Origin of the sequence: Nonomuraea sp. NPDC050394, assembly GCF_044459065.1 — a bacterium.
Classification (GTDB): domain Bacteria; phylum Actinomycetota; class Actinomycetes; order Streptosporangiales; family Streptosporangiaceae; genus Nonomuraea.
In genome coordinates, this window is sequence record NZ_JBITIO010000009.1 from 167,519 (window position 1) to 225,189 (window position 57,671).

Annotated in this window: 51 protein-coding genes (2 of these 51 running past the window's edge); 37 read left to right on the forward strand and 14 right to left on the reverse strand. The window is 72.7% G+C overall.

From position 1 onward, the window contains the following. The 9 genes from ACIBKY_RS32090 to ACIBKY_RS32130 form a co-directional block, all read left to right on the forward strand. On the forward strand, positions 1–123 hold the end of the coding sequence (locus ACIBKY_RS32090) for an amidohydrolase family protein (RefSeq protein ID WP_397102447.1). It extends 1,383 nt beyond the left edge of the window; the window shows 123 of its 1,506 coding nt (coding positions 1,384–1,506); its start codon lies beyond the left edge, outside the window; the stop codon is at positions 121–123. Between the two features lie 260 nt (positions 124–383). After that, positions 384–1,391, forward strand: coding sequence for an ABC transporter substrate-binding protein (locus ACIBKY_RS32095; protein ID WP_397102449.1), 1,008 nt, complete (start codon positions 384–386; stop codon positions 1,389–1,391). A 30-nt stretch (positions 1,392–1,421) separates the two neighbouring features. Then, a complete protein-coding gene (gene menC, locus ACIBKY_RS32100; RefSeq protein WP_397102451.1) occupies positions 1,422–2,528 on the forward strand; it encodes an o-succinylbenzoate synthase in 1,107 nt (368 codons plus the stop codon). Beyond that, a complete protein-coding gene (locus tag ACIBKY_RS32105) occupies positions 2,525–3,907 on the forward strand; it encodes a serine hydrolase domain-containing protein (RefSeq protein ID WP_397102453.1) in 1,383 nt (460 codons plus the stop codon). The genes menC and ACIBKY_RS32105 overlap by 4 nt, the downstream gene beginning before the upstream one ends. Further along, positions 3,904–4,938 carry a FecCD family ABC transporter permease gene (locus tag ACIBKY_RS32110; protein ID WP_397102455.1) on the forward strand — a complete coding sequence of 345 codons (1,035 nt, stop codon included), beginning with the start codon at positions 3,904–3,906 and terminating at the stop codon, positions 4,936–4,938. The genes ACIBKY_RS32105 and ACIBKY_RS32110 overlap by 4 nt, the downstream gene beginning before the upstream one ends. 5 nt (positions 4,939–4,943) lie before the next feature. Continuing rightward, a complete protein-coding gene (locus ACIBKY_RS32115) occupies positions 4,944–6,005 on the forward strand; it encodes a FecCD family ABC transporter permease (RefSeq protein WP_397102457.1) in 1,062 nt (353 codons plus the stop codon). 12 nt (positions 6,006–6,017) lie between these two features. Further along, a complete protein-coding gene (locus ACIBKY_RS32120; protein WP_397102459.1) occupies positions 6,018–6,860 on the forward strand; it encodes an ABC transporter ATP-binding protein in 843 nt (280 codons plus the stop codon). After that, positions 6,851–7,492, forward strand: coding sequence for an FMN-binding negative transcriptional regulator (locus ACIBKY_RS32125; protein ID WP_397102461.1), 642 nt, complete (start codon positions 6,851–6,853; stop codon positions 7,490–7,492). Before ACIBKY_RS32120 ends, ACIBKY_RS32125 begins: the two co-directional genes overlap by 10 nt. Before the next feature lie 120 nt (positions 7,493–7,612). Then, positions 7,613–9,325, forward strand: a complete 1,713-nt coding sequence (locus tag ACIBKY_RS32130) for a PucR family transcriptional regulator (RefSeq protein ID WP_397102463.1) — start codon at positions 7,613–7,615, stop codon at positions 9,323–9,325. Here the strand turns inward: ACIBKY_RS32130 and ACIBKY_RS32135 are convergent. Next, positions 9,286–10,143 carry a GNAT family N-acetyltransferase gene (locus tag ACIBKY_RS32135; RefSeq protein WP_397102954.1) on the reverse strand — a complete coding sequence of 286 codons (858 nt, stop codon included), beginning with the start codon at positions 10,141–10,143 and terminating at the stop codon, positions 9,286–9,288. The genes ACIBKY_RS32130 and ACIBKY_RS32135 overlap by 40 nt on opposite strands. A 215-nt stretch (positions 10,144–10,358) precedes the next feature. Between ACIBKY_RS32135 and ACIBKY_RS32140 the strand changes: the two genes are divergently transcribed. Beyond that, positions 10,359–11,327, forward strand: coding sequence for an alpha/beta hydrolase (locus ACIBKY_RS32140; RefSeq protein ID WP_397102465.1), 969 nt, complete (start codon positions 10,359–10,361; stop codon positions 11,325–11,327). Here the strand turns inward: ACIBKY_RS32140 and ACIBKY_RS32145 are convergent, their stop codons facing one another. Together ACIBKY_RS32145 and ACIBKY_RS32150 are read right to left on the reverse strand one after the other, a co-directional pair. Beyond that, entirely contained in the window at positions 11,328–11,699 is a 372-nt protein-coding gene (locus ACIBKY_RS32145) for a MerR family DNA-binding transcriptional regulator (protein ID WP_397102467.1), read from the reverse strand. Continuing rightward, positions 11,699–12,901, reverse strand: coding sequence for an MFS transporter (locus tag ACIBKY_RS32150; RefSeq protein ID WP_397102469.1), 1,203 nt, complete (start codon positions 12,899–12,901; stop codon positions 11,699–11,701). The genes ACIBKY_RS32145 and ACIBKY_RS32150 overlap by 1 nt, the downstream gene beginning before the upstream one ends. A 121-nt stretch (positions 12,902–13,022) precedes the next feature. On the opposite strand from ACIBKY_RS32150, the gene ACIBKY_RS32155 reads away from it, so the two are divergent. Beyond that, a complete protein-coding gene (locus ACIBKY_RS32155; protein ID WP_397102471.1) occupies positions 13,023–13,367 on the forward strand; it encodes a VOC family protein in 345 nt (114 codons plus the stop codon). 56 nt (positions 13,368–13,423) lie between these two features. On the opposite strand, the gene ACIBKY_RS32160 is transcribed toward ACIBKY_RS32155, so the two are convergent. Continuing rightward, the gene (locus ACIBKY_RS32160; RefSeq protein WP_397102473.1) at positions 13,424–16,540 is read right to left on the reverse strand and encodes a S8 family serine peptidase; all 3,117 of its coding nucleotides are present in this window, start codon (positions 16,538–16,540) and stop codon (positions 13,424–13,426) included. Between the two features lie 113 nt (positions 16,541–16,653). Between ACIBKY_RS32160 and ACIBKY_RS32165 the strand changes: the two genes are divergently transcribed. After that, a complete protein-coding gene (locus tag ACIBKY_RS32165; RefSeq protein ID WP_397102475.1) occupies positions 16,654–17,364 on the forward strand; it encodes a hypothetical protein in 711 nt (236 codons plus the stop codon). A 4-nt stretch (positions 17,365–17,368) separates the two neighbouring features. On the opposite strand, the gene ACIBKY_RS32170 is transcribed toward ACIBKY_RS32165, so the two are convergent. Continuing rightward, complete coding sequence (locus ACIBKY_RS32170; protein ID WP_397102477.1) at positions 17,369–17,668, reverse strand: hypothetical protein; 300 nt, start codon at positions 17,666–17,668, stop codon at positions 17,369–17,371. Between the two features lie 149 nt (positions 17,669–17,817). Beyond that, positions 17,818–19,584 carry a gamma-glutamyltransferase family protein gene (locus ACIBKY_RS32175; RefSeq protein WP_397102479.1) on the reverse strand — a complete coding sequence of 589 codons (1,767 nt, stop codon included), beginning with the start codon at positions 19,582–19,584 and terminating at the stop codon, positions 17,818–17,820. 127 nt (positions 19,585–19,711) lie between these two features. Here ACIBKY_RS32175 and ACIBKY_RS32180 point away from each other — a divergent pair, with 127 nt between their 5' ends. From ACIBKY_RS32180 to ACIBKY_RS32230, 11 genes are all read left to right on the forward strand, one after another. Further along, entirely contained in the window at positions 19,712–20,371 is a 660-nt protein-coding gene (locus ACIBKY_RS32180; RefSeq protein ID WP_397102481.1) for a methyltransferase, read from the forward strand. After that, on the forward strand, positions 20,368–21,504 hold the full coding sequence (locus ACIBKY_RS32185; protein WP_397102483.1) for a pyridoxal phosphate-dependent aminotransferase: 1,137 nt from the start codon (positions 20,368–20,370) through the stop codon (positions 21,502–21,504). Before ACIBKY_RS32180 ends, ACIBKY_RS32185 begins: the two co-directional genes overlap by 4 nt. A 92-nt stretch (positions 21,505–21,596) precedes the next feature. Further along, positions 21,597–22,214, forward strand: coding sequence for a TetR/AcrR family transcriptional regulator (locus tag ACIBKY_RS32190; RefSeq protein WP_397102485.1), 618 nt, complete (start codon positions 21,597–21,599; stop codon positions 22,212–22,214). 354 nt (positions 22,215–22,568) lie between these two features. Next, positions 22,569–23,366 (forward strand): alpha/beta fold hydrolase, encoded by a 798-nt coding sequence (locus ACIBKY_RS32195; RefSeq protein ID WP_397102487.1) that lies wholly within the window; start codon positions 22,569–22,571, stop codon positions 23,364–23,366. Positions 23,367–23,496: 130 nt separating this feature from the next. Next, positions 23,497–24,609, forward strand: coding sequence for a DUF3500 domain-containing protein (locus ACIBKY_RS32200; RefSeq protein ID WP_397102489.1), 1,113 nt, complete (start codon positions 23,497–23,499; stop codon positions 24,607–24,609). Between the two features lie 163 nt (positions 24,610–24,772). Beyond that, entirely contained in the window at positions 24,773–25,657 is an 885-nt protein-coding gene (locus ACIBKY_RS32205; protein ID WP_397102491.1) for a YoaK family protein, read from the forward strand. A gap of 529 nt (positions 25,658–26,186) precedes the next feature. After that, the gene (locus tag ACIBKY_RS32210) at positions 26,187–27,581 is read left to right on the forward strand and encodes an MFS transporter (protein WP_397102493.1); all 1,395 of its coding nucleotides are present in this window, start codon (positions 26,187–26,189) and stop codon (positions 27,579–27,581) included. After that, entirely contained in the window at positions 27,578–28,792 is a 1,215-nt protein-coding gene (locus ACIBKY_RS32215) for an FAD-dependent monooxygenase (RefSeq protein ID WP_397102495.1), read from the forward strand. Before ACIBKY_RS32210 ends, ACIBKY_RS32215 begins: the two co-directional genes overlap by 4 nt. 78 nt (positions 28,793–28,870) lie before the next feature. After that, positions 28,871–29,986: a MerR family transcriptional regulator gene (locus ACIBKY_RS32220; protein ID WP_397102497.1), complete on the forward strand. Its 1,116-nt coding sequence runs from the start codon at positions 28,871–28,873 to the stop codon at positions 29,984–29,986. Positions 29,987–30,083: 97 nt separating this feature from the next. Further along, positions 30,084–30,743: a class I SAM-dependent methyltransferase gene (locus tag ACIBKY_RS32225; protein ID WP_397102499.1), complete on the forward strand. Its 660-nt coding sequence runs from the start codon at positions 30,084–30,086 to the stop codon at positions 30,741–30,743. After that, positions 30,740–31,537 carry a hypothetical protein gene (locus ACIBKY_RS32230; protein ID WP_397102501.1) on the forward strand — a complete coding sequence of 266 codons (798 nt, stop codon included), beginning with the start codon at positions 30,740–30,742 and terminating at the stop codon, positions 31,535–31,537. The genes ACIBKY_RS32225 and ACIBKY_RS32230 overlap by 4 nt, the downstream gene beginning before the upstream one ends. Before the next feature lie 86 nt (positions 31,538–31,623). Here the strand turns inward: ACIBKY_RS32230 and ACIBKY_RS32235 are convergent, their stop codons facing one another. The 3 genes from ACIBKY_RS32235 to ACIBKY_RS32245 form a co-directional block, all read right to left on the reverse strand. Beyond that, positions 31,624–33,210: a bis-aminopropyl spermidine synthase family protein gene (locus ACIBKY_RS32235; RefSeq protein ID WP_397102503.1), complete on the reverse strand. Its 1,587-nt coding sequence runs from the start codon at positions 33,208–33,210 to the stop codon at positions 31,624–31,626. Between the two features lie 81 nt (positions 33,211–33,291). After that, a complete protein-coding gene (locus ACIBKY_RS32240) occupies positions 33,292–34,536 on the reverse strand; it encodes an aminotransferase class III-fold pyridoxal phosphate-dependent enzyme (protein ID WP_397102505.1) in 1,245 nt (414 codons plus the stop codon). A gap of 15 nt (positions 34,537–34,551) precedes the next feature. Beyond that, positions 34,552–36,102, reverse strand: a complete 1,551-nt coding sequence (locus tag ACIBKY_RS32245; RefSeq protein WP_397102507.1) for an FAD-dependent oxidoreductase — start codon at positions 36,100–36,102, stop codon at positions 34,552–34,554. A 276-nt stretch (positions 36,103–36,378) separates the two neighbouring features. On the opposite strand from ACIBKY_RS32245, the gene ACIBKY_RS32250 reads away from it, so the two are divergent. From ACIBKY_RS32250 to ACIBKY_RS32300, 11 genes are all read left to right on the forward strand, one after another. After that, positions 36,379–37,401 carry a streptomycin biosynthesis regulator gene (locus ACIBKY_RS32250; RefSeq protein ID WP_397102509.1) on the forward strand — a complete coding sequence of 341 codons (1,023 nt, stop codon included), beginning with the start codon at positions 36,379–36,381 and terminating at the stop codon, positions 37,399–37,401. Next, positions 37,401–38,810 carry a condensation domain-containing protein gene (locus ACIBKY_RS32255; protein ID WP_397102511.1) on the forward strand — a complete coding sequence of 470 codons (1,410 nt, stop codon included), beginning with the start codon at positions 37,401–37,403 and terminating at the stop codon, positions 38,808–38,810. The genes ACIBKY_RS32250 and ACIBKY_RS32255 overlap by 1 nt, the downstream gene beginning before the upstream one ends. Beyond that, the gene (locus ACIBKY_RS32260) at positions 38,807–39,667 is read left to right on the forward strand and encodes a hypothetical protein (RefSeq protein ID WP_397102513.1); all 861 of its coding nucleotides are present in this window, start codon (positions 38,807–38,809) and stop codon (positions 39,665–39,667) included. The genes ACIBKY_RS32255 and ACIBKY_RS32260 overlap by 4 nt, the downstream gene beginning before the upstream one ends. A gap of 5 nt (positions 39,668–39,672) precedes the next feature. Beyond that, positions 39,673–39,963, forward strand: a complete 291-nt coding sequence (locus ACIBKY_RS32265) for an acyl carrier protein (protein ID WP_397102514.1) — start codon at positions 39,673–39,675, stop codon at positions 39,961–39,963. Then, positions 39,960–41,153: an acyl-CoA dehydrogenase family protein gene (locus ACIBKY_RS32270; RefSeq protein WP_397102516.1), complete on the forward strand. Its 1,194-nt coding sequence runs from the start codon at positions 39,960–39,962 to the stop codon at positions 41,151–41,153. The genes ACIBKY_RS32265 and ACIBKY_RS32270 overlap by 4 nt, the downstream gene beginning before the upstream one ends. Then, on the forward strand, positions 41,153–42,307 hold the full coding sequence (locus ACIBKY_RS32275) for a glycosyltransferase family 4 protein (RefSeq protein ID WP_397102518.1): 1,155 nt from the start codon (positions 41,153–41,155) through the stop codon (positions 42,305–42,307). Before ACIBKY_RS32270 ends, ACIBKY_RS32275 begins: the two co-directional genes overlap by 1 nt. Beyond that, positions 42,304–43,089: a PIG-L deacetylase family protein gene (locus ACIBKY_RS32280; protein ID WP_397102520.1), complete on the forward strand. Its 786-nt coding sequence runs from the start codon at positions 42,304–42,306 to the stop codon at positions 43,087–43,089. The genes ACIBKY_RS32275 and ACIBKY_RS32280 overlap by 4 nt, the downstream gene beginning before the upstream one ends. 73 nt (positions 43,090–43,162) lie before the next feature. Continuing rightward, positions 43,163–43,984: a phytanoyl-CoA dioxygenase family protein gene (locus ACIBKY_RS32285; RefSeq protein ID WP_397102521.1), complete on the forward strand. Its 822-nt coding sequence runs from the start codon at positions 43,163–43,165 to the stop codon at positions 43,982–43,984. Positions 43,985–44,022: 38 nt separating this feature from the next. Further along, on the forward strand, positions 44,023–44,544 hold the full coding sequence (locus tag ACIBKY_RS32290) for a GNAT family N-acetyltransferase (protein ID WP_397102523.1): 522 nt from the start codon (positions 44,023–44,025) through the stop codon (positions 44,542–44,544). A gap of 28 nt (positions 44,545–44,572) precedes the next feature. Next, complete coding sequence (locus ACIBKY_RS32295) at positions 44,573–45,520, forward strand: phytanoyl-CoA dioxygenase family protein (RefSeq protein WP_397102525.1); 948 nt, start codon at positions 44,573–44,575, stop codon at positions 45,518–45,520. Next, positions 45,517–47,307, forward strand: a complete 1,791-nt coding sequence (locus ACIBKY_RS32300) for an ABC transporter ATP-binding protein (RefSeq protein ID WP_397102527.1) — start codon at positions 45,517–45,519, stop codon at positions 47,305–47,307. Before ACIBKY_RS32295 ends, ACIBKY_RS32300 begins: the two co-directional genes overlap by 4 nt. Here ACIBKY_RS32300 and speB read toward each other — a convergent pair. Continuing rightward, positions 47,304–48,143 carry an agmatinase gene (speB, locus tag ACIBKY_RS32305; RefSeq protein WP_397102529.1) on the reverse strand — a complete coding sequence of 280 codons (840 nt, stop codon included), beginning with the start codon at positions 48,141–48,143 and terminating at the stop codon, positions 47,304–47,306. The two genes, ACIBKY_RS32300 and speB, sit on opposite strands and share 4 nt — an antisense overlap. A gap of 278 nt (positions 48,144–48,421) precedes the next feature. On the opposite strand from speB, the gene ACIBKY_RS32310 reads away from it, so the two are divergent. Together ACIBKY_RS32310 and ACIBKY_RS32315 are read left to right on the forward strand one after the other, a co-directional pair. Continuing rightward, entirely contained in the window at positions 48,422–49,552 is a 1,131-nt protein-coding gene (locus ACIBKY_RS32310) for a YcaO-like family protein (protein ID WP_397102531.1), read from the forward strand. Then, positions 49,540–51,207: a TfuA-like protein gene (locus ACIBKY_RS32315; RefSeq protein ID WP_397102533.1), complete on the forward strand. Its 1,668-nt coding sequence runs from the start codon at positions 49,540–49,542 to the stop codon at positions 51,205–51,207. The genes ACIBKY_RS32310 and ACIBKY_RS32315 overlap by 13 nt, the downstream gene beginning before the upstream one ends. Here the strand turns inward: ACIBKY_RS32315 and ACIBKY_RS32320 are convergent. Genes ACIBKY_RS32320 through ACIBKY_RS32335 form a run of 4 tightly spaced genes read right to left on the reverse strand, consistent with a single transcriptional unit; the run spans position 51,182 to position 57,168 of the window. Further along, positions 51,182–52,498, reverse strand: a complete 1,317-nt coding sequence (locus ACIBKY_RS32320; protein ID WP_397102535.1) for an asparagine synthase-related protein — start codon at positions 52,496–52,498, stop codon at positions 51,182–51,184. The two genes, ACIBKY_RS32315 and ACIBKY_RS32320, sit on opposite strands and share 26 nt — an antisense overlap. A gap of 35 nt (positions 52,499–52,533) precedes the next feature. Then, entirely contained in the window at positions 52,534–53,973 is a 1,440-nt protein-coding gene (locus ACIBKY_RS32325; protein ID WP_397102537.1) for an asparagine synthase-related protein, read from the reverse strand. Further along, positions 53,970–55,772, reverse strand: a complete 1,803-nt coding sequence (locus tag ACIBKY_RS32330) for an alpha/beta hydrolase family protein (RefSeq protein ID WP_397102539.1) — start codon at positions 55,770–55,772, stop codon at positions 53,970–53,972. The genes ACIBKY_RS32325 and ACIBKY_RS32330 overlap by 4 nt, the downstream gene beginning before the upstream one ends. Position 55,773: 1 nt before the next feature. Continuing rightward, positions 55,774–57,168, reverse strand: a complete 1,395-nt coding sequence (locus ACIBKY_RS32335) for an asparagine synthase-related protein (protein ID WP_397102541.1) — start codon at positions 57,166–57,168, stop codon at positions 55,774–55,776. Positions 57,169–57,536: 368 nt separating this feature from the next. On the opposite strand from ACIBKY_RS32335, the gene ACIBKY_RS32340 reads away from it, so the two are divergent. Next, positions 57,537–57,671 carry the start of an AMP-binding protein gene (locus tag ACIBKY_RS32340; protein ID WP_397102543.1) on the forward strand. The gene runs 1,593 nt beyond the window's last position, so the window shows 135 of its 1,728 coding nt (coding positions 1–135); its start codon is at positions 57,537–57,539; its stop codon lies off the right edge, out of view.

A 57,671-nucleotide genomic window follows, 5' to 3' on the forward strand; every position in this document is an offset into this window, starting at 1 on the left:
GGCGTGCCCGCCGACATCGTCGTCCTCGCGGCGGACCCGCGCGCCCTCGACGCCGAGGACCTGGCCGCCATGCCCGTCGAGGCCACGGTGGTCGCCGGTGAACTGGTCCACCGGAGCTGGTGACCTTCGGCGAAACGGGCGAACCTCCCGCCCGACCGGCTCGACGGGCGCGAGGAGGCCGTCAACGGCGTCTGCCGTACGCACGGATCGGCGGCGCAGAGTTCGTCGGGATCACTGACGAAGTGCGGCGATGTGCCGACCTAAGGTATGCCGCACCCCAGACCGGGTTCCAGAACGTGGAGGAGTGGTCCGGCATGATCAGGCCTACGGCAGGCAGCGCTTCGCGCGCCACCTCACAGAAGAGTTTCGGACGGCGTGGCTTCTTGACCGGGCTCGGAGCGCTGGGCATGGCCCTCGCGGTGCCGGGCTGCGCGAAGGAGGACGGCAAGCCGGCGCCGGCCGCAGCCACCGGCAGCGCCGACAAGGTGATCGAGCACGCGTACGGCAAGACCACGGTTCCCAAGGACCCGAAGCGGATCGTCGCTCTGGGCCAGACCGACATCGACGTCCTCGTCGCGCTCGGCGTGCCGCCCGTGGCCGTCGGGGTGTTCAGCGGCGACTGGTACTCGCCGCTGCACCCGTGGAACAAGGACGCCTTCCCCAAGAACCCGGACTTCCTCGACTTCGAGGAGTACTCCATCGAGAAGATCCTCGCGCTGAAGCCGGACCTGATCACCGGGGTGATGGGCGGCATGACGAAGAAGGAGTACGACAAGCTCAGCTCGATCTGCCCGGTGGTGGCGCAGCCGAAGGGGTTCACCGACTGGAACGCCCCGCTGGAGCAGCAGACCCAGATGCTCGCGACCGCCCTGGGCAGGGAGGACAAGGGCAAGACGCTGGTGGACGGCATCACGGGCCAGATGAAGGCCGCCGTCGCGGCCAACCCGGGCTTCGCCGGCCTGACCGTGGCGATCGCCGAGTGCTGGGGGGACACGTTCAAGGTGATCGGTCCCGCCACCCCCCGCTCCAAGTTCTTCACCAACCTCGGCTTCAAGAGCCTGCCCGAACTGGACGCCCTGGTGGGCACCGCCTACAGCGCGGACATCTCCTCCGAGAAGCTCTCCCTGATCGGAGGGGCCGACCTCGTGCTGTGGACGACCGACGGAGGCCAGGTGGAGGCGCTGAAGAAGAACCCGGTCGTCTCCCGGCTGAAGTCCACCAAGGAGGGGCGTTCCCTCTGGTCGACCGGGATGAAGGTCGACTCCGCGTTCTGGTCGATGGACTGGGGCACGGTGCTGAGCCTGCCGTACGCCATCGAGCACGTCATCCCGCAGATCAAGGCGGCCATCGACGGGAACACGGGCACCAAGGTCGAGAACTTCTCCTCCTGACGGCCGGACCAGAGAACACAGGAGGAACGCATGATCGAAGCCATCGAGATACGCACCGTGCGGCTGCCGCTCCGCGCGCCGTTCCAGACGTCGAACGGCGTCAGCACCGAGCGCGAGCTCGTCCTGGTCCGGATCGCGGGAGGAGGGGCCGAGGGCTGGGGCGAGTGCGTGGCGGAGCGGGAGCCGACCTACTCCAGCGAGCACAGCCGCGGCGCCGTGGACGTCATGCGTTCGTTCCTGCTGCCCCGCCTGCTCGCGGCGCAGGTCCGCACCGCGGAGGAGGTGGCGCCGGCGCTGCGCGGCGTGGTCGGCCATCCCATGGCGAAGGCGGCACTGGAGCTGGCGGTCCTCGACCTCGTGCTCCGTCGGCGCGGGGTGCCGCTCGCCCAGTACTTCGGCGCCACCAGGACGAGGATTCCCGCCGGTGTCTCGGTCGGCATCCAGCCGTCGGTGGCGGCGCTGCTGGACGTCGTGGGCGGGTTCGTCGACGAGGGGTACCGGCGGATCAAGCTCAAGATCCAGCCCGGCTGGGACGTGGAGCCGGTCCGGGCGGTCAGGAAGAAGTTCGGCGACGACCTGCCTCTGCAGGTCGACGCCAACGCGGCCTACGACCTGGCCGACGCCCCGCTCCTGCGCCGGCTCGACGAGTTCGGGCTGCTGCTCATCGAGCAGCCCCTGCACCACGACGACCTCTATCAGCACGCGCGGCTGGCCGAGATGCTGACGACGCCGCTGTGCCTGGACGAGTCCGTGGTCTCGGCCCGCTCGGCCGCGGCGGCGATCTCGATGGGCGCCGCGAGCATCATCAACGTCAAGCCGGGACGCGTCGGCGGCTACCTGGAGGCCAAGCGGATCCACGACCTGGCCCAGGCCCACGGGGTGGCCGTGTGGTGCGGCGGCATGCTGGAGAGCGGCCTCGGCAGGCGGGCCAACATCGCCCTCGCCGCGCTCCCGGGGTTCACCCTCCCCGGCGACACCTCGGCCTCGGACCGCTTCTACGCGACCGACCTCACCGCCCCCGTCACGCTTGAGGCGGACGGGCACGTACTGGTCCCCTCCGAACCCGGCATCGGCGCCACGCCCGATCCGGACCTTCTACGCAAGTTCACCGTGGACACCTGGAGCTACGAACGATGACCGACAGCACGCTCATACCGAGCCTCGACCAGGTCGCCGACCGGATCGAGGACCTGATGGCCCGGCACCGGCTGCCGTCGGTCTCGCTCGCGATCGCCCAGGGTGACCGGGTGGAGGCCCGCGGCTTCGGGATGGCCGACCTCCGGGGGCGGCCGGCCACCGGCGGCACGCCGTACCTGCTGGCCTCGGTCACCAAGCCCGTCGTCGCGACCCTGTGCGTCATGCTCGCCGAGCGCGGGCTCATCGATCTCGACGAGCCGCTGGCCGACCGGCTGCCCTGGCTCGACCGGCAGCGGCCGGGCCGCGGCGGCCGGCCGACCGCACGCCAGGCGCTGAACCACACCGCCGGGTTCGGGCGGTACTGGGACTTCGCCTACGACGAAGAGCCCCTGGGCATCGAGCGGGCCGTCGACCGGTACGGCGTCCTGATCCACGAGCCGGGCACCCGCTTCGAGTACGCCAACCTGGGATACGGCGTGCTGGAGCCGTGGCTGGTCGCGGCTACCGGCCATCCGCTGGGCGAACTGCTGGAGCGGTATCTGTTCGGGCCGCTCGGGCTGAGTTCCGGCGCCTACGGTCCCGGTGCCGGAGGGGCGGACGCGGCGGTGCCGTACACGGCCGAGCGGCATGTTCCCTACCCGACGATCACCACCAGCCACCCGGCCGCGAGCATGGCCTGGTTGTCGGCGGCCGACCTGGCCAGGTTCGGGCTGACCCACACCTACGGGTCGGCGGTGCTGGCGCCGGGTTCCGCCGCGGCGGTGCGCACGCCGGGACTGGGGGAGCCGCAGCCGTCCACGGAGCGCTACGGCCTGGGATGGAACGTCCGCTACTCCGGCGGCGTCGAGGTGCTGGCCCACGCCGGAGACATGTGCGGGGTGGGCGCGTCGCTGGCCGTACTCCCGGAACTGGGGGTGAGCGCCGCCGCGGTCGTCAACCGCACCGGATCCTTCGCCCAGGCCCGTACGGCGTGCGAGATCCTCCTCGAAGGCCTGGTGAGCCGCATCGGACCGGAAGACGCCCCGAGGGCGGCCTCGCCCCTGCCGATCGGCGAGTGGGCCGGCCAGGTGGAGACACCCACCGGCCCGATACCTCTGCTGATGGGGATGTCCGGCGACGGGACGGCCTGGATCGAGGTGGCGGGCGAGGGCCGGACGCCGGCCCGCGTCGAGGAGGACGAATCCTACGACGTGATGCTCGCGGCCGAGACGCAACTTCCCACCCCCGACGCCCTGCGGGCCAGCCCATGGCTCGAACTCGCCCTCGACGTCGGCGACGACCGCCTGGTGGGGTCCGCCAGGGCGGTCAAGCACGGCGAGAGCGGGGACCGGGTGGGCAACTGCCTCACCCACTGGTGCGAACTGGAGCGGGTCCGTTGAGCACCCAGACGCTCCCGGCACCCGCCGTGGCGCGGGCCGGTCAGCGGCGGCTGACGCTCGGACTCGGGGTCGCGGCCGCGATCCTGCTCCTTCTCATGGCGGCGAGCCTGGCCCTGGGCGCCGAGAACGTCCCGTTCGCCGACGTCTGGCAGTCACTGACCGTGGGCGGCACCGACGCCGACGTCATCGTGCGCGGCGTACGGTTGCCACGGACGATCCTCGCGGTCCTGGTCGGCGCCGCCCTGGCGGTAGCCGGCGCGCTGATGCAGGCGCTGAGCCGCAATCCACTGGCCGAGCCCGGCCTGCTCGGCGTCAACGCCGGCGCCGCCCTGGGCGTGGTGATCGCGATGGCCCACCTCGGGGTCGCCTCGCTCACCGGCTACGTCTGGTTCGCCCTCATCGGAGCCAGCGTCGCGACGGTCGCGGTCTACACCCTCGGCTCCGCGGGCACGGCGGGAGCCAGCCCGGCCCGGCTCGCCCTCGCCGGCGCGGCCATCACCGCGGCGCTCACGGGAGTGATCTCCGCGATCGTCCTGCTGTCCTCGACGGTGTTCAACGGGTTCCGGGCCTGGAGCGTCGGAACGTTGTCCGGCCGCACGGCCCCGGTGGTGATCCAGGTGGCGCCGTTCATCATCGTCGGCATCGTGCTGACGCTGTTCCTGGTCTCCTCACTCAACGCGCTGGCCCTCGGTGAGGACGCGGCGAAGGGGCTGGGGGCCAACGTGGGGCGTACCCGCCTGCTGGGAGTCGTCGCCACGACGCTGCTGTGCGGCGCCGCCACGGCGGCGGCCGGGCCGATCTCGTTCGTCGGCCTGGTCGTGCCGCACATGGTCCGCACCTTCACCGGCCCCGACCATCGCTGGCTGCTGCCCTACTGCCTGCTCGCCGGGCCGATCCTCATGGTGGCCGCCGACCTGGCAGGGCGCCTGATCGCCCGGCCGGGCGAGCTGCCCACGGCACTGGTCACCGCCATCGTCGGCGCACCCGTGTTCGTCTACCTGATCCGCCGGCGCCGGATGGCCGGACTGTGAGCGCCATGAAGACGGCCCGCCGCGAGCAGGCGGCCCGGCACACGGCCGCGCGGTTGTCCTGGCGCGGATGGTCGGTCCTGTGGAGTCCGCGCGCCGTGCTCGCGAGTGCCGCGGTCGTGCTGGCCGCCCTCGGCTTCGCCCTGGTGCAGCTGGGCGTCGGCGACTACCCGATGTCCCCGGGCGAGGTACTGGCGACGCTGACCGGCAACCGGGGCGCCGCCCAGGAGTTCGTGATCTTCGACCTCCGGCTTCCCCGGCTGCTCACCGCAGGGCTGGTCGGACTCGCCCTGGGAGCCAGCGGCGCGATCTTCCAGTCGGTGACCCGCAACCCCCTGGGCAGCCCCGAGATCATGGGTTTCACCATGGGCGCCTCCGCGGGCGCCGTGGCCACGGTGCTCGTCTTCGGCGGCCAGGAAGGCTCCGGCATGGCCGGCGCCCTCATCGGCGGCTTCGCCACCGCGGCCACCGTCTACGGGCTCGCCCATCGCCGCGGCATCCAGGGGTTCCGCCTGATCCTGGTCGGCATCGCCGCCACCGCGCTGCTCGACAGCCTCATCTCCTACCTGCTGCTGCGTGCCCGGCTGCAGGACGCAGAGAGCGCGTACACCTGGCTGGTGGGCAGCCTCAACGGGGCCGACTGGCAGCAGGTCCAGATCATCGGGCTGACCGTCTGCCTGATGATCGTCCCGGTGCTCGCGATCGGGAACCAGATGCGCCTCCTGGAGATGGGCGACGATCTCGCGCAGGGGCTCGGCGTCCGCGTCAAGCCGACCCGCCTGCGGTTGCTGCTGATCGGAACGGTGCTGTGCGCGGGCGCCGTCGCGACCGCTGGGCCGATCGCGTTCGTCGCGCTGGCCGCACCGCAGATCATGCGCCGCCTGACCGGCGGCTCGGTGTCCATCGTGCCCGCGGCCCTGATGGGGGCCCTGATCCTGATCGTGAGCGATCTCGCCGCCCAGCGCGTCTGGCCGGACTCCCAGATGCCGGTCGGCATCCCGACCCTTTGTATCGGCGGTACGTACCTGGCCTGGCTGCTGTACCAGCAGAGCCGTGCCTCCCGACTCTGACCTGGAGTGCCCATGAAGATAGAGAACCCGCCCGCGCCCGACGCGCTCCACGGCAATCGCCTGCGCGCCCACAACCTGTCTCTGAGGTACGGCGAGCGGGTCGTCGCCGAGAACCTGTCGATCGACATCCCCGACGGTTCGCTCACGATGATCGTCGGCCCGAACGCCTGCGGGAAGTCCACCCTGTTGCGCGCGCTCGCGCGGCTCCTGCCACCGGAGAGCGGCAGCGTCGTACTCGACGGGGAGGACATATCGAAGTACCCGTCGAAGGAGGTCGCGCGCCGGCTCGGGCTCCTCCCGCAGACCTCGATCGCCCCCGACGGCATCACCGTGGCCGACCTCGTGGCCCGCGGCCGCTTCCCGCACCAGAAGTTCCTGCGCCAGTGGTCGGCCGACGACGACGTGGCCGTGACCAACGCGCTCGAACGGACGAACACCGGCGATCTCGCGACCCGCTACGTCGACGAGCTCTCCGGCGGGCAGCGCCAGCGCGTGTGGCTGGCCATGGCCCTCGCTCAGGAGACTCCGCTGCTGCTGCTCGACGAGCCGACGACCTACCTCGACATCACCCACCAGGTCGAGGTGCTCGACCTCTGCGCCGAACTGCAGGAGAGCGGGGAGCGCACGATCGTGGTGGTGCTGCACGAGCTCAACCTCGCCGCGCGGTACGCCACCCACCTGATCGCCATGCGCGACGGGTCGGTGGTGGCCAGCGGGTCGCCCAAGGACATCGTCACCCCGGAGCTGATCGAGAAGGTCTACCAGCTTCCCTGCTCCATCATCGACGACCCCGAGACCGGAACGCCGCTGGTCATCCCGGCGGCCCGTACCAGGACCAGCGCGCCGTGTACGTGAACCCCGACTTCAAGGCCGACACCGGGCAGGCCCACGACCTGATGGAACGCTGGCCGTTCGCGGTCGTCATCGCGCTCGACCCGGACGTCCGGCTGTCGTTCGTGCCGGTGGAGCTCCGCCGGGACCAGGGCCGGCACGGGACTCTGGTCGGGCACGTGTCGGCCGCGGACCCCGTGGCCGACGCGCTCCGCCACGGCACCGAACTACGCGTCGCCTTTACCGGGCCCGTCGCGTACGTGAGCCCGGCGTGGTACGACCAGCCGGGCCTGCCGACCTACAACTTCGGCGCGGTCGAGGCGGCGGGAACCGCCCGGCCGCTCGATGACCCGAAGCTGGTCAGGCAACACCTGATGGCGCTGGTCGCGGCGCACGAAGGGGCGCGTACCGACGGCCTGGACAGGTGGCGGCCCGACGGCTGGGCGCGGCACCGCACCGAGGAACTCCTAGGAGAGCTGCAGGCGTTCGTGATGCCGATCGATCGGCTGGAGGTGAAACTGAAGATCGGTCAGAACCGTTCGCCGGGCGACCGCCTGGGCACCATCGCCGGCCTGGAGGCGGCGAACCCCTCGCACCACGCCGAGGCCGCCGCCTTGATGCGCGCGCGATACGGCGCCGACGGATGCCCTCACTGACCGGCCTGTCGGCCGGGCGCACGAATCCGGCGGGCCGCTCTCGTCGTTTCCACCGAGATCCGCGCTGGTGGACGTGCTTACCATGGGCGGACCACCACGGGAACGACAGGCAGGTGAACAGTGGGAAACACACCGAACCCCACCGAGGACGGACGCTCCTCCCACGGTGAGCCCGCCGGCCGCGGACCGACCCTGGGCAGGGTCCTGCAGCACCTGGGACCGATGCTGCTGGCGACGCTCGCGGGCACGCCCCGCTACCTGGCGCCCGTCGGCGGCGTCGTCGTCCACGACGCGGACGACCCGCCGCCGATCCCCGTGGGGGCGATCGTGCTCGGCGTCGGCGTCACGGCGCAGGACGACGTCCGCTCGCTGGTCCGGCTGGCCTGCCTGCACGCCGCCGCCGCGGTGCTCATCCGGCAGCCGCGCGAGCGCGGGCTCGCCGTCGACGACCTGCTTCCCGACGAGGGCATGGTCGTGCTCGGCCTGCCGGCGGGCGTGTCCTGGCAGCAGGTGATCGCGGTGCTCGGGACGGCCCTGCAGTCGCCCCAGCACCCGAAGGTCCGCGATCTGGGCGGGCGCGAGGTCGGCGATCTCTTCGGTATGGCGGGCGCCATCAGCGATCTCATCGGCGCCCACGTCACCATCGAGGACCGCAACTCCGTCGTGCTGGCCTACTCCGACCACCAGGGGGAGACCGACCCGATCCGAGTCGAGGTGATCCTGGGACGCCGGACACCCGAGCCCTACTGGGTCTTCGACGAGGAGCGCGGGGCGCTGCGCGCGATCCGCGAGTCCGTGCGCCCGGTGTTCCTGCCGCCCCTCGACCTCCCCGACGGCCGCGTCACCCGGGGCCGGGTCGCGGTCGCCGTCCGCGCCGGTGACGAGATCCTCGGCTCGATCTGGGGCGTCGTCGACAAGCCGCTCACCACCGAGAAGGACGACCTGCTGCTCGACGCCTCCCGGCTCGTGGCCCTGCACATGCTCCAGCTGCGGGCCGGCGCCGACGGGGCCAGGCGGCTGCGGACCGACCTCGTGGCCACCGCTCTCACCGGCGGCCCCGAGGCCCGTTCCGCACTGGACCGGCTGCGCCTGGCCGGGCATTCGCTGATCGTCGTCGCGCTGACGCTGAACGAACCGGCCGACGGCGCGTACACCGCGGCCGCCGCACACGTCACCAAGCTGCAGCGGCTGGCGGTCTCGTTCCAGGTCCACCTGGCCGGGACCTGGGCCGACACGGCCGTGGCGCTCCTGGACGACACCGTCTACGCGCTCGTGCCGTCCCGGCGCGAGGACACCGAGGTCAGCCTCGAACTCACCTGCCGGAGCTTCATCGGACGCGGCGCCGAGGGCGCCGTCGTGGGCATCGGCAGAGTCGTGCACGAGGCCGCCGAACTGGAGCTGTCACGGGCGGACGCGGACCGTGCGCTGCGGGTGCTGGGACGGCGTCCGCCCGAGCCGTCGTCGGCGCCCTGGGCCGACCGGGTGGCCCGCGCGTGCGACATCGAGGTGGAGGCGCTCATGATGGAGCTGCGCGACCTCGCCGCGAGCTCGAGACGCGGGCCGTTCGGCGCCTACGCGCGGCTGCTCGCCTACGACGAGACCCGGGACTCGACGTTCATGGTGGAGACGTTGCGCGCCTGGCTGGACGCCCATGGCGACGTGATGGCCGCCTCCGCGGCGACCCACGTCCACCAGAACACCTTCCGGTACCGGCTCAAGCGGATGTCCGAGATCGGGGAGTTCTCGCTGGACGACCCGGCGGCGAGGTTCACGCTGCAGCTCCAGCTACATCTCTATCCGCCGGAGCCCGCCAACGGACGCTCCAGCAGGTAGCAGCCGTCCCGGCGGACGTCCACGACCGCCCAGCCGTCGGAGAGCGCCCACGTCATCGCCTTGCGCAGGCCGGCCCGCCACGCGCTGGCGGCGCCCGGGTTCGTGTGCCGCAGGGTCTCGATGTCCGCCGGGATCTGCAGCGCCAGCAGCTCGGCTCCCGAGCCGGGGCTGTCCAGCAGCGGGCGGTCGCCGTCCAGGCGGAGCAGGTAGTGCGGCTCCTTGCCCATGCCGGCCGCGGGGTGCGGGTACGGACGCAGCAGGTTCCAGTTCGCCAGCGCCCGGTCCGAGTCGTCGTGACCGTTGAGCGTGTCGCCCATGTCGCCGTAGAAGTTCTCGAAGTAGCGGTCGATGCGCGCGCCCAGGCGATGCACGTTCAGGTAGGCGTTGCGGGCCACGAGGGGGTCGAAGGTCCACGTGATGTTCGTGGCTCCCACGCTCAGCGCCCAGTGGCGCTGGTGCAGCTTCAGGGCGTTCCCCGCCCCACGCCCCCGCAGCTCGGGCAGGACACCGGCGAGGTGACTGTGCAAGGTACGCGCCCACGGCGGCCCGAAGAAGCCGGCCGCGGCGCCCACCACCCGGTCACCGGCCCGCGCCACGGCGACGTAGTTGCCGCTGTGGGCGAGAGCGATCAGCGCGCCGGGGATGAGCAGGCTGTTCTCCCGCTGGTTCCAGACGCGATCGAAGAGCCGGCTCGCGGCCTCGCAGTCGGCCTGGGAGGAGGCCAGGTCGATCGTCACTCCGGCACGCTCGGCGGCGTCGGCCGCGAGCGAGGCCGCACTGAGCAGCCAGCCGTCCGCAACCTTGTTGTCATTCGTCATCACGCTTCTGCTCCACCTCACGCCTTGTCACGGGACCGGGCCATCCTGACCGGCGGGGCATGGGCAGCGGCACAGACCGGCTCACAAATTCCGCCGGGCTCCTTGGGTGATCCAAACGAACAGGCATTCATGACCCTGCTTTGCCGTAGTGGCAAAGGTATTTGCGGTGATCTCCGCCGAGGTCTCATGCTGACGCCGACAGGAACGGAGAACGTATGTCGAGGCTCACACACCGGCTGGTTTCGTCTCCGGCGGGCAGGACGCATCTCGTGGAGCAGGGTGCCGGTCCGCTGGTGCTCTTGGTGCACGGGTTCCCGGAGTTCTGGTACTCCTGGCGCCATCAGCTGCCGGCGCTGGCCGCGGCCGGATACCGTGCCGTGGCCGTCGACGTCCGCGGTTACGGGCGCTCCTCCAAGCCGGTGGAGGTGTCCGCGTACCGGATGCTCGAGCTGGTCGAGGACAACGTCGCCGTCGTGGAAGCGCTCGGCGCGGACCGCGCGGTGATCGTCGGGCACGACTGGGGCGCGAGCATCGCCGCGACCTCCGCCCTCACCCGGCCGGACGTCTTCGGCGCGGTCGCCCTGCTGAGCGTTCCCTATACGCCGCCCGGCGGCCCGCGGCCCAGCGAGGTCTTCGCCGGGATGGGCGGCGACGACGAGTTCTACGTGTCCTACTTCCAGGAGCCCGGCAGGGCCGAGGCGGAGATCGAACCAGATGTCCGCGGCTGGCTGGCGGGCTTCTACGCCGCCCTGTCCGCCGGCACCATGCCCGCGCCCGGCGCCCCGGACCCGCACTTCGTGAGCCGCGGCGGGAGATTGCGCGACCGCTTCCCGGCCGGGCCGCTGCCCGCCTGGCTCGGCGAGGACGACCTCGACCGGTACGCCGCGGAGTTCGAGCGGACCGGCCTGACCGGGGCGCTCAACCGCTACCGCAACCTGGACCGGGACTGGGAGGACCTCGCCGCCCATTCCGGCCGGCCCATCACCCAGCCGTCCCTGTTCGCCGGCGGGGCCCAGGACGCCTCCACCACCTGGCTGAGCGAGGCGATCCAGGCCTACCCCGTCACGCTGCCCGGTCTGATGGGCTCCCACATCCTCGACGGGTGCGGCCACTGGATTCAGCAGGAGCGCCGCGACGAGGTCAACCGCATCCTCACCGGCTGGCTCGCGTCCCTCCCCACCTGATCACCTCTGGTCGCCCATCATCTCGACCAGGCGGTCGATCTCGGCGGCCAGGCGATCGCGCACGCCGGTCATGGCGGCGATGCGCTCGTCCAGCGCTCCGAGACGCTCGGAGTAGGTCCGGATCAGGGACACGCAGTCCTTGGGCGGATCGGGTTCGCCGGTGCCCAGGCAGTGGACGAACCGCAGCACGTCCTCCGAGCTCAGCCCGGCGTGCAGCAGGCGGGCGATGTCGCGCACGAGCAGGACGGCGTCGCCGTCGTACCTCCGGTAGCCGTTGTGATCGCGCTCCGCGGTGATCAGGCCCTGCTCCTCGTAGTAGCGCAGCGCCCGGGTGGACACCCCGGCGCAGCGCGCCACCTCGCCGATCCGCATCACCGGTCCACCCTTCTTCCGCCGGACGTGAACGCTCTCCAGAACAACGCCAGCGACACCAGCACACATCCCGCGGCGGTCGCGGGCACGGCCAGCGGGCCGAACGTCTCCAGAGCCAGGCCGCCGATCCCGCCGGCCAGGGAGAAGCCGAGGAACATGGCGCTGTTGTTGAGCGCGATCAGCTCGTTGGCGGCGCCGGGGCCGTCGGCCCGCTCCAGCAGCCAGGCCTGAGTGGCCGGTGCGATTCCCCAGGTGGCGAGGCCGTACAGGATCACGAGCACCGTGACGAGGGGGAGCGGGTACGGCCCGCCGGCGAGCCCCAGGACGACCATGAGCAACGGCGCGGCGAACACACCGAGCAGGAGGATCACCAGCGCGCGCAGGGCACCCAGCGCGTCGACCAGGCGGCCGCCGGCGAACGCGCCGACGATGCCGGCCAGGCCCACGGCGGTGATGAGCGGGGCGACGGCGGGGCCGCGGATGCCGCCTATCCGGCCGACGATCTCGGTGATGTAGACGTAGGACATCATGCCGCCGGCGCCGCTGGGGATCATCGCCAGGAGCGCCGCGGCGGTGCCGGGACGGCGTAGCGGCGCCAGCCGGTCCTTGAGACGGGACGCTCCTGTGCCCGGCAGGGCGGGCAGGGACAGCAGCAGCCCGAGTCCGGCGAGCAGGGCGATCGCGGCGACGTAGACCATCGTGGCCCGCCAGCCCAGCTCGCCGGCGATCCAGGTGCCGGCCGGTACCCCGGCCACCAGCGACGTCGTCAGCCCGGCCCCGACGACCGCGAGGAAGCGGCCCTGGCGGCCTTCGGGGGCCGCCGTCGCCGCGACGGCGAAGGCGGCGGGCGAGGCGGTCGCGGCGGCCAGCCCCGAGACGATCCGTGCCACCATCAGCAGGCCGTAGGAGGGGGCGACGGCGGCGGCGAGGTTGGCCAGGACGAACACGGCGGCGGCCGCGACGAGCACCGGCCGCCGCGCCAGCCGGGAGGTCAGGAGGGCGGCGACCGGCGCGCCCAGCGCGTAGGTCAGCGCGAACACCGTGACGAGCTGACCGCTCATCGCGACCGACACGTCCAGGTCGCGGGCGATGTCCGGGAGGATGCCGGCGATGATCAGGTCGTCGGTGCCGAAGGAGAAAGCGAGGAGGAAAAGGCTCAGCAGCCACAACGGCAGCCGCGGGCCGCTCCCTTGCGTATTCATGCGGCGACGCTAGAACCTTCACGCCGGCGTCAAGGTCAAGGGGAAACGCGCGCTCACCGATGAGTCTGCGACGCTGCCGGGGTCAGTACCGGCGACCTGCCGACCATCTGCGGAGGACATCATGGCGCTGGACCTGTTCGCCGGCATCCCCGTCACCGACTACGGCGCGGCGCTGCCGTGGTACGAGCGGTTCTTCGGTGCGCGGCCGTCGTTCCTGCCCAACGAGATCGAGGCGGTGTGGGAGGTGGCCGAGCATCGGTACGTCTACATCGTGCAGGATCCGAAACGGGCGGGAAACGCCCTGGTGTTCTCGTACGTCGAGGACCTGGACGCGCGGGTGGCCGCGCTCGCCGGGCGGGGCATCGAGCCCGCGGGGCGAGAGGAGTTCGGCGGCGGCGTGGTCAAGGTGATCTACCGGGACCCGGAAGGCAACGAGATCAGCTACGGCGGCGGCCCCGGGGCCTGATGCCGAGGAGCGGCCCGGTCGGCGACGAGCACCTACCGGGCCGCCCAGGAGGAGGGTCAGCCGACGGCGTACGCGCGCAGGATGGTCTGCCGCACGGTGTCGCCCGCGCTGTCGGTCACGGCGGCGCGCAGGGAGACGAAGCCGGGCGCGGCCGGGTTCGCCAGCACGGCGTGCCAGTCCCGGCCGCTGCGGCCGACCGGGACAGGACGCCAGTTCGCGCCGTCGTCGACGGACATCTCCAGCCGGACCGACGTCACCGCCGCCCGCGCCGAACCGGGATTGCGCTCGATCCGCAGCGGCAGGCCGGTCACGCCGCCCGGCTTGGCGCGGTTGGACGCGTCGAGCCCCTCGGGGCTGTAGCGGACCGCCATGAGCGGCAGCGCCCGCTCTCCGCTCGTGGTCGCGGAGCGGAACGACCACACCGACTCCACTCCGGTGGACAGCGCGGAGTGCGGAACCTCCCTGCGCATCGACGCGGTCAGCGTGTAGCGGCCGGGCCCGGAGGGCAGGTCAGCGCGCAGCCCGCAGCCTTGTGGTTCATGGACGTCGCAGCCCGCGAGATCGGCCCTGGCCAGCACCTGGCCGTCCTTGGCGAGCGTGGCGGCGCCGGTGGCGGCGAGGTCCGTGCCCGTTCTGTCCCTGCCGCCGTCGGCGAACATCCCCAGCGCGGAGAAACTCAAGCCGTCCCCGGTACGGCTGCCGCCCGGCGACAGGAACGACGGCCCGGTGACCGCCGCGTTCCACACCTCACGGGTGTGCCCGCGCTTCATGAGCTTCCCGCCGTCGAACATGAGCGACGTGCCGGACTCGAGCCCGCTGTCGTAGGCCAGCCCGGGTGTGCGGTAGTGGGTGAGCGTGCCGGGCAGGGCGATCTCGCCGACCGGCGAGTCCAGGCTTAGGCCGTGCAGCCCGACCAGGGGTGTGCCCGTGGCCTGCGCCGCGGCGGCGCGGTAGGTGGCGGTGACCTTGGCCAGATCCCTCTGCCTGGCGTGATACGCGGGATCATCGGGCAGGCCGCCGCTGCGACGGTCCACCAGGGTGTAGACGTGCTCGCTGAGCCAGGTGGTCGCCAGGCTGTAGACCAGACCGGGCGACGGGGCCGGTACGACGAAGACCTCGGAGTTGAGGTCCATGCCGCCCATGAATCCCCACGAGCTCCACTTGCCGTGGTCCAGCCCCAGACCGAACACCGGCTGGAGCCGGGCGCCCGGATCGTCGAGGGTGACCTTCACCGCCTTGCCGCGGCGGGCGTCCACGGTGACCCGCCGGTCGCCGCCGTCCACCTTCAGCGGGCTGTCGGCGACCGTCAGGACCGTCTTGCCCTCGACCCGCTGCCAGATGAACGCGTACAGATTCCAGTCGCCTTCGGGCAGCCGGATCTTGGCCACGCCGTCCCGGAAGGCCGGAACGTGGACGGCCCCGGTCCTGGCGTCGTAGACCTCGCTGGAGAAGGGGTCGGTGGGCAGGCCCTGCCTGCCGATGGCGGTGATGGTCACGTCGTAGGACTCCGGCTCGACGTACGCGCCGGCCAGGGTGCGGATCACCGTCTCGCCCGACCTGGCGGTGACCGTTCCCGGGTAGTCGCCCGCGGCCTTTCCGCCGGCGTCGATGGTGAGCGTGACGGACGCCTCGCCCCGGGCCGGGACCGTGACCTGGCCGGACGGCAGCTTCAGCACCTCGCCGTCCGCCGTCAGGTCGAGGGTGAGCGGGCTGTCGCCGGAGTTGGCGTAGGTGATCGTCCTGGTCGCCGTCCGCCCGCCGGTGCCGTCCCAGGGGAAGCTCGCCCACAGGTTCGCCTGACGGGGTACGACCTGCTGCCGCAGCGCGCGTACCAGATCGATCGTCCCCGCTCCCTGCTGGTAGGGCGTCGCTTCGGGGACGGGGGCGGCGCTGCCGGTCAGCGCGGCCTTGAGCTGCGCTCCCGTCCACTCCGGGTGGCGCTGGGCCAGGATCGCCGCCGCGCCCGCCACGTGCGGGGCGGCCATCGACGTGCCGCTCATCGCCCGGTGGCCGCCACCGATGGCGGCGGCCACGATGTCCACTCCCGGCGCGGTCACGTCGGGTTTGATCGCGTGGTCGTTCACCCGCGGCCCGGGACTGGAGAAGTCGGCCATCCGGCCCTGTCTGTCCACCGCGCCCACGGTGAGAGCCGCTTCGGCGCTGCCCGGACTGCCCACCCTGCCGTGGGGCGCCGCGTTTCCCGCCCCCGCGACGAACAGCGTGCCGGTCCGCTCCGACAGCGTGTTGACCGCCTGCTCCAGCGGATCCAGCTCCGGGCCGTCGGGAGCGCCGAAGCTCATGTTGACGACCTTGGCCTTGACCTCGACCGCCGCCCACTCCATGCCGGCGAGGATGGCCGAGTCGGTCGGTCCCGCGGGCCCGCCCACCTTCCCCATGGCCAGGCTCGCCTCGGGCGCCACGCCCCGGTACTTCTCGCCCCGGCCGAGCACGATCGAGGAGACGTGGGTGCCGTGACCGAGGTTGTCGCGCATGTCGGGTTCGTTGCTGAAGTTCCGCTCCTGCACCACCGCATCCTTGAAGGCCGGGTGCCCGGCGTCGTAGCCGGAGTCGAGGACCGCGACGGTGACGCCCTTGCCCGTCATGCCCTGCTGCCACGCTTGGGGCGCGCCGATCTGCTTGACGCTCTCGTCCAGCGTGAACGGCCTGCGGCCGTCCAGCCACACTTTGGTACGGCCCGCCGCCGGCGTGCGAGATCCGGTGAGCCGCCGCCAGGCCTGTGCGGCCTGCGCCTTGGGCACACGGGCCGCGTTCATGCCCAGGCTGGGCAGCCGCCGTACCTGTGCGGAGCCCAGGGGTTCGCTGAGGCCCTGCTCGATGATGGGGATGTCGGGGGTGTCGGCGTCGCCGTACCGCCAGGCCAGGAGCTGGGTGACGTCGAACAACCGGCGGTCCAGCACGCCCTGGGCGACCAGCGGCATGGCGTCGGATGGGATCACGTACAGGTGGCCCCCGCGCACCTGCTTCAGGAAGCCGACCTGCCTGCCGGGCCCCGGCTCCACGCGATGCCCCTGCCCGGCGAGCACGACCCGGTCGCCGGTGATCAGGGTCACCGCGTTCGCCCGCGGGGCCGTCGCCTCCGCCGCGGCGGCCGGGGCCGAGCCGATCGTCGCCGCCAGGAGGGCGGCCAGCGCTGATCTGCCTAACGTGTTCATGACTGGGTCAATGTCCGCAGAGATCCCGTTGTTACACCCTGACTTTCGGCAGGGGTGGCGGTTGACGAACGGCGGATGATCCGCCCGGCTCCCCGTTGCCAGACTCGCCCTCCATGAACACGTACTTTCCCGGGCGGTGGATCGGCGGGGTGACGCTCGTCCTGGGACCGGTGGTCCTGTGCGCGGGACTGCTGCTGCGCCACCTCGCCACGGTTACCGCCCTCACCCCTCGGCAGCAGGAATGGGCCGAGGCACAGCCGTTCGCCGCCTACGGCCAGCTGCTGGCGTACACCGCCGAACCCGCCCTGTTCGCCCTCGCCTACGCGGTCTTCGCACTGGGGGCGCTGCTGCTCTTCCCCGCCTTCGTCGCCATGGCCCAGCGGGTGGGCGGCGGCCTCGCCTTCTGGGGTGCCACGCTGCTGGCCGCCGGCCTCTTCGCCCGCCTGTACTTCGCCGGCGCCGACCAGACCGCCTTCCAGCTCACCGAGGTCATCGGGCTGGACCAGGCCACGAACGCGATCATGAAAGAATACGTGGACATCTCCTATGGGCCGTGGCGCGTGCCGGTCTGGGCCTCGGTCGGCCAGTACGCGGGCTCGCTCCTGCTGGCCGTCGCCGCCTGGCGTTCCGGGCTCCTCGGCACGGCCCGCGCGGTGATGCTGCTCCTGGCCGGAGGCACGTGGATGGGCGTGCTGAAGAGCGCCTCGATCCCCGACGTCCTGGTCGCCGCCCTGCTCTGCGTGGCGCTGGTCCCGCTGGGCGTACGGATCCTGGCCAACCGGCCAACGGCCCCATCGGCGCGGTCGAAGGTGCTGAGCTGGTAGCCGGTCAGCGTTGCTTGATCAGGCCGTTCAGCAGGTCGGTGACCTGGATGGAACCCGGCTTGTTCGCGGGGCCCGGGGTGTGCGCCTTGGCCCGGCCGTCCAGGACCGCGCACCGCTTCTTCGCGTTCTTCATGGTGACCTTCTTGCCGGCCTTCTTGGCCTTCGCCACCAGCCTGGCCGGGTCACAGGCGGCCGCCACCGTCCCGTGCGCCTCGGCGGGCGCGGGCAGTGCGGGCAGCACGCCGATGGCGGCACCGACCAGCCCGATGGACGTCAACCGTGCCGCCGCCCGCATGAATGTCATGCTTTCTCCCTTGGTGTTGTCCGGGGTGGTACCGATCTGGTGACCACCGCCCACAACCCAAACCCAGATACCGCCCAGGCAACGCCGCGTTGGTACGACCCAGGCCAAACACCGACCCTTCACTGACCGACCGGAGGTTCGTCGTGCCGTCAGCGGCCGGCCGCGTAGCCCTGGGCGCCGCGGGGATTGGCCGCCGCGCGGAGGAACGTGCCGTCGCGGGACACCGCGCTGAGCCTGCCGAGTGACCACCCGTCCTGCGTCTCCACCTCGTGACCGCGGCGGCGGAGCTCCGCCACGACGCCGGGGGCGATCCTGTCCTCGACGTGCATGACGCCGGGGCGGGACGCGCGCGGGTAGAAGGAGCTGGGGAAGTGTTCCGTGTGGAACATCGGGGCGTCGATGGCCTCCTGCAGGTTCAGTCCGCCGCCGTGGACGAGGGCGAGGAAGAAGTTCACGCTCCACTGATCCTGCTGGTCGCCGCCCGGGGTGCCGAAGGCCATCCAGGGCCTGCCCTCGCGCAGGGCGAACGACGGGGACAGGGTGGTGCGGGGCCGGATGCCGGGACGCAGGGAGTTGGGCAGGCCCTCCTGGAGCCAGAACATCTGCGCGCGCGTGCCCAGGCAGAAGCCCAGGGACGGAATCGTGGGAGAGCTCTGCAGCCAGCCGCCGCTCGGGGTGGCGGAGACCATGTTGCCGTACCGGTCGACGACGTCCACGTGGCAGGTGTCCCCGCGTACCCGGCCGTCGGCGCCGACCGTCGGTTCGCCCACGCCGCGGGCACCCGGCGGGCCCACCGGCCCCGGGTAGTCGGGGAGCCGCGGTTTGCGGCCGCCCGGCGAGCCCGGACGTAGGTCGAAGGAGGCTTCCGTGCCGACGAGGCGGCGGCGCTCGGCGTTGTAGGCGTCGCCGAGCAGGTCGCCCATGGGGACGTCCGGCGTGTCGCCGTACCATGCCTCGCGGTCGGCGAAGGCCAGTTTGGCGCACTCGATCACCGTGTGGATGTAGTCGGCGCTCAGGTGGCCCATCGCGGTCAGGTCGTAGCCGGACAGCAACGCGAGCTGCTGAAGGAAGGCCGGACCCTGACCCCACGGCCCGGTCTTGCACACCGTGTGGCCGTGATAGTCGAACCTCAGCGGCTCCTCCACGGTCGCCGACCACGAGGCGAGGTCGTCGCCGGTGAGCAGCCCGCCGTGCACCTCGCCCGAGCTGTCACGCCACGCGGTCGTGGTGCTGAACTCGGCGATCGCCTCGGCGACGAAGCCGCGGTACCAGGCGTCGCAGGCATGGGCGATCTGCGCCTCCCTGGTGCTGCCGACGGCCTCGGCGACGATGCGGCGATAGGTGGCGGCGAGCACGGGGTTCGTCAGCCGCGACCCGGGCGCGGGCACCTTCCCACCGGGCAGCCACGTCGCCGCGGAGGTCGGCCAGTCGCCGGTGAACAGCTGCTCGACCGTCTCGATGGTGGCCGCGATGCGATCCAGGACGGGCACGCCGTGCTCCGCGTAGTGGATCGCGGGTTCGAGCACCTCGGCGACCGACCAGGTGCCCCAGCGCTCCAGCATGAGCATCCAGCCGCCGAACGCCCCGGGCACCGTGGCGGCGAGCAGGCCGGTGCCCGGCATGACCTCGACGCCGAGGCCGGTGAGGCGGTCGATGCTCGCCGAGCCGGGAGCGACGCCCTGGCCGCAGACGACGGACACCTTCCGCGCGGACTCGTCCCAGAGCAGGATCGGCACCTCGCCGGCCGGCCCGTTGAGGTGTGGTTCGGCCACCTGAAGGACGAATCCGGCCGCGACCGCCGCGTCGAACGCGTTGCCGCCGCCTTCGAGCACGCTCATGCCTGTGGCGGAGGCCAGCCAGTGGGTGCTGGCGACCATTCCGAAACTTCCCGCCAGTTCGGGCCGGGTGGTGAACACACTGGATCCTTTCGGCTGCGGCGGATCGATGGGGTTCGTCGAGCCCGCGTCATTGTAGGCGGACGTCTGAGGCGTTATGGTCATCTCATCTGAGAACAGTATCTCATTTGAGAATGGAGCAACTATCATGTTCATTGCTGCGGCGACGGACAGCGTGTTCATCGCCCCGGGCTGGGACCGGGTGACGGCGGAGGAGACCCGCCGGCTGGGTGAGGTGCCGGCCGCCGACGTCGGCGACGCACTGCAGCGGATGACCGTCATGGACGGCGGCATCCGGCTGTTCACCGAGCGCGCCGCGCTCCTCGGGAACGCCCTGCCGGTCGACGTCCGCTCGGGTGACAACCTGGCCATCCACCGGGCGCTCGACGAGGCCCGGCCAGGCGACGTCCTGGTCGTCAACGGGCACGGGGACATGACCCGTGCGCTGATCGGCGGCCTCATCGGCGAGATCATGGTCAACGCCGGAGTCGTCGGCGCGGTGGTCGACGGCGCCGTCCGCGACGTCCAGACGCTGTCGGAGATGGGCCTGCCCGTGTACGCGCGGGCGATCACCCCCGCCGGGCCCTTCAAGAACGGCCCTGGCGCCATCGGAGCCCCGGTGGCGGTCGGCGGCGTGGTGGTGGCGGCGGGCGACGTGCTCGTCGGTGACGCCGACGGCGTCGTCATCGTCCCGCGGGACCGGGTGAAGGGGGTCGTGGCCGCGATCGACGGGATCGTCGAGAAGGAGGAGGCGCTCCGGCAGCGCATCCTGGCCGTGCGCTCCGCGCGTGCGGCGGTGGCCCGGTGACCGCCTTCCGGATGGAGGAACTGCGCCGGCTCTCGCGGCGCCCGGCCCTCGCCCCGGCACCGCCGGGAGCCGTCTCCCTCGCCATGGGTGAGCCGGACTTCCCGACGCCGGCGCCGGTGGTCGAGGCCGCCGTGGCCGCCCTGCGCGGGGGACACACCCACTACGCCGACCAGAAAGGCCTGCGGGAACTGCGTGCCGCGCTCGCCTCCGGGCTGCCGGCGCGTCCCGGCCGGACCTGGACCGCCGACGACGTCGTGATCACCCACGGCGCCACCGCGGCCCTGGCGGCCGTCGTGCTCGCGATGGTCGGCCCCGGCGACCGCGTGGTCATCCCGGAGCCCGCCTACTCGCTCTACGCCGACCTGGTCGTCCTCGCCGGAGGCACCGTGGACTACGTCCCGCTCGCCCCGGACCTGCATTGGGACCTCGACGCGCTGGCCGCGGCGCTTCCCGGCGCCACGATGATGATCTTCTCGAATCCCTCGAACCCGACCGGCATCGTGCACGGCGAGCAGGAGCTCAAGGCACTCGGGGAGATCCTCGACGGCTCCGACGTCCTGGTCGTCAGCGACGAGGCGTACCACCGGCTGGTCTATCCGGGGCACGTGTTCACCTCGGCGCTGGAGATCGAATCGCTGCGGGACCGGACGGTCTACGTGCAGACGTTCTCCAAGACGTACGCGATGACCGGGTGGCGGGTGGGGTACCTGGCCGGGCCGCGCGAGGCGGTGGACGCGGCGGCGCGCGTGCACCGGACCTGCGACGGCTCGTTGAACACGGCGGTCCAGTACGCGGCACTCGCCGCCCTCGACCTGCCGGACGGCGTCGTCGATGCCATGGTCGACAGGTACCGGCGGCGCCGCGAGCTCGTGGTCGCGTACCTGTCCGGCGTTCCCGGCCTGCACCTGGCTCCGCCCGAGGGGGCGTTCTACGGGTTCCTCCGCTACGACGCCGGCCTGCCCTCCGAGGTGGTCGCCCGCGAACTCGCCGAGCGGAAGGTGATGGTCCGGGCCGGCGCCGAGTACGGGCCTTCGGGCGAGGGGCACGTACGGATCTCGTTCGCGGCCTCCGAGGACGACCTGCGGACCGGGCTGGCCCGCGTCGTCGGTCATCTGGGCGGTGCGAGATCCTGACGCGGCCGGTCCCCGCGGGTCCGGGCGGTCGAACGGGGGCCACCCGGACGGGATATCCTTCGCCTGCACTTCGATGAGGGCGGAGGAGGCCTGTGACCGATCAGCAGGACGCCCCACGTGGGGAGGGCAAACTGCGTAGCGACACCCGCCGCAACCGCCGGCGCCTCCTCGAGGCCGTCGGAGAGCTCGCCCGGGAAGCTCCCGACCAGCTCACCATGCAGGCCGTCGCGTCCCGGGCGGAGATCGGCCCGGCCACCGCCTACCGCTACTACTCCACCGTGGACGACGTGCTCGCGGCCTATGTGCTCAGCGTCGTCGAGGAACTCCGCGACTTCACCGCGGCCTCGGCCGCGGAAGGGCAGCCGCTGTTCGACTCCGTCGTGGACAAATGGGTGGACCTGCTCGCCGAGCACGGCCCGGCGCTGGTGCAGATCCGATCCCGGCGGGGCTACCTGGAGCGGCTCCACAACGGGAACGAGATCATCACCGCCCTGCGTGACGCCTGGGCCGAGCCGGTGCGCGGGCTGCTCGCCGACATCGGCCTCCCGGACGACATAATCGAGTACGCCCTGTTCCTTAACAACATGATGTACGACCCGCGGGAAATCCAGGATCTGCTGCAGGAGACGGATCTGTCCCGCCGGGAGGTCATCACCCGGCTGACCGAGGCCTACCGCGGCGCGTTGCGCGGGTGGGCGCGCGCGGGCTGATCGCCGGGGGCATCGCCCCGGATCGGATGAATTCGGCTGTTCGCCTGGCGGGCGTCGCGGGCGCCGCCATGCCGAGGGGTCGGCAGGGCGCCGCAGTACCAACGGGCCGGTAGGGCGCCGCCGTACCAACGGGCCGGTTTTGGAAGGGCGCGCCGACAGCGATCGCCGGCAGCGCCACCGAGCCCACGTCACATCACCCGGACTCCGCCGCGGTGTCTGCCGTGCCCTGCGCGCATCATGAAGCCGGGCAGCTCTCATCATGGGATGCGGGCCTCCCTAAACAAGCAGTGAAGTGATACGCTCATCTCAAATCAGATAAGTGTCTACATATCGTGTCGACGAAGGGGGCCACCAGTGGCCACTCATCAGGTAAAGCGCGAACCCGCCACCTCCATACGCGCGGGTGAGCTCGAAGTCGGATACATCGATGGCGGCAGCGGTGTGCCGCTCGTGCTCGTTCATGGCGGAGAGAGCGACCGGACCCAGTTCGCGACACTCCGCACGCACCTCGGCGCGGGAATCCGGGCGATCTCCTACGATCAACGCGATTCGGGGATCACCGTGAACCCGCCGGTTCCGTACACGCTGGGCGACCTCGCCGATGACCTCGTCGCCCTGCTGGACGCGCTGGGGCTCCAGCGCGCGCACCTGTTGGGCACCTCCTTCGGCGGCGCCGTCGCGCAGCACGTCGCGCTCCGGCACCCTGAGCGGGTCGCATCCCTCACCCTGGTCGCCACCACGCCGAGCTACGCGATGTGCGTCGAGGCGGTGGACGAGCTGCTGGCCATGTCCCACGACGACCGGCAGAACGCGGTCTCCGGCTTCTTCCTCACCCCCGAAGGCCAGGCCGACCTGCGCACCCGGGCCGCCCAGACGCTCACCGTCCGCGACCCCGAACAGAGCGCCCGCCGCCACGCCGTCGCCCGGCAGCACGAGGTACGCGAGCGCCTCGGGGAGATCGCCGCACCCACCCTGATCGTGCACGGTACGGCGGACCAGCTGGCCCCCTACGCCGGCGCCGTTCTGATGGAGCAGCGGATCCCCGACGCCGAACTGCGTTCGATCGAGGGCGGGCGGCACGCGATCACGATGGAGTTCGCGGACCCGATCGCCCGCTGGGTACGCGAGTTCCTCAAGGTGACGGCGGCGTGAACGGCACCACTTCCGCCCGCGTCCGGCGAGCCCGGGTGGCAGAGGCGAGCACCGCCGGACGGGCTCCGCACGTGCGCGGCGCGGCGTCCCTCGCGGCGTTCGGGCCGGCACAGGTTGAGCGGGGGCAGCGGTGATCGACGCCGGCCGCGAGGTCGCGAACCGGATGGCCGAGGCGGCCCAGGCGTGGCTGGCGTCCCTGAACGCGGACCAGCTCGCGATCGCGGCCGGACCGCCGCCGGGCGCCGACGGCTCGGCCGACGCCGAACGCACCCGCTGGTACTACACGCCCACCGATCACGGCGGCCTCACCTTCCACCAGCAGCGCCCCGCCCAGCACCGGCTGGTGATGCGGCTGGTCGCGAGCGGGCTGTCCGAAGCCGGGTACACCACCGTCGCCACCGTGCTCGGCCTGGAGAACGTGCTCGACCGCGTCGAGGGCTTCTCGGTGTACTGGGGACGGGAACGTTCCCGCGACCCCGGCATGTACTACCTGAGGGTCTTCGGCGAGCCCGGCGGGCGGCGGCCGTGGGGATGGCGGTTCGGCGGCCATCACGTCTCGCTCAACTACCTCGTGGTGGACGGGCGCGTCGCCGCCACCACCCCGTGTTTCCTGGGCGCCGACCCGGCCGCGTCGCCACTGCTGGGCGGCGCGACGCTGCGCCCATTGGGAACGGCCGAGGACCTGGCCCGCGAGCTGGTCCGCTCCCTGCGCCCCGAGTCCGCCGCCCGCGCGGTGCTGCTGGGACGCGCCCCCAACGACATCGTGGCGGGCAACAGCGACCGGATCGGCGACCGCGTGGTGAGGCGCAGCGAACTCTGGCGCCCCGGCGGGCACACCCCGGACGGTGCCGGGAACCCGGCCACCGGCCTCTACGGTACGGACCGGCAGGCGCTGGCCCTCACCCCGGCGCCCAAGGGCGTGCCGGGCGCCGAGCTGGACGCCACGCAGCGGGAACTTCTGCGCGCCCTGCTCGGCACCTACCTCGACCGCGTCCCCGGCGAGCTGTCCCCGCTGCCCCGCTACGACGACCCGGCGGCGCTGGACGCCGTGCACCTCGCCTGGGCCGGCTCGACCACGGCGGGCGAGCCGCACTACTACCGCCTGCAGGGCCCGCGGCTGCTCGTCGAGTGGACCAACATCCACCGCGGCGTCAACCACGCCCACGCCGTGTGGCGGGATCCGGAGAGTGACTTCGGCGGCGACGTCCTCGCCGCCCACCACGCCGCCCACCACCGGCCATAGGACGAGATGTGAACGACATGTCCGGTCAACCGCCACCGACCGACGCTCTCCGCCGCACACCGCAGAGATCCTTCAGCGTGTACGCGTGGCCCGTACCGGAGCAGGGTGTGACCGCGTTCGCGGCGGCGAACCCGCGCGGCGCCCGGGATCACGCGGCAAGGCCATGAGCGACATCGCCTGCGGCACCAGCACCAATGCCAACATCCGCCCTAGCGCCAGCACCGGCACCAGCGCCACGGCCACCACCCACACCCACGCCACCACCCGCACCCACGCCACCATCCACACCCACACCCACACCCACACCCACACCCACGCCACCACCCGCACTCGTGTCACCACCCGTGACCCTGCCCGTGCGGGCATGCGCGGCCGGCTTTTGCGATGGCGGGTCACGACGCTGGGCCTGATGCTCGCCCTCACCTTCGCGACGGGCGTCGTCGACGCTGTCGGGTACCTGCGCCTGGACCAGGTGTTCGCGGGCAACATGACCGGCAACGTGGTCATCCTCGGCATGGCGGCCATCGGCGGGACGGGGCTGCCCGTGCTCGGTCCGATCGTGGCGCTGGTGTCCTTCGTCGCCGGCGCGGCCGTGGCCGGGCGGGTGCTGCGTACCGCCGCCCCGGGCTGGAGCGGCAGGTGCACCGGTCTGCTGGGAGGTGTCGGGCTGGTTCTGGCCGCCACGGCGGTCGGCCTGTCCGTCATCGGGACGGGCAGCCCCGCCGCCCGCGCGTCGATGGCGGCCTCGCTCGCCCTTGCCATGGGGGTGCAGGCGGCGACGGCGCGCCACCTGGGGGTGAAGGACGTCACCACCGTGGTCGTCACCTCCACGCTGACCGGCCTGGCAGCGGACTCACGGCTGGGGGCGGCCCGCGGTCAAGGGGCACTGCGCCGGGGCGCGGCCGTCACCCTCATGATCGTCGGAGCGGTGACCGGCGCGGCGCTGTGCCTGGTGCACGAAGGGCTCGCGGTGGCGGTGGCGGCGCTCGTCGTGCTGACCGTGACCGGCCTCGGCCACGCGTACGCCCCGCCCGGTACGTCACCCTGACCGCCCATACCCACGCTCGGCACCCGCCCCAATCCCATGTCCGGCACCACACCTGACCACCCGTATCCATGTCCGGCACCCGCCCTGACCGCCCCGTACCCATGCTCGGCACCACACCCTGACCGCGTTCGCGCCATCGCCCTCGGAGACCTGTGATGAAGATCCCGCGAAGCCCACCGCCAAGATCCACGACCTGACCACCGCGCCATCGACGGCCCGCGCGCCCGCGCGATCGGCCGTCGCGATCGGCCACCGGCTGCCCGGCGGCTTCGCCCTCGACATCGGCGGCGGCCCGCACGACGCCGGTCGCTGCCGAGGTTGCCGCCCTTCGCGGGATCGATCCTGGCCATCGCGAAGCCCGGCTCCCGAAGACCCTTGGGCCCGCACCGGCACGCCCGCCGCGCGGCGGCGGGTGTGCTCGCGGCGGGCTTCGTACTTCGCGCTCGCGGCGTGAGTACTCCCGGCGAGGCGGCGGCGTTACGCGCGCCGCCGACCTCCTACTCGCCCGGAAACGAGGAAAGGACCTTCCATGACCACACCCCTGGCTCCCCCGATCCGCATGGGGAAGGCCGCCGTCGTGGCCCTCGGCATGCTGGCAGCCGTCACCGGTGTCCTTGAGTCGGTGGTGGCACCGACGCTCCCGCTGCTGCAACGCGAACTGTCCATCAATCCCACCCAAGGCGCGCTGCTCAGCACCGCGATGCTCATCACGGGTGCTCTCGTCGCGCCCGTCGCGGGCAATCTCGGCGACCGCTACGGCGGGAAATGGGTCCTGGTCCGGCTGATGGCGGTGGTCTCGGCCGGAGGCCTGGTGTCCTCGCTGGCGCCGAACATGGCGGTGCTGCTGCTCGGTCAGGTACTGCAGGGCGCGATGGTGGGCACGCTGCCCCTCTCGATCATCCTGGTACGCAAGTACCTCTCGCAGGGAGAGTCCCAGGTGGCCATCGGGGTGGTCAGCGGGTTGTTCATCGGCGGCGGCATGCTGGGCACGCTGATCGCCGGACCCATCGCGGAAGGGCTGTCCCGGCACTGGATGTTCGCGATTCCGACGTTCGCGGTCGTCGTGACGACCCTGTTCGTCCACAAGCTGATGCCGCACGATCCGCCCGCCCGGTCGGACGCCAGGATCGACTGGCCAGGACTGGTTCTCCTGAGCGGTGTTCTCCTGACGCTCATGCTCGGGCTCTCGATGGCACCCGAGATCGGCAGCCGGCCGCTCGTGCTCGGCGCCGTCGTCGTGCTCCTGGCCGTCCTCGTGGCCGGATGGATCTACGTTGAACGCCGCTCGCCCGCGCCGATGGTCGATCTGCGGCTGCTCACCAAGCCCGCGATATGGAGCTCCTACGTGATCACATTCGCGGTCTGCGTGGGTACCGCGGTGTCGATGTTCCTCGTTCCGCAGCTGTTCTCGCTGTCCGCCGACGGATACGGCTTCGCGGCCAGTTCCACCGACATCGGGCGGTACCTGTTGCCCGGCGCCATCGCGGCGGCGATCAGCGGGCCGCTGGGCGGCGTCGTGGCGCGGCGATTCGGGGCGAGTGTCGTGGTCAGCGCCGGCGTCGGCGTCATGGCGGCGACGCTGCTCACCCTGGCGTTCCTGCACAGCGAGGTCTGGCACCTCGTCGTCGGCAAGGCGCTGATCGCCCTGGCCAGCGGTGTCTGCATCACGGCGATGGTCGTCAAGACCGCCACCTCCGTCGATCACGGCAACACCGGCACCGCCACCAGCCTGGTCCTGGTGACCCGCGTGATCGGCTTCGCCACGGGCGCGCAGGTCAGCGGTGCCTTCCTCACCGCCGGGACCGCCGCCGGGTCGAGTGTCCCCGCCGAATCGGCCTACGTCACCGGCTTCGTCATCGCCGGCGTCGTCACGGCGCTGTCCCTGCTTGCCGTCCGTACCATGAGCAAAGGAGTCAAGGAATGAACCGCACTGATCTGAGGCGCAAGGTCCTGATATCGGGGGCGAGCATCGCGGGGCCCGCCCTCGCGTTCTGGCTGAACCGCCACGGATACGCGGTCACGGTGGTGGAGAAGGCGGGCACGCTCCGTGCCGGCGGTTACCCCATCGACGTGCGTGGCACCGCGCTGGAGGTCGTCCGAAGGATGGGGATCCTGCCGCGGCTGCGGGACGCCCACATCGACCTGCGCCGGCTGACCTTCCTCGACGGGGACGGCGGTGAGGTGGCCTCGATCCATCCGCACGCCGTCACCGGCGGTGTCGCGGGCAAGGACCTGGAGGTGCGGCGCGGGGATCTGACCAACGCTCTCTACGCGGCGGTCCGTGATGACGTGGAGTTCCTGTTCAACGACTCCATCGACACCCTCGACCAGTCCGGCGACGGGGTCGACGTCACCTTCCGCGGGGGCGGCAGCCGTACGTTCGACATCGTGGTCGGCGCGGAGGGCATGCACTCACGCACGCGGGAGATGCTGTTCGGGCCGGAAGAGCGCTTTCACCGCTACCTCGGCTACTGCTTCGCCGTGTTCACCATGCGCAACACCTTCGGGCTCGCCCACGAGACCGTGATGTGGAACACCCCGGGCAGGGCCGCGGCCCTCTACGCCGTGGGGGACAACGACGACGTGCACGCCTTCCTGAACTTCGCCCGGCCGGAACCGCCGTTCGACGCGTTCCCGGACCCGGAGGCGCAGCGGAACCTGGTCGCCTCCGTCTTCGCCGACGCGGGATGGGAGGTACCGGGCATGCTGGCCGCCATGCGCGAGGCGGACGACGTGTTCTTCGACGCCGTCAGCCAGATCCGCATGCCCAGCTGGTCCAGCGGCAGGGTCGCGCTGGTGGGCGACGCCGCGTACGCGCCCTCCTTCCTTACCGGGCAGGGCACCAGCCTCGCGCTCGTCGGCGCGTACATGCTCGCCGGTTCTCTCGCCGGCCGGGACCACGCCGCGGGCCTAGCCGCCTACGAGCACGGCACCCGTGAGTTCGTGACCATGAACCAGGGACTGGTCGGCGAGGGCGGCGCCACACTCTTCCCGACCACGGCGGAGGCCCTGGAGCAGCGCAACGACAGGCTCCGCAAGCTCAGCGCCATCCCCACGCCTGAGCCACGACCGGCCCATTCGGCCCTCACCCTGCCCGAATTCACGCCCACGGAGCCGGGGTACGCGCGCCGATGACCGGTGCCACCGGCGGTCAGGACCGGCTTCCGGCCGCCGGTTGACCCTCACGCGGCGTGAGGCGGCATAGTCGATGCCGTGGAGGATCACTGGACCGTGGGGCACGTGGCCGGGCTGGCCGGCGTGAGCGTCCGCACGCTGCATCACTACGACGAGATCGGCCTCGTCCGGCCGTCGGCGCGGACCTCGGCCGGGTACCGGGCCTATTCGGCGGCGGACGTGGAGCGGCTGCGGGAGGTGCTGGCCTACCGGCGGCTGGGCTTCGGGCTGCGGGAGGTCGCGGAACTGGCCGGCGACCCGTCCACCGACGCGGTCGCGCACCTGCGCCGGCTGCGTGGCCTGCTGCTGGAGCGGCGCGATCGCGCCGACGCCATGGTGGCGGCCATCGACAGGGAACTCGAGGCACGGGCGAAGGGACTGAAGGTGACACCGGAGGAACAGTTGGAGGTGCTCGGCGCACGGCTGTACGACGCGATCGGCGGCGCCTACACCGCGACGCGGCGGACCGACCCGCGGATCGCCGCGCAGATCTGGGACGCGCTCGGTGACGCCGGGACGGTGCTGAACGTCGGCGCGGGCACCGGCTCCTACGAGCCCGCCGATCGCGACGTGACCGCGGCGGAGCCGTCGGCGGTCATGCGGGCGCAGCGGCCCGCCGGGTCGGCGCCGTGCGTGGCCGCCGCCGCGGAGAACCTGCCGTTCGAGGACCAGTCCTTCGACGCCGCGATGGCCGTCTCCACCGTTCACCACTGGGGGGACCCGATGGCGGGGCTGCGCGAGATGCGGCGCGTGGCCCGTCGCGTGGTGGTGCTCACGTTCGACACCGACGAGCCGGGCTGGCAGGACCGGTTCTGGCTGACCCGCGACTACCTGCCGGAGTTCGCCGGAGTCCTCGCGGAGTTTCCCTCGCTGGCCGGGATGGCCGGCGCGATCGGCGCCCGCGCCGAGCCGGTGCCCATCCCGTGGGACTGCGCCGACGGCCTCTTCGAGGCGTACTGGCGCCGGCCGGGGGCGTACCTGGAGGATCACGTGCGCCGGGCGATGTCGGTGTGGACGAAGGTCGGGCCGCGGGCCGAGCGGCGGGCGGTGCGAAGCCTCGGCGAGGACCTCGGCTCCGGCCGGTGGGCCGAGCGCAACGGCGACTTCGCCGGCCTCGACGCGGCCGATCTCGGCCTCCGCCTGCTCGTGGCCTGAACCGTCCGGCGCATGTGCCGTTCACGTGGTTCTTGCCCGGTTTCGGGGGCGGGTGCGATGCTGCTCCCCGCATGATCGTGACCGAGGGGAGCGCGGGATGGATGACCTCGGGCCGCCGTCGTGGGGAGTTCTGGACCGGGCCGGGCCCTTCAGCGACTGCTTCGGCTACGACCGTGGCACCCCCATCGACCGCCGCCACATCGACGCCTTCCTGACCGCCGCCGCCCACCTGATCCGCCCGCCGCTCCTGGAGGTCGGGGAGAACGTCTACGCCCGGCGGTTCGCGGGCGACTCGGCGCGGACCGACGTCGTGGACATCGACCCGGACAACGAGGACGCCACGCTCGTCGCCGACCTGGCGGAGCACGGGTCCCTGCCCGCCGCGCGCTATCGCTGCGTCCTGCTCATCCAGACCCTCCAGTACGTGCGCGATCCCCGCGCGGCGCTGGTCAACGTGCGGCGCAGCCTGGTACCCGGCGGCAGCCTGCTGGTGACGGTGCCGGGGATCAGCCGTACCGATCCGGTGGACGACGCGCTCATGGCCGACCGGTGGAGGTTCACCCCGGCGGGGCTGCGCGACCTGCTGGCCGAGGTGTTCGGGCCCGGCTCCGTACAGTGCCGCGGGTACGGCGGGCTGCGCGGCGCCACGGCCTTCCTGTACGGCCTGGCCGCCGAGGAGAGCGGCCCGCTGGAAGAGGACGGAGACGGCGCGGAGTTCCCCATCGTGGTCTGCGGCACCGCGCTGGCCGGTCCGTGAGCGCGGAACCGACCCCGGCGCCCGGGGTGATCCTCGTCGACGGGGCAGCCGACGACCTGCTCGCGACCTTGGTACGCGCCCTGCGGCGGTTGTGCGCGGGGGAGCGGGCGCGCCACCTGCGGGCACCGCCCGTCCTCGCCGCCGCGGTGGCGGAGCGGGCGGGTTACGCCGCGTCCTTCCCCCATCTGCTCGCCGCGGTCAGCCGGGACGGCGCCGCCACGGACCTGGTGCTGACACCGGCGGCCTGCCACCACGTGTATCCGCGCTACGAGGGCCGCACACTCGCCGGGCCGGAGGAACTGAGCGTGGTCGCCGACTGCTTTCGCCAGGAGGCCACGACGGAGCCCGGCCGGCTCAGGTCCTTCCGCATGTACGAGACGGTCCTGCTGGGCACACCCGAGCAGTGCCTGACCTGGCGCGATGACCGCCTCGACCGGCTCACCCGCTGGCTGGAGGCCCTGGGCCTGCGGCCGGTGACCCGCCCGGCGAACGACCCGTTCTGGGGACGGACGGGGAAGCTGCTGGCCGCCGCGCAACAGGCCGACGGGCTCAAGTGGGAGCTCGCGGCCGACGTCGCGACGGGCGTCCGTCAGGCGGTGATGTCGGTGAACTACCACAAGGAGCACTTCGGAGCGGCGTTCGGCATCCGGGCCGCCGACGGTGCGCCCGCCCACACCGCCTGCGTCGGCGTCGGCCTGGAGCGGCTGCTGCTGGCCCTGCGACACATCCACGGCCCCGATCCGGAGCGCTGGCCCGCCCCGGTGGCCGCCGCCCTGACGCCAAAGCCGCCCTGACGCCAAAGCCGCCCTGACGCCAAAGCCGCGCTGACGCCGTAGGCCGCGCTGAGGCCGTGGTCGCGGGCGGAGGACGTGCGGCCTGGTCAGGTCGCCTCGGCTGCCTCGGCCGCCTCGCGCAGGGTCGTGCGGACGGCCTCGCCCAGTTCGGCCAGGCGGTGGAGCGGGAGCTCAAGCGCGGTGACCTCGTCGGCCCAGGGAGCGATCCGCAGGACGAGGTCGCGGGCCTGCCGCTTGGTCAGCCCGTCATGGGCACGGATCAGCCCTTCCCGCCAGGTGTTGATGAGTTTGCCGTGGGCCCGGTCGAGAAGCCGGCGCAGCAGAAGCCCGGCGGGGTCGTCGGCGGGCGGACGCCGTACCGCGTCGATGGCGGTGTCCTGGACGGTGATCGTGTAGACCGGCGACAGCAGCGCGGCGGTCTCCGTCACGTCGCCCGGGGGCTCGGCGGGGAAGGCGCGGACCTGGCCCGCCCTGGCCGCGAGCAGCAGGCGGGGCAGCGCCGTCTCCAAACCGGCGGGTACGGCGACGGCCACCCGCTCCGGCGCGGCCGCGTACGGCTTGGCCAGCCAGGTCGCCAGGCGCACCCGCGGCGTCTGCGGCAGGAAACCGGCGGGCCAGTCGCCCACCAGCAGATCCGGGGCGAAGCCGCCGGCCTGCTTGAGCAAGCGCTCGTCACCGGCGCCGGCCTTGCTCTCCACCGACTGCGGCCCGTGCGTGTAGATGGCGGCGGCGAACCGCTCCACCCGGGCGGCCACGGCGGGCTTGGTCTTCGTGGTGGGGCGCAGGATGTAGAGGTCGGCGGCCGACCCGATGGCTTCCGCCCCGAAATAGCGATTGAGATCGGGATACATGGCCTCGTAGGCCATGTTGAGGTCGTGCAGGGAGGTCTGCACCTTCAGGGCGAGCATCGGCGTGCGCTCACTCGCCCCGTACGCCAGCATCACCCGCCCCTGCTCCGGATCCCGGAGCCCCTCCACACACCGGGCGACGAACAGGCCGATGCCCTCCGGGGTGTAGGGCGGGTCCGTCACGGTCACGTCGGCGTACCCATGGAGAGAGGACGGCAGGCTCAGCCGCAGGTCGGCCCACCGTGTACGCACCGACAGGCCGAGCTCGGCCGCGCACCGGTCGATGTAGGCCAGGATGCGCTCGTCGATGTCGGCCACCGCGACGTCCACCCCGGGATACAGGGAGGCGATGGCGAGCGAGGTCAGGTCGTGGTCGCCGACGCACAGCACGCGCGTCCCGGGCGGCCAGGATCGCGCCCCGAGCAGCAGCGCCCGCCGCACCACGGTCTCCGGGGTGGCGGAGACGTGGTCGAGCGCCTGCCGTGCCCGCGGCGCCCCCGCGATCAGCTTCCCCATCCGCTCCACCACGTCCGCGTGGCCGGGCAGGAGATGGTCGACGGGCCCGGCGGCGCTGACGGGAGGGTCACCGGCGCCGAGCAGGTCACGCACACGATCGGGGGACAGGCGGTAGCGGTCGCCGGAGCGTTCCGGGCCCACTTCGCGGAGCATGGCCTCGATCGAGCGCCTGGAGACGGCCGTCCGTCGCACCAGATCGGGAAGTGCCCACCACGAGCCGTCGCCCAGCACGGTCAGCACCTCGGCGGCGCGCCTCGGGTCCAGGCCGGTCGCCGCCGCCAGGTCACGTACGTTCTGCTCCTCGTCCACAGCGGAACCCTAACGGGGCTCGCGGGTATGCGCGATCAAGCCGTGGAGCTATGCGCGATCAAGCTGCGGAGCTATCTGCGATCAAGCCGCGGAGCGCCACCAGCGCTCGACCGTCGCGCGCGTGGCGGCGAAGTGCTCGCCGGCGTAGCGGACGGCCGCCTCCGTGCCGTCTCCGCGTGCCCCCGTGCCCGTGCGGGGCAGCGCGCGGGCGGCCGCGTCCAGGAAGCCGGAGATGTCGACGTCCGTCAGCGCCGCCGAGGGCATGAACCGCTGGCCGTACGCCATCGGGTAGCCGCTGTCCCGCAGCGAGGCGAAGAAGCGCTGTCCCAGGTCCGGATCGGCGAAGACGACGTCGAACATGGTCGGCCAGGCACGCGCCCACGCCGCCACGGACGCCTCGTCGAACAGGCCGTCCAGCCCGCGCATGAGCCGCTCGCCCGCCGCCCGCATCGCCTCGACCACGGCCCCGCCGGCACTCGCGTCCAGCGTCGCCAGCGCCGCGGCGAAGGGCGTGGTCTCCCTCTGGTAGGTGTTGCCCAGGTGTGTACGGCGGGCCGCCTCCATGACCTCCGAGTCCCCGGCGACGGCGGAGAGCGCGAACCCGTTGGCCAGGCCCTTGCTCAGCGTGATCAGGTCGGGGGTCAGCCCCGCCGCGGCGTGGTAGCCGCCCCAGGCGTAGCGGAAGCCGGTCATGACCTCGTCCACGATGACCAGGCCGCCGTGGGCGCGGGCGATGCGCTCGATCTCGCGGGCGAACGCGGGCGGGAAGACGTTCACCTCGGGTGTCACGATCACCGCGGCCAGGTCGCCGCGCCGGTGCGCCAGCCGTTCGAGCAGGTCCAGGTCGTAGCCGAAGTCAGCGGTGTCGGGGTCGCGGTCGGCCAGCCCCATCGCGGGGCGGTACTGCAGTTGCCAGTCGTGCCATCCGTGGTAGCCGGAGGTGAGCACGGTACGGGCGCCGGTGTGCAGCCGCGCCAGGCGGACGGCGGCGGTCGTCGCGCAGGACCCGGTCCGGAAGAACTCGACGGCCCGCGCGCACGGGAAGATCCCGGTGATCCGGCGGGCCACCTCCTCGCGCAGCGGTGAGGTCGCCTCCGGCAGGATGCCCGCGCGGTGCATCTCCGCGACCGCCGCGTCCACCACCGGGCGGTACCCGGCGCCGAGCGGCGCGGCGCCGCTGCACGACGACAGGTCCACGTGGCAGCGGCCCTGCGTGTCCCACACCCGCGTGCCGGAGGCCCGCTCGAAGGCCGGTCCCGAGCCGGGCAACGCCAGCGCGCTCGCCCGCCCGTCCGGGGCGATGGAGGTGGCAGTCGTTCTGGCCATGGGTTCTCCCTCGAATCAGATGGTGGCCGTCGCGAGGTCCCGGGCGATCCGCCGGGCGATCCGGGAGGCGTTCGCCAAGATGGTGAAGGTCGGATTCACGCCGCCGGGGTAGGGGAAGAACCCGCCGTCCACCACGTAGACGTTGTCCTGGTCGTGGATCCTGCCGTCGGCGTCGACCACGGAGGTCCTGGGGTCGTCGCCCGCCCGGCATCCGCCGTGCAGGTGGCGGCTGCCGCGTTCGTATCCGGATTCTTCGAGCCGGATATCGGCCGCGCCGGCCTGCGAGAGAAGTCTCTTCGCCTTTTCCGCGAGGTAGCGGAGCCGTGCCGCGTCCAAGGGATGTGTCGCGTATTCCATCATCAGCTGTGGTGCGCCGAGTCCGTTCTTCCTTTTGGACAGGCGTACGCGATTGCGCCACATGGGCTGGTCGGCGGCGAGGTAGTGCACGCGCAGCGGCAGCTTTCCGTCGCGGGGAGCGCGTTCGGCGGGGCTGGCCTCGTACAGGATGCCGCCCAGGCCCTTCGGGCAGGCGTCGTCGAGGTAGTGGTCGGAGAAGGACACGGTGGAGAACGGCCCGCCGGCGTTCTGGGCGCTCCGGGTCGGCGTGGCGACGGTGCCGGCCGCGTACCCGCTGACCTTGAAGCAGAGACCGCGTCCCACGGCGTCGTGGCGATTGCCGAGGCCCGCAGGGGACCAGCGCGAGGGCGAGCGCAGGAGAAGCGCCGAGGACTGTACGGCGTTCGCGGCCAGTACCACGCACCTCGCACGGGTCGTGTGCCGGACCTCGGCGCGCTGGTCGAGCCATTCGACCGCGCTCACCCGGTCGCAGGCGGAGGCGCGGACGCGCAGCGCCCTGCTTCCCGTCGCCACCACGAGCGAGCCCTCCTCGACGGCCGGGTCCAGCAGGGTGGCGACCACGTCCGCCTTCGCGCCGGTGGGGCAGGCGTGTTCGTTGCAGGGTCCGCAGCGATGGCAGGCGGGGCGGCCGCGGTACTCGGCCGAGTTGATGAGCAGGGGCGTCGGAAAAGGGCGCAGGCCCAGGTGGCGGCCGGCGCCGGCGAGCAGGCGGCCGGGCGGGCTGTAGGCGTGCGGCGGCAGCGCGGCGGGGGCGCCGTCGGGTTCGAGCGGGTCGGCGCCGCGAGTCCTGGCCACGCCCAGCAGGCGTTCCATCTCGTCGTAGTGCTCGCGCAGGTCGGCGTAGGCGATGGGCCAGCGGGGATCGAGGGCGTCGTCGGCGACGTGCTCGCGGGCGTCGAAGTCGACGTGCCTCAGCCGGAATCCGATGCCGGCGAACAGGCCCATCCCGCCACCCAGAGCCCGCGCGGACCACGGGCGCCCGACGAGAGCCGGGCGGCGTCGTCCCACCCGGGCGAGCGCGGGCTCCCATCCGGGTTCGAGGGCTTCGAGCGTCGCCCCGGGGCCGACCCTGTCGCCCTCTTCCAGCAGCAGCACCCGCAGGCCGCGCCGGGCCAGTAAGTGAGCCGTGACGGCCCCGCCGGGACCGCTGCCGATGACGCACACGTCGGCCGAGCGATAGACGGCCGAGGCGTCCCGCACAGCGCTCACCCGCCCCCCGGAGTGCGTGATCTTCGCAAGGGTCACAGGTTAGCAACGAACCCGGCGATCACGTCAAACAGCTCACTATTACAATGCGTCACAAAAGCTGACAGATAGCAGTGGTTCAAATATGTAGCAATATGCGGGAATTTCCGGGAAAGGGATCGACCGCAGTTGGGGTTATGGACTGAGTGCGATCTTGTGTGCTCTTATATGGCCCTTGCAAGCCGTCGTCCACACCGTCGTGGGCTAGCACCGGTGGCCGTCTCACACACCGGGAGTAACGTGGGAGCTGAATCGGAACGCGACAACGACGACACGCGCCAGGTATACGCGCTGCATATCAAGCTTCTGAAAAGGGGAGACTCGCCGCGTCTCCTCGGAGTGGACGAGGAACACGTCCGCCGGCTGGCCGCCGTCGAGACCGAGCTTCCCCCCATCCTCGTCCACCGCGAGACCATGCGCGTGATCGACGGGATGCACCGCCTCGGCGCCGCCATACTCAACGGCCGGCAGATGATCGACGCGCGATTCTTCGAAGGGAGCGAGGAAGCGGTCTTCCTGGCCGCGGTACGGGCCAACGCCACCCACGGCCTGCCGCTGTCATTGCAGGACCGGCGCGCGGCGGCGCTCCGCATCATCGAATCCCACCCGGGCATGTCCGACCGGTCGATCGCCGAGGTCACGGGGCTGTCGGCGAAGACGGTGAGCGGACTGCGCCGGTGCTCGACCGTGGATTTTCCACAGTTGAACGCCCGCGTCGGCAAGGACGGCCGCCGCCGCCCGCTGAACGCCGAGGAGGGCCGGGTGCGCGCGGCCCTCGTGATCGCCGCCAACCCCGACGCCTCCCTGCGGAAGATCGCGCAGGACGCGGCGGTCTCGGTCGGCACCGCGCACGCCGTACGTCAGCGGATCCGGCGCGGTGAGGACCCCCTGGCGGCACAGACCGCGGAACGGCACGCCGACGCCGCCCACACCACAGACACCGCGCACACCACCAAACGCCGCCGCCCTGAGCACCGGACCACCGATGTGGTCATGCGGCTGCAGTCCATTCAGCGTGACCCCTCGCTACGGCTTTCCGAGGCGGGCAGGCACCTGCTCCGCTGGATGCACATCCACGTGACGGCCAAGGACATGCGGCCGAACCTGCTCGACGCGGTCCCCTCGCACCTGGCTCCGATCGTGGCCGACCTGGCGCTGCAGTGCGCGGAGATCTGGATCGACTTCGCCCACGACGTACGTGAACGCCTCGACGACCAGGCGGAGGGCCCGCCGCACTCCCGCTCGCAGGCAAGGGGGCAGTAGTGGAACGACGATCGGTCGCGTTCACCCGGCAGAGCACCGGATCGGGACCCGCCACCTGCGGGCAGGTGTCCATGTGGCTGGACATCACCGACAAGGATCCGAGCGAGGCGTTCTTCAACCCGTCCGGCGAGGTGGAGATACCGTCCGGGCTCACCGTCGAGGACGTGCTGGACGAACTGGGCGCGCTGATGTGCCGGCACGAGTCGCTGCGCACGTTCCTGACCGAGGACGCCGGCGGCCGGCTGACGCAGACGGTGACCGGCGCGGGCCGGCTGCCGGTGGACCTGGCCGACCTCGGGGCCGGCGGCGAGGGGTTGTGGGCGGCGCTCGCCGGGCGCCGCCAGGCGGTGGAGCGGTTACCGTGGGACCTGTCCGCGGAACTGCCGTTACGCCCCACGGTCTTCCACCGCGCGGGTGAGCCGCTGGCCGTCCTGCTGAGCGTCGCGCACACGGCCGCCGACGGCACCGGCGTACGCAACCTCGTCACCGACCTGGCCACGATGGTCGAAGCCCGTGCCAAAGGACTGGAACGGCCCGCGCCGCCCGACGCCCGGCAGCCGCTGGAGCAGGCCCGCCACGAACGCTCCGATGAGGGCGGCCGGCGGCTCGCGGGCGCGCTGGACCACTGGCGCGCCAGGCTGGCCACGGTGCCGCCCACGATGTTCCCCGTGGCCGCCGCGCCCGGCCCGCCCTCCTACCACGCGGCGGTCCTCTTCTCCAGGGCCGCCGATCTCGCGCTGAACCTCCAGGCCGAGCGCCACGACGTCAGCGGGACGGCGATCCTGCTCGGGGCCACGGGGCTGGTGCTCGGCGCGTACACCGGGATGCCGGTCTGCGCCGTCCAGCTCATCTGCGCCAACCGCGTCCAGGAGCGGGAACGGCGCGCGGTCGCCTGCATGATCCAGGGCGCGCTCGTCACGCTGGACCTGCGCGGGGAGAGCTTCGGCGACGTCGTCACCCGGGCCTGGACGGCCTCGCTACGCGCCTACCGCAACAGCCTGTACGACAAGCGGGAGCTGCGCCGCATCATCCGCTCGGCCGAGGAGGAACGCGGCGTACGGCTCGACCTGTCGTGCGTGTTCAACGACATGCGCGAGGAGACCCGCCCGGACCGCCGGCTGACCGGCTCCGCCGACGAGGCGGCCGTGCGGCAGGCGCTGCGCGACAGCCTCATCCGGCCGGAGCCCGCGGTGGAGCAGGAGAAGTTCGCGCTGTACGCCGAGGACACCCCCGAGATGCTGCGGCTGACCCTGCACGCCGACGCCCGCCACCTGGACGCCGCCGCCCTGCGGGACGTGCTGTCCGGCATCGAGCGGCTGCTGGTCGAGTCGGCGTTCGGCGAGATCCGCCCGGACGAGGTCGGCGCGCTGACCGGGATCGCCCCGCCCCGAAGGGAGGCGACGGCGTGAGCGTGCCCGACGGGACGCTGCGGTCACTGCGGCTGATCCCGGACGAAGCCCGGAACCCGGAGGTGCCGTGGAGCTCGGCCGAGCGCGAATACGGCCTGCCCCCCGACGTCCTGCGGGCCATGCTCGCCGCCGGGCTCGGCAGCCCGAGCGGCTTCGACCACTTCGACCTGCTCAACGTCTCGCTGGACCTGGGCGTCCGTTCCCTGTGGACGTTCGGCCCGCCCTCATGGGCGAAAGGCCTGCGCGCCGGTACGGCCACGCGCGCCGAGATCGAGTACGTGCCGGAGTGCGCGCACGAACCGGGCGAGCACCGGGACTGCGACTTCCACGTCCTGCTGCCGACCGGATGGGCCCCGTGCCCCGAAGGCTCGGCCGTCGCGCACTTCGACCTGCCGGCCTCCTGGCCCGCGCCGGCGCCGCGCGCCGCCGAACTGCTGGAGGAGTTCGGCCGCGTCCGGTTCGTACGCCTGCCCATGACGGTCGGCCTCGACCCGGACTTCGTCGGGCGCACCGGCATCGCGGACTGCACGGGCGGCTCGCTCTACCTGGTGCGGGAGGGCCACCGCCGCGGCCTGCCGATCCGCCTCGCCCAGGGTGTGATCATCTCGCCGCCGTTCTCCGTCCTGCACTACTGGGCGGAGATCGAGAACGACGGGGTGTGGGTGCCGCACGACCCGCTGATCGTGGGGGCGATGCTGCGCTGGGGGCTGCTCGACCCCGCCGAGTGGGGCGTGCTGAGCTCCACCGGAGCCGTCCTCGCCCGCATCTCCGGGGAGATGGGGCCCGTGGGGCTCGACGCCGGCCGCCCGGCCGGGGTGTCCTTCGCGACTGTTGTGCAGACCGGACCGAGAGGATGAACGCGGTGCCTGCGAGAGCCGTACACGGCGACGAGCGAACGCACGTGGAGCGCCGCGTGCGCGACCTGCTGGTCAGAAAGGACCTGCTGCCCGGCGTCATCGAGTCCGTCGACGCCGGGGCCGACCTGTGGGAGCTGGGGATGGAGTCGCTCGCCATGGTGGGCGTCATGGTCGCCGTGGAGGACGAGTTCCGCGTCGAGTTCCCCGACGAGATGCTCACCCGGGAGACGTTCCGGTCGCTGGCCGTCATCACGGACGCGGTCATGGGCCTGACGCGGGAGGAAGATCGCCCATGACCGGAGACGCGCGGAAGACCTGCCGGGAACTGGCCGACGGGGTACTGGCCGAGCACGCGGACGCGGTCGACAGCGACGCGCGCTTTCCCAAGGAGGCGCTGTCGGCCCTGCGCGCGCACGGCCTGCTCGCCGCCGCGGCCCCGGTGGAGCGCGGGGGTCTCGGCGTGGACGTGCCCGCGCTGGCCGGCATGGCCGCGGCCCTGTCGCGCGGCTGCGGCGCCACCGCCATGATCTGGGCGATGCACCAGGTGCAGCTCGCCTGCCTGCTGGCCGGCGAACAGGCGCTGCGGGCCGGCGAACAGGCGCTGCCGTCCGGCGAGCAGGCGCTGCCGTCCGGCGAGCAGGCGCCGGAACTGCGCGATGCCGTGACCAGGGTGGTACGCGACCAGCTCCTCATCGCCTCCGCCACCAGCGAGGCGGGCATCGGCGGCGCCCTGCGCACCAGCTCCTGCGCCGTCGAACGCGCCGGCGCCGGCGCCCGCCTGGACAAGCGCGCCACCACCGTCTCGTACGGCGTCGAGGCCGACGCCCTGCTCGTCAGCGCCCGCCGGGGCCCCGGCTCACCGCCCAGTGACCAGGTCGCGGTGCTCGCAGACTCCGCGCGTACGCGCCTGGAGGTCCTGGGCGGATGGAACCCCCTCGGCATGCGCGGGACGTGCAGCCCGGCGCTGCGGGTCCGCGCCGAGTTCGAGGAGTGGCGGATCCTGCCGGTGCCGTTCGGCGATCTCGTCGCCCGGGTCATGACCCCGCTGTCCCACGTGCTGTGGTCCGGAGTCTGGTACGGGCTGGCCGCCGAGGCCGCCGACCGGGCCGTGCGCCACGCGAGGGCACGCGGGGAGGCCGCCGGGCCGCCGAGCGCGAGCCTGGCCGAGATGCGCTGGCGGCTCGCGGGCCTGGAGGCGCAGCTCGACGCCGCGGCCAGGGACACGCAGGACGTCATGAGCGGGGCGGCGGAGCCGACCGTCGCCTTCACCCTCCGGGTCAACGCTCTCAAACTGGCCATGTCGCAGGTCGCGGTGGACGTCGCGCTGGCGGCCATGCGGGCGTGCGGCATGGCCGGCTACTCCGAGGATGGCCCCTTCTCCGTGGCCCGGCTCCTGCGCGACCTGCTGTCCGCGCCCCTGATGATCAACAACGAGCGCCTGGTGGCCATCAGCTCCCAGCTCGCCCTCGTGGCCAGGGAGCGTTGATGGGCGAGACCTGGGCACACGTGCTCCCGCCCGGCGAGGCCTATTCGCCGGCCAGCGGCGGGTCGCTCGGCACGGTCGCCGCCGAGCTCACCCGCGAGCACACCCGGCACGGCGGCGCCACGGTGATCGTCGCCGACCGCGGCGAGGAGCACACGGCGCGGGAGGCGCGGCTGCTGATCTACCACAGCCCCGGTGAGACGCTGGAGGAGCACGAGCGGCGCCAAGACGACGAGTCGGCCGGGCGGGGCGAGCGCCGTGCCCACTACGCCAGGTTCTTCCGGCCGGCGCTTGAGGCGCTGCCGGCCGGCTTCGACGGACCGGTCGTGCTGCACAACGCGGTCGCCGCCGTCCCGGAGCTGCGGCGGATGCGGCCGCGGGCGCGGGTGTGCCTGTACCTGCACGCCGACATGTTCCGTTCGTTCCCGGCGGCCGAGCGGGCGCGGGTGGTGGCCGAGGCGGACCTGGTGGTGTGCGTGAGCCGGTTCGTGGCCGAACGCTTCCTCGACGGGACGGGCCTGCCGCCGGCAGCCGTCGCGGTCGTGCACAACGGGCACGACCCGGCCAGGTTCCATCCCGGCCCGCGGCCGGAGGGCGCGGCGCCGGTCGTGCTCTTCACCGGCCGGCTCGCCCCGGAGAAGGGGCCGATGGCGCTGATCAACGCGTGTGTGGAGCTGGCGCGCGCCGGCGCCGGATTCCGGCTGCGGATCGTGGGCAACGCCGAACTGCACGCCTCCTCGGCCCCGGACCGCTACGAGCGGCAGGTGAAGCACCGCGCCTCCCTGCTGGGGGACCGGGTGGAGTTCTCGCCGTTCGTGGACCGCGCCGTCATCGGACAGGTGTACCGCGCGGCCGACGTGCTGTGCGTGCCCTCGCTGTGTGAGGACGCCAGCCCCCTCGTCCTCACCGAGGGCCTGGCCAGCGGCCTGGCCTGCCTGGCGAGCGCGCGCGGTGGAGTGCCCGAGGTGGGGCGGGACGCGGTGCGCTACTTCGACTACCGGCGGCCCGGCGACCTCGCCCGGCAACTCGGGCGCCTTGTCCGCGAGCCGGGCCTGCGGGCCGAGCTGAGGCGGCGGGCGCTAGGCCGCGGGCGCGAGCTGACCTGGGAGAGCCGCTACCGCCTGCTGCGGTCGCGGCTGGCGGAGGTGGTCCGATGACCCGCACGGCACTCGTCGTGTCGGCGCATCTCGACGACGCCGTGCTGTCGTGCGGCGGCACGATCGCCGCGCTGAGCTCCCAAGGGGTGCGGGTCGTGGTGGTGACGGTGTTCGCCGGGTGCGCGGGCGATCCGATGCCGCCGTACGCCGAGCAGTACCACACCTGGTGGCGTGCGGCCTGCCCCGCGATCGGCGACTCGGCCGCCGACGGCATGCGGCTGCGCCGTGAAGAGGACCTGCGGGCATGCGCGGTCCTGGGCGCCGAGCCGGTGCACCTGGACTTCCCGGAGGCGCTGTACCGGCGCGGACCCGGCGGGTCGCCCCGCTGCGCCGTGGGGGACGACCTGTTCTCGCCGCCGGGGCCGGACGACCTCGTGCTGGTGAAGGCGGTCGCCGCCGAGCTGGGCGGGTGGATCTCCCGGCTGGCGCCGGACGAGGTGCACGCGCCCGCGGCGGTGGGCGCTCACCTCGACCACGTGCTGACGGCACACGGCTGCGCGGCGGCCCTGCGAGACGCCGCGGACGGGCCGCGGGCGCGCTGGTACGAGGACCTTCCCTACGCACTCGAACAACCCGCTCACCGCCCGGCGGCCGTCGAGCGCCTGACGGGCGACGACTGGCGGCGCAAGATCGAGGCCGCCGCCGCGTACCGGTCACAGCACCCCATGCTCTGGGACGACGACTGGCCGGACCGGCTGCTCGCACACGCCCGCGCGGCCGGTGGGGACGGCCCGGCCGAACGTCACTGGGACGCCGCCCCGCCCCCGGATGGAGATCATTGACATGTCCGCCAAGCCCGTTGATAACATCCTGCCCGTCTCCGGAGCCGGAGGTCCTATGGCACCGTCCCCGCCCGTGCGGTCCTTCGACGTCTCGCCCGGCCAGGCCACGTGGCTGCCCGCCGCGGCCGGGGCCCTCGCCGCCGACGGCGCCGTGCTGCTCACCGGTACGGGCCTGGCCGGCATGGCCCGCGAGGTCGGTGAGCGCATGCTCGCGGAGGTCCCTCTGCTGGTGGACCACCACGACGTCCTCATGGCCTACGACGACGGCCACATGCGGCACCGGCCACCCGGCGGCGGCGACGGGCACGTGGCGGCGTTCCTCGGCCATCCGGCCGTGCTCGCCCTGTGCCGCGAGCCGCTGGCGGCGCCCCGCGTGCTCAGCTACCACGGGCACACCGTGCTGCCCGGCTCCCGGCCGCAGCCGGTCCACGCCGACTGGGAGCCGCTGTGGCCGCGGAGCGTGGCCCCGCACCCGCCGTTCATGCTGGCCGTCAACATCGCCCTGGTGGACACCGGCCCGGACAACGGCAGCATCGAGGTCTGGCCGGGCACCCACGAACTGGCCTCCCAGGACGTCTACCGTCCCGGCTCGCTGTGCGTACGCGAGGAACTGCTGGAGGAGCGGCGGCGGGCACGGCCACCCGAGCGCGTCGCGATGCGCGCCGGTGACGTGCTGGTGCGCGACGTGCGCCTGTGGCATCGGGGCACCACGAACACGACCCGCACGGCACGCCCGATGTTGTGGCTGCTGCTGGCCGCGTCATGGCTGCGCGCCGATCCGTCGGTCCTGCTGGAAGCGGAGGTACGCGGCGAGGTGGAGGCGCTGGCCGTCGAGGTGGCCGCCGAGTACGTCGGCCACCCGGTCGGCGCCCTGTCAGAAGGCGGGGCGGAGTGAGCACCGCGCCGTCCCGTCCGCTCGCCCAGGGAGGGCATGTGCCGTACGAGGTCCGTCTGATCACCGAGCGGGACGTCGAAGAGGTGCTGGTGCTGTGGGGCCTGAACGCCGGTGAGCACGTGCCCCTGCTCTCCTACGATCGCTGGGGGCCCGGCGTGGCCGTTCCGGCGCGGCCCGAGGTGGCGGAGGTGGAGGCGTTCACCCGTGACCCGCTTGAGGGCACCAGGGATCTGCTTCGGGCCGCGCTCACCGACGAGCTGTCGTTCTGCCTGGTGGCCGGCACCGGGCACGAACTGGAGGGATTCCTGACCGGGGAGATCCACACCCAGTCCGTCAACGACTTCCGTATCGGCTCCGTCCGCGAGTTCTACGTCCGCCAGGAGAGCCGGCGCCGCGGCATCGGGTCCGCGCTCGTCGAGGCGGCGATCGCGGAGTTCCGGCGGCGCCGGGCGCGAATGTTCCGCGCCGAGGTCAACCCGACCTGGAAGGACGGCATGGCGTTCTGGCGGGCGCGCGGCGCGTGGCTGCAGGACGCCGTGGTGTTCAACCACTACGAGTGAGCATTCATCCGCGAAACGCCTGGGGAGCATGATGAGCCTGCAGAACGACGGCGTCACAGTGGTCGCCGAGGACTCCACCCCGATCGCCGGCGATCCCGGCGCGCTACGGCGGCGCCTGCGGGAGCACGGCATGCTCCTGTTCAGGGGCCTCCTGCCGGAGACGCGGCTCGCCGAGTTGCGCGCCCGGTTCACCGGGGTGCTCTACCGCCACGAGTGGCTGGACGAGGACGGCGACGACACCGAGCCGCGCCCGGCGGCCAACCGCCGCGACGGCAGCCCCCGCTGGTGGCGCATGTACCAGGACCTGCAGCGGGTCGAGCTGATGCACGAACTCGCGCACGCGCCGGAAGTGGTCGGGGTGATGCGGGCCATCCTCGGCAAGCACCTGCTGAACCACACGCGGCGCCAGGTCAGCCTCGTGCACCCCGGCTTCTGGGTGCCGCCGCACCAGGAGCACACCTACGTCCAGGGCACCCCGGACGTGCTGACCGCCTGGGTCCCGTTCACCCCGTTCCCCGCCGACGGTGGCTCGTTGCGCGTGCTGAGGGAGCGCTCCGTGCCCGGGGTGCGGCCGCTCACCGTGCTGGACACCGGAGGGGTCGAAGCCGAGGTCGGGCCGGGCGAGGGCGACTGGTGGCGGGCCCCCGACCTGGGGCCGGGCGACGTGGTCGTGCTGCACGCGCTGGCGACGCGGGCCGTGGACGAGAACCGCTCGCCGTACCTGCGCGGTGCCGTGGAGTACCGCTACCAGTCGGCGCGCGAGGCGGTCTGCTTCGCCTCACTGCGCCCGCACCACTACCCGCGCGTGCCGGGCTGGGAGGAACTGGCGACCGGCTGGGCCCAGCGGCGCTGGCTGCGGGTGCCGCTGCGGGTGCGGCAGGTGGACTTCCTGCTGCCCGACCGGCAGGAGAGCTGGCACGAGCTCCTTCCGCACCCGGCCTCCCGGTTGCTCGACGTGGAGTCCGGTCGGAGGTGACGTCAACCCGCCGGCCCGGGAAAGAGGGCGGGGCCGGCGCGGCCAGGGTGGCGATCCGGCTCTGCTTCGAGGCTTCACCCAGGCTCCTGATCCTCGTTCTGCTGCTGTCCACGGTCGTGTCCACGTTGCCCGCGGCTCTCCTTCTCATCGTGCGCGAGATCGTCGAGGCGTTCTCGCAGGGCCAGGACGGCCGGGCGACGACGTGGATCCTGGTGCTCGGCGGGCTGACCGCGGCGCGGGTGGCGCTCGGCGCGTTGATGTCCGTGCGCCGCGAGGAGCTGACCGAGCTGGTCGGCATCACCGCCGAGCAGCGTCTGCTGCGGGTCACGGGCTTCGCGCCGCTGGAGCGCTTCGACGATCCGGCCTGGTACGACGCGGTCGCGCGGGCACATGACGGAGTGACCTGGCGACCGGCCGCCATCGCCGGGATCCTCATCGAGTTCTGCGGCCAGATCGTCTCGCTGGCCGGCATGGTGGGCGTACTGGCCGTCCTGGACGTCCGGCTCATCGGCCTGGCCCTGCTGGCGGGCGTGCCGCTGCTGGTGCAGCGGCGGCTGGAGGCCAGGGCCATCTATCTCGCGCGACGCGGCACCACCGAACTGGAGCGCCGCCGCGACTACCTCACCGAGTTGCTCGTCCGCTACGACCTGGCCAAGGACGTGCGCAGCTACGGGCTGGCCGCGCCGTTCACGCGGATGCACGACGACGTCAGCCGCCGCGCGCTGCGGGCCGTCGTCACGGCCAGCCGCCACAGCGTGTGGCGCGGGCTGGTCGCGGGAGTGCTGAGCGCCGTCTGCCTGGTCGTGGCCTACTACCTCGCCGCCGGTCAGGCACAGTCGGGGGCGCTGACGGTGGCCGAGCTGTTCCTGGTCTTCACCGCCTTCAACACCCTCGTGAGCAGCACGGTGGACCTGTTCACGATCGCGGTGGACATCGAGGAGCACGCCGCCTACCTCTCCGACTTCGTCGCGCTGGCGTACGGTCCCGCCCTGCCCGCCGATCGGCCGTCCGAGGCCGCGCCCGCGGTCGTGGAGCACGTGCCGGCGGTCGAGTTCCAGGGCGTCGGGTACGCCTACGCGGGCGGGCCGCCGGTGCTGCGCGAGGTGTCGTTCACGCTCCGGCCCGGCGAGTTCACCGTGCTGGTGGGGCGCAACGGGGCGGGCAAGTCCACGCTCGTCAAGCTCCTGCTCGGGCTGCTCGGCCCCGTCGGCGGGCGCATCCTGGTCGACGGGGCCGACCTGGCGGAGCTGGATCCGGCCCGGCTGCGGGAGCTGATCGGCGTGCTCTACCAGGAGTACGGGCGCTACGAGTTCACGGTGGCCGAATCGGTCCGTCTCGGACGGGCGGACCGGCCGCTCGACCATGACCGGCTCGACTTCGCGCTGCGGGCCGGTGGCCTGGACGGGCTCGTCGCGCGGCTGCCGCACGGCGCCGACAACCTCGTCGGCCGGATGTTCCCCGGCGCCCGCGACCTGTCCGGCGGCCAGTGGCAACGCCTGGCGCTGGCGCGTGTCCTCTACCGCGACGCGCCCGTCTGGGTGCTGGACGAGCCCACCGCTGCGCTCGACGTCCAGGCCGAGGCCGCCCTGATCCAGCGGCTGCGCGCCGAGCGCGGCAGGCGGACCGTCCTGCTGATCACCCATCGGCTGGAGACGGCGCAGACCGCGGACCGCGTGCTCGTGCTGGACGACGGGGTCCTGGTCGAGCACGGCTCCCACGAGGAACTGCTCTCCCGCGGCGGCAGCTACGCGCGGCTGTGCGCCGAGTACGCCGCCCGGTCCGGCTAACCGGCCACCTTGCGGCGGGCCGTACCGGCCAGGAACTCCAGCACGCAGCGGTTGGCCACCAGCGCGGTGACGTCGGCGTGGTCGTACGGCGGCGCGACCTCCACGACGTCCATGCCGACGACGTCGGTGTTGAGCACCAGGTCGCGGATGCCGGCGAGCAGTTCCCTGCTGGTCAGCCCGCCGGGCTCGGGGGTGCCGGTGCCGGGCGCGTACGAGGGGTCCAGCACGTCGATGTCGATGGAGACGTAGACCTTGCCGGTGATCGTGGAGATCACCTGCTGGATGATGTCCGTGAGCCCGGTCTCCTCCACGTCCATCATGGTCCAGTGCTCGACGCCGTTCTCCCCGGCCCAGGCGAAGGTCTCCCTGGACGGGCCGTAGCCGCGCAGCCCGATCTGGAACACCTGGTTGGTCAGGCCTTCCTCGATGACGCGCCGGACCGCCGTGGCGTGGGTGAGCAGGCGTTCCGGGCCGCCGTCCCAGGTGTCGGCGTGCGCGTCCCAGTGCACGAAGCTCACCGGGCCGTGCTTGCCGGCCACGGCCCGCAGTACCGGAAGCAGCACGGAGTGGTCGCCGCCGAGCACGACCACCTGCTCCGTCACGGACATGAGCTCCCGCACCCACTTCTCCGCGGCGTCCAGGTTGCGGTCGTGCTGGCCGGGGGTGACGGGCACGTCGCCGACGTCGACGATCCGCAGGTGCTCGAAGATCTCGGTCTCCAGGCCGACGTGGTAGAGGTTGCCGGAGATGAGCGTGGACGCGTCGCGGATGGCCGCGGGGCCGAAGCGCGCGCCCGGCCGCCCGCCGGTGCCGGAGTCGACGGGTATGCCCAGCACGGCCACGTCACTCGGACGACCCTCGAACCTGCCGTCATTTGACGGGGGAATGTCATGAAACGTCCGCGTGGGCACTCATATCCCCTATCGCACACTTGTCTCTTTGGTTATCGGTCGGCAGCATAGATCAAAGATCGCGCGCACAACACCGTCCACCGGGATGCGGCAATAAGGGGAAACTCATTTCTCATTCCTTTGTCAGGGAATTATCCGGCCGTTGGGCCGCCGAATGGGCGCGGCCGATCCGCAAGGAGTACCGCGACGGCACGGATCGGGCGGTGAGCCCGGCCGCGACCCTCGAACGGGTGTCGCCCGCCATGGCCGCCGCCGGAATCACCCGCGTCGCGAACGTGACCGGAATGGACCGGATCGGGATCCCGGTCTGGTGCGCGATCCGTCCCGCCTCGCGCAGCCTGGCCGTCTCCCAGGGCAAGGGCGTCACGGCCGAAGCCGCGAAGGTCTCCGCGATCATGGAGTCGCTCGAGCTGTGGCACGCCGAGACCCACCACCTCCCGCTCCGCTACGACAGCTTCCGCGCGCTGGCCGGCCGCGGCGAGGCCGTACTCGACCCGATGACCCTCGTCCGCTGCCCCTGCAGCGGGTACGACCCGGACCGCGCGATGCGCTGGATACGCGGCTGGGACCTGATGAAACGTGAGCCGGTCTGGGTGCCGTACGAGGCGGTGCACTGCGACTGGCGGGTGCCGATCGCGCCGGGCGACCACTCCGTGCAGAACGGCTCCAACGGCCTGGCCTCCGGCAACAGCCTCATCGAGGCCGCCGTCCACGCCCTGTGCGAGCTCGTCGAACGTGACGCCATCGTCGCCGCGCAGGATGCCGGTGACATGTTCGCCGCCCGGCGGATGGTGCGGCCGGAGTCGATCACCGACAGCGGCTGCCGGGCTCTGCTCGAACGTTTCCGCCAGGCCGGGATCGACGTGCTGATCTGGGACCTGACCTCGGAGGCCGGGGCGCCCGTCTTCAACTGCCTGGCCGTGGAGACCGACACGCCCTGGTACCACCCGCTGCCCCAGACGCAGGGCTCCGGCTGCCATCCGCGCCGGGCCATCGCGCTGTCGCGCGCCCTCACCGAGGCGGCGCAGGCCAGAGCGACGGTGATCGTGGGGTCGCGCGACGACATCGGCCGCGAGCGGCAGACCTGGTACTTCGACCCGGAGCAGCGGCGCGCCGTCGGCGACGCGACCGCCGACCGGCCCGCGCACGACTACGCCGGGACGCCCGACGTCGACCACCCGACGACCAACGAAGACCTGGACTGGCTGGTGGCCAGGCTGGAGGCCACGGGTGCGACCTCGGCCGTGGTGGTCGACCTGACGATCGAGGATCTGGGTGTGCCGGTGGTCAAGGCGGTCGTGCCCGGACTGCGGTGGCGGCCATGGGAAGAGTGAGGCCCGCGGACCGGCGTCCGCCGGTGGTGTTCCTGGGGCCCACGCTGCCGGTCGAGGAGGCCGCGCGCATCCTGCCCGCCGACTACCGCCCGCCCGCCGAGCTCGGCAGCGTCTACCGCGCCGCCCGCGAGCGCCCCGCCGCCATCGGGATCGTGGACGGGTACTTCGAGCGCGTCCCCGCCGTCTGGCACAAGGAGATCCTCTACGCCCTCTCGCTCGGCATCAGGGTGTACGGCGCGGCGAGCATGGGCGCGCTGCGGGCCGCCGAACTGGCCGCGTTCGGCATGATCCCGGTGGGCGAGGTGGCGGAGCAGTACCGCCTGGGCCTGCTGACCGACGACGACGAGGTGGCGGTGCTGCACGCCCCGGCGCAGGGTGGATACCGCCCGATGTCCGAACCCATGGTCAACATCAGGGCGACGCTGGCGGCGGCCGTACGGGAGGAGATCCTCGACGCGGACGTCGCCGCGGCGCTGGCGGCGCGGGCGAAGGACATGTACTACCCCGACCGGGACTGGACGGCGCTCCTCGACCTCGCCGCCGGTTCCGAGGCCGCGGCGCACCTCGACCGGCTGCGCGCGTGGCTGCCCGGGGGCGCCCTTGACCAGAAGAGGCTGGACGCCGAGCGGCTGCTGGCCGAGATGGGACGGTGGCTCAGGTCGGGAGCCGGCCCACCCTCGACGCCGGCGTGGCCGTTCGAGCAGACGGAGAACTGGGGGGAACTCGTCGTGGGCGACGGGCACCCGCCGTCGGGAGCGGCCCACGGTGACAGGCGAAAGGAGTCCAGGGCAGTGAACGGTGACAGCGAGAGGCAGGGGGACGGCCTGCCCGCCGGGAGGACGATCCGCGCGGCCGAGGTGCCCCGGCGCCGGGCCGCTGACATCGGTGACGTGCGAGAGCTCGAACGGGCCCGCCGGCCGGTCCTCCTCGAAGGCGCCCTGGACGGCTGGCCGGCCCTGGACCGCTGGAACCCCGGCTACTTCCGCGAGCGGGTCGGAGCGACGCGGGTGCCCGTCGAGTTCTACCCGTCCGGCTCCTACTACGGCAGCTGGGTGCAGTCCTACCTGCGCATGGACCGCTACCTCGACATCCTCACCTCACCCGGGGAGGCGGAGCGCTGCTACCTCGCCCAGGCGCCGCTGCTGGACCTGCTGCCGGAGCTGGCGGATGACCTCTCGGTTCCCGGCTGCCTGACCGGGGCGCCGGAGCTGGGGCTGGCGTTCTTCCTGGGCCGCGACACGGTGACCGCGCTGCACTACCACAGCAGCGAACAGGCCCTGCTGTGCCAGGTGAGCGGGGCCAAGGACGTGCTGTTGTATCCGCCGGAGGACCATCGGTACCTGAACTTCCATCCGTGGTACTCCTACCGGTTCAACTTCAGCCGTATCGACTTCTCCGCCGTGTCGGAGGGGCCGGGCTCGCCGCTGCGGTGCACCGTACGGGCGGGTGAGGCGCTCTACATCCCTCTCTACTGGGGGCACCTCGTCGAAGGGCCGGGCACCACCTCGTCGGTGACGTTCTTCTGGCAGCCCACCACCGGGCGCACCGGGCCCGCACCCGGCATGCGGCTGCGCTCCGCCCTGGGCGGGGCCGTACGGCGCCGCTTCGTGAGCCCGTTCGGCGAGGCGTTCAACCGCCGTTTCGGCCTGGGCTGACCCGCCCGTACCCCGACAGCCACTCCTCCAGGATCGTCAGCCTGGTCCCGACGTCCGCCGGAATGTCCTCTCCCGGAGCCAGCAGCCCGAGCCCGCGGCACAGCGGGTACTCGCCGGCCGCGCCGGGGATCACGCCGGAGGCCGGGGGAAGGGGTGGGGCGGGGATCGCGCCGGACGGCGGGGGAGGGGACGTGGCGGGGAGCGCGCCGTGGGCGGCAGGCGGGACGAGCGAGATCAGCAATCTGTTGCGTCGCAGGTGGGGCGTTGGCCGGCGGGCGTCGTAGCGGGCGCTCGGGGGCAGCCGCAGCGCCCACGCGGTGAAGCCGGGATCGAGGAACGGCGCCGCGCGCGGGACCGGTGCCGCGGCGGCCACCGAGGCCGGATATGGGCCGGCGAAGCGTGCCAGGCGGGCCCGCACGTAAGCGCGGGCCGGGTCGGGATCGCCGGCCAGGTCTTCGGCCAGCCGGCTGACCCAACCGGCCGTCCACGCCTCCACATGGGCGCGCAGGTCCGGCGCGAGGACACGCGGCGCCCCGCCCAGCACCTGCGCGAACGGCTCCTGGGTCACCTGGAGGCGGGCGCGCAGCCGCCGGGCAGCCGCGCCCCGTCCCAGCACGGAGGTGGCGTCCGCGAGCGCTGCGGCGACGCCCTCCACCTGCCACCGATCGGCCAGCCCACGACCGGCGGTCCGCAGATCCGCGAGCCCGGTGGGCCCGGATCGCAGCAGCTCTTCAGCGCCGTCCGGGGTGAGGATCACCGTCGCCCCGAGCCGCGCCGCCCTGGCCTCGGCCGCCCGCACCAGCGGCGTCCGCCCGAGGTCGGGCGCGACAGGGTTCCACCCCGCGCGATCGCGCCGGTCGAGCAGCCGGTCTGCTTCCGCCAGAAGGAACCGGTGGCGCCCGCCCAAGAGCGCGATGGCCTGCTGAGCCTGCACGGACACGCTCGCGCCCCGTGGGTCGGGATGGTCGGCCACCACAACTGTCACCTCGGCCCCCACCACGCGCCCGGCCGTGTCCGCCGCCGCCAGCAACGCCGTCGCGCCCAGGCTCCCGTCATGCAGGACAGCCACCGTCCGATGTGACCCGACCGCCCGCCGGACGGCCTCCACGAGCCGCTCACCCAGCCCACGCGGATCGGCCGCACCGGGATTGGCCTTGCCGGGCAGGTCGTCATCGGTGGAGCCCTGCTCGTTCGTGTCGGCGTCCAGCCACGGTGAGGCGGGGTAGACCCCCAGCGCCAGCGACGGACGCGACAGGTACAGCGCCAGCGCGCCCACGTCGATCCTGCCCACAGCGCTCACCGGAACGCCCGGGACAGGCTGGGCGGTCACGCCGTCGCCCCGATCCCGGCCGCGTGTGCCCCGCGCTCCTCCGCGCCGCGCAGCCACAGTTCGACCGCGCTGGCCGTGGCCACCTCGAACGTGTCCCCGCACCGCGTGCGCCAGTCCGGCCGCAGCAGCCCACGCTCCACGGCCAGCGACGGTTCCACGCGCGTCAGCCGCCAGTACCGGGCGTACGACCGCGAGCCACGCTGCCGGTACGGCGGCAGCACGGAGCCGATCCCGTCCGGGAGCAAGTCCGTGACCAGGTGTTTCCTGCGCAGGTACTCGCTCTCGTAGGCCGAGGAGTAGCGGGCGGCCGCGGGCAGGTGCAGGGCGTACTCGGCGAAGGCCGGGTCGTAGAAGGGAGCGGCCTCGGGCAGTTCGGTGGCCGGTACCACGACGTCGTACGGGAAGGTGCGGTGGATCATCAGCGCCTCCGCCCAGGACATGCCCGCCTCGGCGGCGATCCTCGCCGACTCCCGCCGGTAGTCGCGCTCCCAGGCGCAGGCCGCCTCGTGGACCTCCTCGGTCAGCAGGGCGGAGCCGGGTTCACGTGTCCGCTGCGGCCAGGCCGTCGGCCAGTAGAGGGCGGAGGAGATCCCCCGGTGCAGCCCGCCGGCGAGGACGGCCGTCAGCTCACGCAGGGGAGGCCCGCCGCCGGCCGCGGCGTCCTTGAGGTAGGCGGCCAGATCGCCGAAGGCGCCCCGGCCGGCCAGGCGCGCGGCCATGTATCCGGGCGCCTCCAGCAGCTGGTCGGCGCCGCTGCCGTGGAGCAGGACCTGCGCTCCCGCGTCGGCGGCGAGCTCGGCCATCCCGCGGTGCAGCCGGGGAAAGCCGTCGAAGCGCGGGCCGTGCTCGCACCAGTCCGGCTCCGGCCACCGGCGGGGGGCCGTGCCCACGCGCAGGTGGAGGCAGCGCAGCCCGAGGAAGTCCAGCAGCCGGTCCACGACCACCTTGGGGCGGCGCCCCCGGTCGTCCGGGATGTCCATGGTGACGGTCAGCAACCGGCGGCCGGTACGGCGGCAGAGCCGGGCGGTGACGGCCAGCAGCGCGGCGGAGTCGAGCCCGCCCGAGGTGGCGACCGCCACGTGCTCCCGGTCGCCGATCGCCCGCTCGACCGCGGCTTCGAGCCGGTCGCGCAGCTCGCCTGGGCGGGCATGGCCACGGGGACGGGGCGGCGCGTGCCGTACGCGTTCGAGACCGGCCCACGGCGCGGCGGGAAACAGGTCGGTGCTCAGCGCCGGCCAGGTGAACCAGGTCGCCAGCGCGGCCAGGGAGTAGGCGCCGGTGGAGGGGCTCGCGGCGCGTTCCGAGCCGGTCTCCCGGTAGGCCGGGCCGGTCACGAACGGCGCGAGCCTGTCGGGGGCGGCGACGTAGCGGAAGGTCGGACGCTCCCCGGCCGCGGCCCGCGGCGGTGTCAGGTGCGTGTCCTGAGGGCTGGTCATGTGGGCCTCCCTGCGAGGTGGAACGCGAGCTGGCGGCCGACCACGCGGGCGAGCCGGATCCGGTTGGCGGGGCTGGTGATGCCGTGGCCCTCGCCGGAGAGCAATAGGCAGTGGTGGGGATGGCGATGCCCGGCGAGCGCGGCGGCCATGGTGGTCGCGTGGGTGCGGGGGACCAGCGGGTCGTCCCGGCCGTGCACCAGCAGCACCGGCGTATGACAGCCGGCGGCGTGGGTGAGGGGCGAGCGGGCGCGCAGGCGGCCGGCGTCGTCGTCCGGGTCGCCCACGCGGTGCAGGAAATGCGCCCGCTCGTGGTGCGACGACGCCTTCACGTGCCGCAGGAAGGCCACCAGGTCGGTGGGCGCGCAGATGGCCACGGCCAGCGCGAACGCCTTCGGCCGGGCGGTCGCGGCCATGAGCGCCGCGTACCCGCCGTACGACTGGCCCATGATGGCCACCCGGTCCGGGTCGAGGTGCCCTTCCGCGACGGCCCAGCGCAGCGTGTCCTCCAGGTCGTCGTGCATCGCGCCGCCCCAGTCGGCACGGCCGAGGTCCAGGAAGCGCGTGCCGTACCCCTCCGAGCCGCGGAAGTTGACGCGCAGGGACGCGTACCCCAGCTCGGCCAGCCACTGGGCCTGCGCGGACAGGCCCCACGCGTCGCGCGACCACGGGCCGCCGTGCACAAGCAGCACACCGGGGTACGGCGGTGCGCCGCCGGCCGGAGTGACCAGGTAGCCGTCGAGCACGAGGCCGTCGCGGGCGGGAACGGCCACGGTGGTGGTGGGCGCGAGCGCCCGCCGGTTCGCCCTGCGCGTGAGGCGCGGCTTCGGGAGCTCCGGGGTGACGGGGTGCGCGGTGCCGTCGCCGCGGTCCCACAGCAGGTGCCGGGGCGCGGACTCGCCGTCGTCGACCTGTACGAGCCAGACGGTGTTGTCCCTGGTCAGGCCCAGAAGTTCGAGCTCGCCCGGATGACGGGAGGTGAAGGCGGACAGGCCGGCGGCGAGCTCAGGTACGAGCGCCCGGAGCTCCTGGCGGGCTCCCGACACCAGCGCCAGCTGCGGGGCGCGCGTCGCCGGATGCAGCACGACGTCGAGGTCGTGCTCGCCGTCCTCCAGGACGGTCCGCGTCCTGCCGGTACGCAGGTCGAGCAGGCGTACGCCGAGGAAACCGTCGCGGCAGGGGCCGGACAGGTAGAGGCCCAGCCCGTCCGCGGTGACGTCGACGGGGTGGGTGACCAGGGAGCCGGGTGGCCGGGATCGCCACACCTCATGCCAGGTGTCCGCCTGCGCCGCGTACACGACGAGCGAGCCGTCTTCGGTGCGGGCGGTGGCCGCGCACGGCCGGTCACCGGCGTCGCTGAACAGGCGCCCGGCCGTGCCGGGCGCGGGCACACGACGTGCCGGCCCGCCGGGCGAGGACAGGACGTGCCAGGCCGGCCGCCCGTCCGCGCCGGTGCCGCCGAGCAGCAGGCTCCGCCGCCGCGGCTGGTCGCGGTCCACGACGTGGATCCGGTCGAGGTCCTCCGGCGTGACGTCGGCCGTCCGTCCGATGGCCTCGTCGTGGACGATCACCCGTTCGGTACGGCCCGCCACGACCGCGACCAGCGCGCCGCTTCCGGGCAGCCACGCGTGGTCCACGATCCGGGCGCGACCGGGCCGGAGCGTGCGCACGCCGTGTTCCCGGCGCCAGACGAACAGGCCCGGCCTGCGCTCGCTCTGCCAGCTCACCGCCCGGCCGTCGGGGGACAGGGCGAGGTTGACGGCAGGTTCCGCGCCGAACCACCTGCGTGCCGCGCCGTTCATGCTAGGGGGCGCTCACCGGCTCGGCGCCGGCTTCCAGCGCGCCGGCCACCCACCGCTCCACGTTGCGCACCACGATGGGCAGCCGCGGATGGACCCGTTCCAGGTCGAGCCGGTCCATGGGCCGGATCAGTCCCAGTTCCTCGATCAGCGGCGGTCGCTCGGGCAGCACGTCGAGCACGTAGCGCCGGAAGGCGTCGGAGTAGCTCTGCTTGTATCCCGGCAGCATCGGGCGCAGCGCGGCGGGCAGCAGCCGCAGGTGCAGCGCCTTGTACCACTGGTACGGGTACGGTCCCTCGGCCCGGAACCGGGTGGCCGGCGGCAGCCCGAAGGCGTAGCGCACGAACCGCTCGTCCACGAACGGGGAGCGCTGCCGGATCGGAGCGCCGAGCGGATGCGCGTCGTAGGCCCAGGGGAAGATGGAGTCACGCAGGCTGGCCGTCGTCCAGTCGCCGCCGGCCTCCCGGAACGACTCGAACCTGTCCGCCAGCCAGCCCTCGGTCCAGCCCTGGACCGACTTCCGGTAGCGGTCCGTGAGCACCGATGGGCGCCCGCTGTTGACGACGTCGCGCAGCGCGGTCGCCACGTAGAGCTGGAAGGAGAGGTGCGGCGGCAGCCGCCGCGCCGCGATCGCGGCCGCCTCGCCCGCCACCTCCACCAGGGAGTCGGCCTGGCCGAAGCTCGTGAGGTAGCTGCGCAGGTCCCGCCACCTGCGCCCGCGTGCCAGCGAGGCGGACAGGTGGTTCCAGGCGCCGAGCACCTCGTCGCCGCCCTGGCCGCTGAGCAGGACGCTCGCCCCGATGTCCGCGGCGTGATCCACGGTGGCCTGGTGCAGGCGCGTGTAGTAGTCGTGGCGTGGGCCGAGCGGCGACCACCGAGGCTCGGGCAGCGCGTGCCACTCGGCGGGCAGGACGTGCAGGTCGCAGGAGATGTCCACGGCCCGGAGCTGGCGGTGGACGAGGGAGGCGGTGGCCTTTCCGAACTGGTCGCGCAGGTTCCATACGACCGCGCTCAGCCGCCGTCCCTCCCGCCGCGTCTGGCGCCAGGCGTGCGCGAAGACGGCCCACGAGTCCATGCCGCCCGAGAGCAGGACCACGGCGGACTCCGCGTCACCGAGGCAGCGCGAGACGGCCGCGGCGAACTCCTCGCCCAGTGCCGCGTCGTCGGTGGAGCCCAGCGGGGGAAGGTCGAGAGGCGGGCGGTGCCGTACCACGCCCTCCCAGGGGCTCTCGGGCGGGAACTCCGCCTCGAACGGCAGCCCGTCCAGAAGCAGCGCCAGCCGCTCCAGTGAGAACCGTTTCGCCGAGGTGACCAGGCGCAGCGGATCACTGTCGAGCGCGCCGTCCTCCGGCCGCAAGTAGAGGGGCTCGGACAGTGCGTCCGAAACCCCTCCAGTCATGCTGGTTTCTGATCGCAAGGAACAGTTACCGGCTCTTGTTCAGCATCTTGCGGGATGCCCGGAACGTTGACCAGAACTCGGACACCGCCCGGACATTGCGGCGGACGGCCGATTCTTTCGGCTGCACGGCGTTGGCGACGAGAAGATTGCCGCCGCACCGGCGCACGCCACCACAGCTGTCACGTGGTAGGTCGCTGTGCCCCATTTCGTACCTCCTATCGGTGCGAATTTCGAGGCTGATTCTTAGAAATAGCGGTAATAGCGTCAATGATGAACATTTATCCCAATTGGGTGGTCTGATCACGGCGACTTGCGGTGCGTATGGTGAGACGATCGGCCGGTACGCCATGCGCGGGGAGGGACCACAGTTGCCCGGGTTACTGCATGACGTCCTCGCCCGGAGGGCGGCCGCCCACCCGGCGGCGCCGGCGTTCACCGTCGACGGGGTGGGCACACTCGACTACCTGAGCTGGCATCTGGGTGCGCGGAGGGTCGCGGCGGGT

Coding starts and splice junctions, on each gene's coding strand:
- menC (WP_397102451.1), top strand. CDS start 1,422: ATGATCGAAGCCATCGAGATACGCACCGTGCGGCTGCCGCTCCGCGCG.
- ACIBKY_RS32105 (WP_397102453.1), top strand. CDS start 2,525: ATGACCGACAGCACGCTCATACCGAGCCTCGACCAGGTCGCCGACCGG.
- ACIBKY_RS32115 (WP_397102457.1), top strand. CDS start 4,944: ATGAAGACGGCCCGCCGCGAGCAGGCGGCCCGGCACACGGCCGCGCGG.
- ACIBKY_RS32120 (WP_397102459.1), top strand. CDS start 6,018: ATGAAGATAGAGAACCCGCCCGCGCCCGACGCGCTCCACGGCAATCGC.
- ACIBKY_RS32135 (WP_397102954.1), bottom strand. CDS start 10,143: ATGACGAATGACAACAAGGTTGCGGACGGCTGGCTGCTCAGTGCGGCC.
- ACIBKY_RS32140 (WP_397102465.1), top strand. CDS start 10,359: ATGTCGAGGCTCACACACCGGCTGGTTTCGTCTCCGGCGGGCAGGACG.
- ACIBKY_RS32145 (WP_397102467.1), bottom strand. CDS start 11,699: ATGCGGATCGGCGAGGTGGCGCGCTGCGCCGGGGTGTCCACCCGGGCG.
- ACIBKY_RS32150 (WP_397102469.1), bottom strand. CDS start 12,901: ATGAATACGCAAGGGAGCGGCCCGCGGCTGCCGTTGTGGCTGCTGAGC.
- ACIBKY_RS32155 (WP_397102471.1), top strand. CDS start 13,023: ATGGCGCTGGACCTGTTCGCCGGCATCCCCGTCACCGACTACGGCGCG.
- ACIBKY_RS32160 (WP_397102473.1), bottom strand. CDS start 16,540: ATGAACACGTTAGGCAGATCAGCGCTGGCCGCCCTCCTGGCGGCGACG.
- ACIBKY_RS32165 (WP_397102475.1), top strand. CDS start 16,654: ATGAACACGTACTTTCCCGGGCGGTGGATCGGCGGGGTGACGCTCGTC.
- ACIBKY_RS32170 (WP_397102477.1), bottom strand. CDS start 17,668: ATGACATTCATGCGGGCGGCGGCACGGTTGACGTCCATCGGGCTGGTC.
- ACIBKY_RS32180 (WP_397102481.1), top strand. CDS start 19,712: ATGTTCATTGCTGCGGCGACGGACAGCGTGTTCATCGCCCCGGGCTGG.
- ACIBKY_RS32205 (WP_397102491.1), top strand. CDS start 24,773: ATGAGCGACATCGCCTGCGGCACCAGCACCAATGCCAACATCCGCCCT.
- ACIBKY_RS32210 (WP_397102493.1), top strand. CDS start 26,187: ATGACCACACCCCTGGCTCCCCCGATCCGCATGGGGAAGGCCGCCGTC.
- ACIBKY_RS32215 (WP_397102495.1), top strand. CDS start 27,578: ATGAACCGCACTGATCTGAGGCGCAAGGTCCTGATATCGGGGGCGAGC.
- ACIBKY_RS32225 (WP_397102499.1), top strand. CDS start 30,084: ATGGATGACCTCGGGCCGCCGTCGTGGGGAGTTCTGGACCGGGCCGGG.
- ACIBKY_RS32240 (WP_397102505.1), bottom strand. CDS start 34,536: ATGGCCAGAACGACTGCCACCTCCATCGCCCCGGACGGGCGGGCGAGC.
- ACIBKY_RS32270 (WP_397102516.1), top strand. CDS start 39,960: ATGACCGGAGACGCGCGGAAGACCTGCCGGGAACTGGCCGACGGGGTA.
- ACIBKY_RS32275 (WP_397102518.1), top strand. CDS start 41,153: ATGGGCGAGACCTGGGCACACGTGCTCCCGCCCGGCGAGGCCTATTCG.
- ACIBKY_RS32280 (WP_397102520.1), top strand. CDS start 42,304: ATGACCCGCACGGCACTCGTCGTGTCGGCGCATCTCGACGACGCCGTG.
- ACIBKY_RS32295 (WP_397102525.1), top strand. CDS start 44,573: ATGATGAGCCTGCAGAACGACGGCGTCACAGTGGTCGCCGAGGACTCC.
- ACIBKY_RS32315 (WP_397102533.1), top strand. CDS start 49,540: ATGGGAAGAGTGAGGCCCGCGGACCGGCGTCCGCCGGTGGTGTTCCTG.
- ACIBKY_RS32325 (WP_397102537.1), bottom strand. CDS start 53,973: ATGACCAGCCCTCAGGACACGCACCTGACACCGCCGCGGGCCGCGGCC.
- ACIBKY_RS32330 (WP_397102539.1), bottom strand. CDS start 55,772: ATGAACGGCGCGGCACGCAGGTGGTTCGGCGCGGAACCTGCCGTCAAC.
- ACIBKY_RS32335 (WP_397102541.1), bottom strand. CDS start 57,168: ATGACTGGAGGGGTTTCGGACGCACTGTCCGAGCCCCTCTACTTGCGG.